The organism is Pseudomonas sp. P129, from assembly GCF_020312195.1.
Taxonomy (GTDB): domain Bacteria; phylum Pseudomonadota; class Gammaproteobacteria; order Pseudomonadales; family Pseudomonadaceae; genus Aquipseudomonas; species Aquipseudomonas fragariae.
Genome location: NZ_JAGPYS010000006.1, coordinates 114,748 through 170,790, shown reverse-complemented (window position 1 = coordinate 170,790; position 56,043 = coordinate 114,748). Strand labels below are relative to the sequence as shown.

54 protein-coding genes, 2 tRNA genes and 4 pseudogenes (2 of these 60 cut by a window edge) are annotated in these 56,043 nt (G+C 57.7%); 44 read left to right on the top strand and 16 right to left on the bottom strand.

Annotated features, from left to right (window positions below):
* Window positions 1-128, top strand: partial view of a SlyX family protein gene (locus KBY02_RS16265; protein ID WP_003364741.1) — the 3' portion only. Its footprint begins 79 nt before the window's first position; 128 of the gene's 207 nt are visible here — the last part of the coding sequence; the start codon falls outside the window, past its left edge; the stop codon is at window positions 126-128.
* 64 nt (window positions 129-192) lie between these two features.
* Here KBY02_RS16265 and KBY02_RS26270 read toward each other — a convergent pair whose 3' ends face one another.
* Entirely contained in the window at window positions 193-801 is a 609-nt protein-coding gene (locus KBY02_RS26270) for a cold-shock protein (protein WP_004406145.1), read from the bottom strand.
* A 458-nt stretch (window positions 802-1,259) separates the two neighbouring features.
* Between KBY02_RS26270 and KBY02_RS16255 the strand changes: the two genes are divergently transcribed.
* The 17 genes from KBY02_RS16255 to KBY02_RS16175 all read left to right on the top strand — a co-directional run bounded on the left by KBY02_RS16255 (window position 1,260) and on the right by KBY02_RS16175 (window position 14,925).
* Complete coding sequence (locus KBY02_RS16255; protein WP_003314356.1) at window positions 1,260-1,733, top strand: Dps family protein; 474 nt, start codon at window positions 1,260-1,262, stop codon at window positions 1,731-1,733.
* Window positions 1,734-2,074: 341 nt separating this feature from the next.
* The gene (locus KBY02_RS16250) at window positions 2,075-2,419 is read left to right on the top strand and encodes a ribbon-helix-helix domain-containing protein (protein ID WP_024641891.1); all 345 of its coding nucleotides are present in this window, start codon (window positions 2,075-2,077) and stop codon (window positions 2,417-2,419) included.
* A 292-nt stretch (window positions 2,420-2,711) separates the two neighbouring features.
* A complete protein-coding gene (gene aspS / locus KBY02_RS16245) occupies window positions 2,712-4,487 on the top strand; it encodes an aspartate--tRNA ligase (protein ID WP_002554661.1) in 1,776 nt (591 codons plus the stop codon).
* 117 nt (window positions 4,488-4,604) lie between these two features.
* The gene (locus KBY02_RS16240) at window positions 4,605-5,351 is read left to right on the top strand and encodes a YebC/PmpR family DNA-binding transcriptional regulator (protein WP_003339485.1); all 747 of its coding nucleotides are present in this window, start codon (window positions 4,605-4,607) and stop codon (window positions 5,349-5,351) included.
* Window positions 5,352-5,481: 130 nt separating this feature from the next.
* Window positions 5,482-6,006 (top strand): crossover junction endodeoxyribonuclease RuvC, encoded by a 525-nt coding sequence (gene ruvC, locus KBY02_RS16235; protein WP_011266999.1) that lies wholly within the window; start codon window positions 5,482-5,484, stop codon window positions 6,004-6,006.
* A gap of 85 nt (window positions 6,007-6,091) precedes the next feature.
* Complete coding sequence (ruvA, locus tag KBY02_RS16230) at window positions 6,092-6,700, top strand: Holliday junction branch migration protein RuvA (RefSeq protein WP_004406125.1); 609 nt, start codon at window positions 6,092-6,094, stop codon at window positions 6,698-6,700.
* A complete protein-coding gene (ruvB, locus tag KBY02_RS16225) occupies window positions 6,701-7,762 on the top strand; it encodes a Holliday junction branch migration DNA helicase RuvB (protein ID WP_003409396.1) in 1,062 nt (353 codons plus the stop codon).
* Between the two features lie 134 nt (window positions 7,763-7,896).
* Window positions 7,897-8,364, top strand: a complete 468-nt coding sequence (ybgC, locus tag KBY02_RS16220; RefSeq protein ID WP_004406122.1) for a tol-pal system-associated acyl-CoA thioesterase — start codon at window positions 7,897-7,899, stop codon at window positions 8,362-8,364.
* On the top strand, window positions 8,354-9,049 hold the full coding sequence (gene tolQ / locus KBY02_RS16215) for a protein TolQ (RefSeq protein ID WP_002554655.1): 696 nt from the start codon (window positions 8,354-8,356) through the stop codon (window positions 9,047-9,049). Before ybgC ends, tolQ begins: the two co-directional genes overlap by 11 nt.
* A 14-nt stretch (window positions 9,050-9,063) precedes the next feature.
* Window positions 9,064-9,528 carry a protein TolR gene (gene tolR, locus KBY02_RS16210; protein ID WP_002554654.1) on the top strand — a complete coding sequence of 155 codons (465 nt, stop codon included), beginning with the start codon at window positions 9,064-9,066 and terminating at the stop codon, window positions 9,526-9,528.
* Window positions 9,528-10,598: a cell envelope integrity protein TolA gene (gene tolA / locus KBY02_RS16205; RefSeq protein WP_004406115.1), complete on the top strand. Its 1,071-nt coding sequence runs from the start codon at window positions 9,528-9,530 to the stop codon at window positions 10,596-10,598. The genes tolR and tolA overlap by 1 nt, the downstream gene beginning before the upstream one ends.
* Before the next feature lie 47 nt (window positions 10,599-10,645).
* Window positions 10,646-11,896: a Tol-Pal system beta propeller repeat protein TolB gene (gene tolB / locus KBY02_RS16200; RefSeq protein ID WP_218961292.1), complete on the top strand. Its 1,251-nt coding sequence runs from the start codon at window positions 10,646-10,648 to the stop codon at window positions 11,894-11,896.
* 52 nt (window positions 11,897-11,948) lie between these two features.
* Window positions 11,949-12,452: a peptidoglycan-associated lipoprotein Pal gene (gene pal / locus KBY02_RS16195; RefSeq protein ID WP_003314369.1), complete on the top strand. Its 504-nt coding sequence runs from the start codon at window positions 11,949-11,951 to the stop codon at window positions 12,450-12,452.
* Window positions 12,453-12,458: 6 nt separating this feature from the next.
* Window positions 12,459-13,277, top strand: coding sequence for a tol-pal system protein YbgF (ybgF, locus tag KBY02_RS16190; protein WP_057449775.1), 819 nt, complete (start codon window positions 12,459-12,461; stop codon window positions 13,275-13,277).
* A gap of 170 nt (window positions 13,278-13,447) precedes the next feature.
* Window positions 13,448-14,095, top strand: a complete 648-nt coding sequence (gene queE, locus KBY02_RS16185; protein WP_004406110.1) for a 7-carboxy-7-deazaguanine synthase QueE — start codon at window positions 13,448-13,450, stop codon at window positions 14,093-14,095.
* A 1-nt stretch (window position 14,096) separates the two neighbouring features.
* A complete protein-coding gene (queC, locus tag KBY02_RS16180; protein ID WP_003390955.1) occupies window positions 14,097-14,786 on the top strand; it encodes a 7-cyano-7-deazaguanine synthase QueC in 690 nt (229 codons plus the stop codon).
* Window positions 14,787-14,849: 63 nt separating this feature from the next.
* Window positions 14,850-14,925: transfer RNA gene (locus KBY02_RS16175), tRNA-Lys, on the top strand.
* 199 nt (window positions 14,926-15,124) lie between these two features.
* Here the strand turns inward: KBY02_RS16175 and KBY02_RS16170 are convergent.
* Window positions 15,125-15,238: pseudogene (locus tag KBY02_RS16170) on the bottom strand (site-specific integrase); the annotation flags it as partial.
* Between the two features lie 6 nt (window positions 15,239-15,244).
* Between KBY02_RS16170 and KBY02_RS16165 the strand changes: the two are divergent.
* The 4 genes and pseudogenes from KBY02_RS16165 to KBY02_RS16150 form a co-directional block, all read left to right on the top strand.
* Window positions 15,245-15,577: pseudogene (locus KBY02_RS16165) on the top strand (DUF4113 domain-containing protein); the annotation flags it as partial.
* A gap of 960 nt (window positions 15,578-16,537) precedes the next feature.
* Window positions 16,538-18,211 carry a tryptophan 2-monooxygenase gene (iaaM, locus tag KBY02_RS16160; protein WP_011267081.1) on the top strand — a complete coding sequence of 558 codons (1,674 nt, stop codon included), beginning with the start codon at window positions 16,538-16,540 and terminating at the stop codon, window positions 18,209-18,211.
* Between the two features lie 36 nt (window positions 18,212-18,247).
* The gene (locus tag KBY02_RS16155; protein WP_225650620.1) at window positions 18,248-19,588 is read left to right on the top strand and encodes an amidase family protein; all 1,341 of its coding nucleotides are present in this window, start codon (window positions 18,248-18,250) and stop codon (window positions 19,586-19,588) included.
* A 78-nt stretch (window positions 19,589-19,666) separates the two neighbouring features.
* Complete coding sequence (locus tag KBY02_RS16150; protein ID WP_024639926.1) at window positions 19,667-21,034, top strand: carboxyl transferase domain-containing protein; 1,368 nt, start codon at window positions 19,667-19,669, stop codon at window positions 21,032-21,034.
* Between the two features lie 290 nt (window positions 21,035-21,324).
* Here the strand turns inward: KBY02_RS16150 and KBY02_RS16145 are convergent.
* Window positions 21,325-22,001 (bottom strand): annotated as a pseudogene (locus KBY02_RS16145) (DNA topoisomerase); the annotation flags it as partial.
* A 1,071-nt stretch (window positions 22,002-23,072) separates the two neighbouring features.
* Between KBY02_RS16145 and KBY02_RS26580 the strand changes: the two are divergent.
* The 5 genes and pseudogenes from KBY02_RS26580 to nadA all read left to right on the top strand — a co-directional run.
* A pseudogene (locus KBY02_RS26580) lies at window positions 23,073-24,128 on the top strand (methyl-accepting chemotaxis protein); the annotation flags it as partial.
* On the top strand, window positions 24,114-24,986 hold the full coding sequence (locus KBY02_RS26575; protein WP_370661145.1) for a methyl-accepting chemotaxis protein: 873 nt from the start codon (window positions 24,114-24,116) through the stop codon (window positions 24,984-24,986). The pseudogene KBY02_RS26580 and the gene KBY02_RS26575, both read left to right, overlap by 15 nt.
* Before the next feature lie 387 nt (window positions 24,987-25,373).
* Window positions 25,374-25,640, top strand: a complete 267-nt coding sequence (locus KBY02_RS16135; protein WP_011267084.1) for a cupin domain-containing protein — start codon at window positions 25,374-25,376, stop codon at window positions 25,638-25,640.
* A 54-nt stretch (window positions 25,641-25,694) separates the two neighbouring features.
* On the top strand, window positions 25,695-26,276 hold the full coding sequence (locus KBY02_RS16130; protein ID WP_011267085.1) for a DedA family protein: 582 nt from the start codon (window positions 25,695-25,697) through the stop codon (window positions 26,274-26,276).
* Window positions 26,277-26,591: 315 nt separating this feature from the next.
* Window positions 26,592-27,650: a quinolinate synthase NadA gene (nadA, locus tag KBY02_RS16125; protein ID WP_024651788.1), complete on the top strand. Its 1,059-nt coding sequence runs from the start codon at window positions 26,592-26,594 to the stop codon at window positions 27,648-27,650.
* Between the two features lie 78 nt (window positions 27,651-27,728).
* Here nadA and KBY02_RS16120 read toward each other — a convergent pair whose 3' ends face one another.
* Window positions 27,729-29,162 carry a M48 family metalloprotease gene (locus KBY02_RS16120; protein WP_003409438.1) on the bottom strand — a complete coding sequence of 478 codons (1,434 nt, stop codon included), beginning with the start codon at window positions 29,160-29,162 and terminating at the stop codon, window positions 27,729-27,731.
* Between the two features lie 140 nt (window positions 29,163-29,302).
* Between KBY02_RS16120 and KBY02_RS16115 the strand changes: the two genes are divergently transcribed.
* Both KBY02_RS16115 and KBY02_RS16110 read left to right on the top strand, forming a co-directional pair.
* Complete coding sequence (locus KBY02_RS16115) at window positions 29,303-29,554, top strand: sulfurtransferase TusA family protein (protein ID WP_003317380.1); 252 nt, start codon at window positions 29,303-29,305, stop codon at window positions 29,552-29,554.
* Window positions 29,555-29,588: 34 nt separating this feature from the next.
* On the top strand, window positions 29,589-30,659 hold the full coding sequence (locus KBY02_RS16110) for an AI-2E family transporter (protein WP_011267087.1): 1,071 nt from the start codon (window positions 29,589-29,591) through the stop codon (window positions 30,657-30,659).
* A 66-nt stretch (window positions 30,660-30,725) separates the two neighbouring features.
* Here the strand turns inward: KBY02_RS16110 and KBY02_RS16105 are convergent, their stop codons facing one another.
* A complete protein-coding gene (locus KBY02_RS16105) occupies window positions 30,726-31,199 on the bottom strand; it encodes a peroxiredoxin (RefSeq protein WP_003317382.1) in 474 nt (157 codons plus the stop codon).
* 9 nt (window positions 31,200-31,208) lie between these two features.
* Window positions 31,209-31,772, bottom strand: coding sequence for a glycine cleavage system protein R (locus tag KBY02_RS16100; RefSeq protein WP_003368263.1), 564 nt, complete (start codon window positions 31,770-31,772; stop codon window positions 31,209-31,211).
* Between the two features lie 325 nt (window positions 31,773-32,097).
* Between KBY02_RS16100 and dapA the strand changes: the two genes are divergently transcribed.
* The 5 genes from dapA (at window position 32,098) to KBY02_RS16075 (ending at window position 35,793) form a co-directional block, all read left to right on the top strand.
* Window positions 32,098-32,976: a 4-hydroxy-tetrahydrodipicolinate synthase gene (gene dapA, locus KBY02_RS16095; protein WP_003317384.1), complete on the top strand. Its 879-nt coding sequence runs from the start codon at window positions 32,098-32,100 to the stop codon at window positions 32,974-32,976.
* 18 nt (window positions 32,977-32,994) lie between these two features.
* Window positions 32,995-34,113, top strand: a complete 1,119-nt coding sequence (gene bamC / locus KBY02_RS16090) for an outer membrane protein assembly factor BamC (protein WP_004406091.1) — start codon at window positions 32,995-32,997, stop codon at window positions 34,111-34,113.
* Window positions 34,114-34,872: an MBL fold metallo-hydrolase gene (locus KBY02_RS16085; protein ID WP_011267088.1), complete on the top strand. Its 759-nt coding sequence runs from the start codon at window positions 34,114-34,116 to the stop codon at window positions 34,870-34,872.
* Window positions 34,873-34,900: 28 nt separating this feature from the next.
* Window positions 34,901-35,611 (top strand): phosphoribosylaminoimidazolesuccinocarboxamide synthase, encoded by a 711-nt coding sequence (purC, locus tag KBY02_RS16080; protein WP_225650619.1) that lies wholly within the window; start codon window positions 34,901-34,903, stop codon window positions 35,609-35,611.
* Between the two features lie 92 nt (window positions 35,612-35,703).
* A tRNA-Ser gene (locus KBY02_RS16075) sits at window positions 35,704-35,793 on the top strand.
* A gap of 149 nt (window positions 35,794-35,942) precedes the next feature.
* On the opposite strand, the gene KBY02_RS16070 is transcribed toward KBY02_RS16075, so the two are convergent.
* Window positions 35,943-37,064 (bottom strand): alkene reductase, encoded by a 1,122-nt coding sequence (locus tag KBY02_RS16070; protein ID WP_024659516.1) that lies wholly within the window; start codon window positions 37,062-37,064, stop codon window positions 35,943-35,945.
* A 330-nt stretch (window positions 37,065-37,394) separates the two neighbouring features.
* Here KBY02_RS16070 and KBY02_RS16065 point away from each other — a divergent pair, with 330 nt between their 5' ends.
* Window positions 37,395-38,324, top strand: a complete 930-nt coding sequence (locus KBY02_RS16065) for a LysR substrate-binding domain-containing protein (protein ID WP_024659517.1) — start codon at window positions 37,395-37,397, stop codon at window positions 38,322-38,324.
* A gap of 101 nt (window positions 38,325-38,425) precedes the next feature.
* Here KBY02_RS16065 and KBY02_RS16060 read toward each other — a convergent pair whose 3' ends face one another.
* Entirely contained in the window at window positions 38,426-39,394 is a 969-nt protein-coding gene (locus KBY02_RS16060; RefSeq protein WP_011267096.1) for an LLM class oxidoreductase, read from the bottom strand.
* Between the two features lie 298 nt (window positions 39,395-39,692).
* Between KBY02_RS16060 and gvpU the strand changes: the two genes are divergently transcribed.
* From gvpU to KBY02_RS16030, 6 genes are all read left to right on the top strand, one after another.
* The gene (gene gvpU, locus KBY02_RS16055; protein WP_010432140.1) at window positions 39,693-40,175 is read left to right on the top strand and encodes a gas vesicle accessory protein GvpU; all 483 of its coding nucleotides are present in this window, start codon (window positions 39,693-39,695) and stop codon (window positions 40,173-40,175) included.
* 313 nt (window positions 40,176-40,488) lie between these two features.
* Window positions 40,489-42,180 (top strand): NAD-dependent malic enzyme, encoded by a 1,692-nt coding sequence (locus tag KBY02_RS16050; protein WP_003409449.1) that lies wholly within the window; start codon window positions 40,489-40,491, stop codon window positions 42,178-42,180.
* Between the two features lie 232 nt (window positions 42,181-42,412).
* The gene (locus KBY02_RS16045; RefSeq protein WP_024659518.1) at window positions 42,413-44,053 is read left to right on the top strand and encodes a phosphoethanolamine transferase; all 1,641 of its coding nucleotides are present in this window, start codon (window positions 42,413-42,415) and stop codon (window positions 44,051-44,053) included.
* A gap of 189 nt (window positions 44,054-44,242) precedes the next feature.
* Window positions 44,243-45,376 (top strand): ribonuclease D, encoded by a 1,134-nt coding sequence (gene rnd / locus KBY02_RS16040; protein WP_010432132.1) that lies wholly within the window; start codon window positions 44,243-44,245, stop codon window positions 45,374-45,376.
* Window positions 45,373-45,666: a YcgL domain-containing protein gene (locus KBY02_RS16035; RefSeq protein WP_003407219.1), complete on the top strand. Its 294-nt coding sequence runs from the start codon at window positions 45,373-45,375 to the stop codon at window positions 45,664-45,666. Before rnd ends, KBY02_RS16035 begins: the two co-directional genes overlap by 4 nt.
* A 70-nt stretch (window positions 45,667-45,736) precedes the next feature.
* Window positions 45,737-46,669, top strand: a complete 933-nt coding sequence (locus KBY02_RS16030) for a D-2-hydroxyacid dehydrogenase (protein WP_024659519.1) — start codon at window positions 45,737-45,739, stop codon at window positions 46,667-46,669.
* Between the two features lie 66 nt (window positions 46,670-46,735).
* Here KBY02_RS16030 and KBY02_RS16025 read toward each other — a convergent pair whose 3' ends face one another.
* Window positions 46,736-47,329, bottom strand: a complete 594-nt coding sequence (locus tag KBY02_RS16025) for a nitroreductase family protein (RefSeq protein ID WP_011267101.1) — start codon at window positions 47,327-47,329, stop codon at window positions 46,736-46,738.
* 210 nt (window positions 47,330-47,539) lie between these two features.
* Between KBY02_RS16025 and KBY02_RS16020 the strand changes: the two genes are divergently transcribed.
* Window positions 47,540-47,989 (top strand): YcgN family cysteine cluster protein, encoded by a 450-nt coding sequence (locus KBY02_RS16020; RefSeq protein WP_003407229.1) that lies wholly within the window; start codon window positions 47,540-47,542, stop codon window positions 47,987-47,989.
* 4 nt (window positions 47,990-47,993) lie between these two features.
* On the opposite strand, the gene KBY02_RS16015 is transcribed toward KBY02_RS16020, so the two are convergent.
* From KBY02_RS16015 to KBY02_RS15985, 7 genes are all read right to left on the bottom strand, one after another.
* Window positions 47,994-48,374 (bottom strand): DUF2892 domain-containing protein, encoded by a 381-nt coding sequence (locus KBY02_RS16015; RefSeq protein ID WP_032656448.1) that lies wholly within the window; start codon window positions 48,372-48,374, stop codon window positions 47,994-47,996.
* Window positions 48,375-48,479: 105 nt separating this feature from the next.
* Complete coding sequence (locus KBY02_RS16010; protein ID WP_003317406.1) at window positions 48,480-48,980, bottom strand: RNA methyltransferase; 501 nt, start codon at window positions 48,978-48,980, stop codon at window positions 48,480-48,482.
* A gap of 66 nt (window positions 48,981-49,046) precedes the next feature.
* Complete coding sequence (locus KBY02_RS16005) at window positions 49,047-49,943, bottom strand: copper resistance protein B (RefSeq protein ID WP_177410913.1); 897 nt, start codon at window positions 49,941-49,943, stop codon at window positions 49,047-49,049.
* Window positions 49,944-49,951: 8 nt separating this feature from the next.
* Complete coding sequence (locus KBY02_RS16000) at window positions 49,952-51,730, bottom strand: copper resistance system multicopper oxidase (protein WP_032624625.1); 1,779 nt, start codon at window positions 51,728-51,730, stop codon at window positions 49,952-49,954.
* Between the two features lie 86 nt (window positions 51,731-51,816).
* Window positions 51,817-52,191, bottom strand: a complete 375-nt coding sequence (locus KBY02_RS15995) for a YajD family HNH nuclease (RefSeq protein ID WP_003317410.1) — start codon at window positions 52,189-52,191, stop codon at window positions 51,817-51,819.
* Between the two features lie 66 nt (window positions 52,192-52,257).
* Window positions 52,258-52,734, bottom strand: a complete 477-nt coding sequence (locus tag KBY02_RS15990; protein ID WP_003407239.1) for a cyclic nucleotide-binding domain-containing protein — start codon at window positions 52,732-52,734, stop codon at window positions 52,258-52,260.
* Between the two features lie 76 nt (window positions 52,735-52,810).
* Complete coding sequence (locus KBY02_RS15985) at window positions 52,811-54,871, bottom strand: S9 family peptidase (RefSeq protein WP_024659523.1); 2,061 nt, start codon at window positions 54,869-54,871, stop codon at window positions 52,811-52,813.
* A gap of 132 nt (window positions 54,872-55,003) precedes the next feature.
* Between KBY02_RS15985 and KBY02_RS15980 the strand changes: the two genes are divergently transcribed.
* Window positions 55,004-55,480, top strand: coding sequence for a hypothetical protein (locus KBY02_RS15980; RefSeq protein WP_024641149.1), 477 nt, complete (start codon window positions 55,004-55,006; stop codon window positions 55,478-55,480).
* Between the two features lie 76 nt (window positions 55,481-55,556).
* Window positions 55,557-56,043 carry the 5' portion of a class II glutamine amidotransferase gene (locus KBY02_RS15975; RefSeq protein ID WP_024641148.1) on the top strand. It continues 314 nt past the right edge of the window, so 487 of the gene's 801 nt are visible here — the first part of the coding sequence; the start codon lies at window positions 55,557-55,559; the stop codon falls past the right edge of the window.

The following is a 56,043-nucleotide window of genomic DNA, read 5'->3' as shown; positions in this document are numbered from 1 at the left end:
TGCTGGTAAAGCAGCGGCGCGAGCTTGATCATCTGCAACTGCAGATGGCGGCGATGCTCAAGCGTCAGGAGGAAATGGGCAGTCAGTTCGAGACCTTCGAGGAAGATGCGCCGCCACCTCACTATTGATCGGCTGGCATAAAAAAACCGCGACTTCCGTCAGGAGGTCGCGGTTTTTTGTTGCTTGAAACAATCAGCGGCGGGGCAGGGCTGCAATGACATCTTCGGCCTGCAGGCCTTTGTCGCGGTTCATCACGGAAAATTCGACGCGTTGCCCCTCGACCAGTACGCGATGACCCTCACCGCGAATGGCACGAAAATGCACAAAAATATCGTCGCCGGAATCCCGGGAGATGAAGCCGAAGCCCTTGGAGGTGTTGAACCACTTTACGGTGCCAGTATCACGATTCCCCATGTCGTGGCTTTGCGGCGCGGACGAGGGCGTGTAAGACCTGTAAAAGCTGACGCCCAGGTGCAAGGCGACGGCTGCGATGGCGACAGCCAGGCTCACCAGAATGGCGGGTTGACCTGCGATGCCGGGTAGAGGAACAAGCAAGGTTAGCGTTTGTACGATTACCGCAATGACAAGCAGTGCACTGACCAGATTTTGCAGATTATGACGCGGGCCTCGATTCCAGTAAGGAATGACCGGAGCGAGTATCAGGTTAAGCAGCCCTAGAAAAGCCAGGCAGATCGCGTCAGGATTTTGCAGGTAGAGAGATGCCGCTTCACTACGCAGGCTAGGTATGAAAGAGAGCAACAGGGCTGCTGCTCCCGTTACCAGATGGACGATTTTCAACATTTTAAAAAGCTCACATGCAAGAAGGATTACAAGAAATAGCTGGTAACGTCCGGTACGCTTCTGAACAAGATGAGGCGTGATGCACGAACGCTGGGCCGGCCTATGTGCCAGCGCTGAATGACAACTCGTTGGCGACACGCCGTGTATTTAACAGCAAAGCCTGATCCTACTCAAATCAGCAATCGATAATGGTGCGGGTGCCTGTCCGTCCCTGGCATCACGTTGTCCTTTAGTACCTCTGCACATGCTGAAACAGAGCGCTCTGGCGGATTTTGCTGATTATTCTTCAATTTTCTGCTCCTGGCAGCCCGCTGCGAACACGCAGGAATCGCCGTGGCATTGGCGTGAGTCGCTGCCAGCAGCCAGCGTCGTACCAACGGAAAGCTGCGCCATTCGGGTTCTCTTGATAGAGTAGCGGTCTTTACTGCTTTTCAATCCTCACCAAAAGGGCATGAAACATGGCAATCGATATCGGTATCAGTGAAGAGGATCGCAAATCGATCGTGGACGGTCTGTCGCATCTGCTGTCGGATACTTATGTGCTTTACCTCAAGACTCACAACTTTCACTGGAATGTCAGCGGGCCGATGTTTCGCACGCTGCATTTGATGTTTGAAGAACAGTATAACGAACTGGCACTGGCGGTTGATTCCATCGCCGAGCGTATTCGTGCTCTGGGCTTTCCGGCGCCGGGTACTTATTCGACGTATGCGCGCCTGTCTTCCATCAAGGAAGAAGAAGGCGTACCAAGCGCTGAAGATATGATCAAAAGTCTGGTGCAGGGTCAAGAGGCTGTTGTCCGTACCGCTCGTAGTATCTTTCCTCTTCTGGACAAGGTGAGTGACGAGCCGACAGCTGATCTGCTGACGCAACGCATGCAGGTGCATGAGAAAACGGCCTGGATGTTGCGCTCGATGCTCGAGTCGAAGTAACGGCCAGGGACGAGTGGCTTCAAGTGCCACCCGTCCCGCTCCTGAACTGTTGATCCCCCGCCGTATCTGGTACTTCCGGTACCTGCCTTCATTGCGCAATCGCTCCGGCAATTCAAGGCCCTGCAGTCGCGCGTTGTGCTGCAGTTCTCCTCGCTTTTATTGGCGGCTCCTTCAAGGTTAATAACGCTATTCCGCTGTTTCCTGTAGCCATCTCCTACAGTGACAAAGTGTAGGGGCTTCTGGCTATAAAAACGCCAATCATGTTTTATACATCGGGACATTTATTTGTTTTTGAATATTTCTTTTGGTGTTTAAAACTCAATGATTCGAAGGTGACGGTTATGATGTTACGAAGTGCTGAGCGAGAGCTTAAGTTGCTGCATCGGGAGGTGGAAATACGCCATGACCCCTTTGTCGAGGATTTCAATATGACGCTGGCGCAACCACACTCCAAATCCGTTCGGCTTAACGGTCTGGCTACGTGCCTGCGTCTGGAGAACGTGTACTGGAACATTCTTTCAGGTATCGCCAGTTCCAATGAGTGCTCTGTCAATGCGGTACTGTCCTACATTGATCGGGAGGTTCACTTGCGGTACGGGGGCGTAAAGAATTTCAGTGGTTTGATTCGTGTTGTCTGTGTGGCGCATCTTTTGAAGGGCGACTGCCTGGAAAATTCCCACGCCTAGCATAGCTTTATCCTCATTCCTGCGGGCCCGCTCAGGTGTGCCTGCGCTTTCCCCCGCAGCGCGAGTGAACGGCTCGGCTGCGCGGGGTGGTCACGAACTTATCCGGTCGTTAATAGGTTCGTCCGGCTGCACGGTGCCAATTAACTCTATATAATCCTCCGTCTTGCTAGCGGGCGTGACTCTGCGTGGGTCAGGGCTGGCTTTGGCCTTGTGCCGGTGCCTTGTACCTCTGAGCGCAAGCCAGGAGCGAAATCGCCACCGAATTCGAATTACGAGAAGTGAAAACACCATCATGATGCGCAGCCATTATTGCGGCCAACTGAACGAGAGTCTGGAAGGCCAGGAAATTACCCTTTGCGGATGGGTCCACCGTCGTCGTGACCACGGGGGCGTTATCTTCCTCGATATCCGCGACCGTGAAGGCATGGCTCAAGTCGTGTTCGACCCTGATCGGGCCGACAGTTTCGCTGCCGCTGATCGCGTGCGCAGCGAGTACGTGGTCAAGGTCGTGGGCAAGGTTCGTGCTCGTCCGGCAGGTGCCGTGAATGCGAACATGGCGTCAGGCGCCATCGAGGTTCTGGGTTACGAGCTCGAGGTGTTGAACGAGTCCGAAACGCCGCCGTTCCCTCTGAATGAGTATTCCGACGTCGGCGAGGAAACACGCCTGCGCTATCGCTTCATCGACCTGCGCCGTCCGGAAATGGCCGAGAAGCTGCGTCTGCGTTCGCGTATCACTACCAGTATCCGTCGCTATCTGGATGACAACGGCTTCCTCGACGTCGAGACGCCGATCCTGACCCGCGCCACACCAGAAGGCGCTCGCGACTATCTGGTTCCAAGCCGCACACACCCGGGCAGCTTCTTCGCCCTGCCGCAATCGCCTCAGCTGTTCAAGCAACTGCTGATGGTCGCCGGCTTCGATCGTTACTACCAGATCGCCAAGTGCTTCCGCGACGAGGACCTGCGTGCCGACCGTCAGCCGGAATTCACCCAGATCGACATCGAAACCAGCTTCCTCAATGAAGAGGACATCATCGGTCTGACCGAGAAGATGGTTCGTCAGTTGTTCAAGGAAGTCCTGGACCTGGAGTTCGGTGATTTCCCGCACATGACCTTTGAAGAGGCCATGCGCCGCTACGGTTCCGACAAACCGGACCTGCGCAACCCGCTGGAACTGGTGGATGTTGCCGATCAGCTCACCGGCGTGGAATTCAAGGTGTTCAGCGGCCCGGCCAACGACCCCAAGGGGCGCGTTGCCGCACTGCGTGTACCGGGCGCCGCCAGCATGGCGCGCAGCCAGATCGACGACTACACCAAGTTCGTCAGCATCTATGGTGCCAAGGGGCTGGCCTACATCAAGGTCAACGAGCGCGCGAAGGGGCCGGAAGGCTTGCAGTCGCCGATCGTCAAGTTCATCCCGGAAGACAACCTGAACGTCATCCTCGATCGCGTTGGTGCGGTTGATGGCGACATCGTCTTCTTCGGTGCGGACAAGTTCAAGATCGTCAGCGAGGCCCTTGGCGCGCTGCGCATCAAGATCGGTAATGACCTCAAGCTGCACACTTGCGAGTGGGCACCGATGTGGGTCGTTGACTTCCCGATGTTTGAAGAAAACGACGACGGCAGCTTCACCGCCTTGCACCACCCCTTCACGGCACCCAAGTGCACGCCTGAAGAGCTGGAAGCCAACCCGGCGACCGCGCTGTCCCGTGCCTACGACATGGTGCTCAACGGCACCGAACTGGGCGGCGGTTCGATCCGTATCCATCGCAAGGAAATGCAACAGGCGGTCTTCCGTCTGCTGGGCATTGCCGAAGACGAGCAGCAGGAGAAGTTCGGCTTCCTGCTCGATGCCTTGAAATATGGTGCGCCACCGCACGGTGGTCTGGCTTTCGGTCTGGACCGTCTGGTAATGCTGATGACCGGCGCGCAATCGATTCGTGAAGTGATCGCGTTCCCGAAAACCCAGAGCGCGGCTGATGTCATGACCCAGGCGCCTGGCGTTGTCGATGCCAAAGCGTTGCGCGAGCTGCACATCCGTCTGCGCGAGCAGCCAAAGGCCGAGTGATGCCGGGCAGGGCGTATCAATGATGCGCCCTGCATTTACCCCTTATTGAGTGAAGCTTTTTGCCCGTCTGTTCAGGGCGAAAGGTGAAGGTGTTTCAAAAAGAATCTGGAGCGAAAAATGGCAGGTCATTCTAAGTGGGCGAACATCAAGCACCGCAAAGAGCGTCAGGATGCCAAAAAAGGCAAGATTTTCACCAAGTGGATCCGTGAGCTGACCGTTGCTGCGCGTCAGGGCGGTGGTGATCCCGGTTCCAACCCGCGTCTGCGTCTGGCGCTGGACAAGGCGCTTGGTGCGAACATGACCCGTGACACCATTGATCGTGCGGTGGCGCGAGGGGTAGGGGCCTCCGACGGTGATGATGTCGAGGAGCTGGGTTACGAGGGCTACGGTCCGGGCGGCGTGGCGATCATGGTCGAAACCATGACCGACAACCGCAACCGTACCGCGGCGGCTGTGCGCCATGCATTCACCAAATGCGGCGGCAATCTCGGCACCGACGGCTCTGTTGCCTACCTGTTCGATCGCAAGGGGCAGATCTCCTTCGCTGCCGGGGTCGATGAGGATTCGCTGATCGAGGCTGCCATGGAGGCTGATGCTGACGATGTCGTGACCAACGAAGACGGCTCGATCGATGTGTTCACATCGTTCTCCGGGTTTTATGCGGTGCGTAACGCATTGGAGGCTGCGGGTTTCAAGGCTGCAGACGCAGAGATTGTCATGCTGCCGACCACCAGTGCCGTGCTTGATCTGGAAACCGCTGAAAAGGTACTCAAGCTGATTGATATGCTCGAAGACCTGGATGACGTGCAGAACGTGTATTCAAATGCGGAGATCCCGGACGAAGTGATGGAGCAACTGGGCTGATCGCTTGCAGGTAACACCAGGTCGGAAGCCGGGGGAACGAAGCTGTGAGCAACGCACAGCTATCGGCCTCCGGCTTCTGCCTTTATGCTGCACCTATTGTTTTGCGTGACTTCCTCAAGCTGCAGGCGTTATGACTCTTATTCTTGGTATCGATCCCGGTTCGCGAATCACCGGCTATGGCGTGGTACGCGACACCGGGCGCGGCTGTGTCTATGTCGCGTCGGGCTGCATCCGCACCGGCAGCGGCGAGCTGCATGAGCGTTTGCAGATCGTTTATCGCGGTGTGCGGGAAGTCATCAAGACCTACGAACCAGTGACGATGGGCATCGAAAAGGTTTTCATGGCGCGTAACGCCGATTCGGCATTGAAGCTGGGGCAGGCCAGGGGCGCAGCCATCGTGGCGGGTGCCGAAGAGGCGCTGGAAATTGCCGAATACACCGCAACCCAGGTCAAGCAGGCAGTTGCAGGAACCGGCGGTGCCAATAAGGAACAGGTGATGATGATGGTCATGCACCTGCTCAAGCTGACCCAGAAGCCGCAAATCGATGCGTCCGATGCCCTTGCCATCGCCCTGTGCCACGCGCATACGCGTTCCAGTCTGATTCCTCACGGCTTGGGCACTGCGCGCAGTCGCGGCGGCCGCTTGCGGCTCTAGAGGCATTATATGTCCGCTTATTTTCTATGATGACGGTGTTCAACTTCTTCGCGCGAGCGACAGGCAACACGAAAGGATCTGAAACGTGATTGGACGTTTACGCGGCTCTCTCGCCGAAAAGCAGCCTCCGCATCTGGTGCTGGATGTCAACGGTGTCGGCTATGAGGTGGAAGTGCCGATGACCACCCTGTACCGGCTGCCGCATGTTGGCGAGACGGTGACTTTGCACACCCACCTGGTGGTCCGCGAGGACGCGCACCTTTTGTACGGCTTCTACGAAAAACGCGAGCGCGAACTGTTTCGTGAGCTGATCCGGCTCAATGGCGTCGGCCCCAAGCTGGCACTGGCGCTGATGTCCGGTCTGGAAGTCGATGAGCTGGTACGTTGCGTACAGGCGCAGGACACGTCGGCGCTGACGCGTATCCCCGGTGTGGGCAAGAAGACTGCCGAGCGGCTGCTGGTCGAGCTCAAGGATCGTTTCAAGGCCTGGGAGGCCTTACCAGGCACCTTTACGCTGGTTTCCAATGGTCCCAATCAGGCTGAGCCTGTGGCATCGGCAGAGTCCGATGCGGTCAGCGCACTGATTTCGCTGGGCTACAAACCTCAGGAGGCGAGCAAGGCTGTCTCCGCCATCAAGGAAAAAGATTTGAGCAGTGCGGATCTGATTCGCCGTGCGTTGAAGGGGATGGGTTAAGTGATAGACGCCGACCGTCTGATAACTGCCACTGGTGGCCGTGATCGTGATGAACAGATGGACCGCGCGATTCGGCCACTGAGCCTTGCGGATTACATCGGCCAGCCGACCGTACGCGAGCAGATGGAGTTGTTCATCCAGGCTGCCCGTGGTCGCAGCGAAGCGCTGGATCACACGCTGATCTTCGGTCCGCCCGGTCTGGGCAAGACCACGCTCGCCAACATCATCGCTCAGGAAATGGGCGTGTCGATCAAGAGTACGTCCGGCCCGGTCCTCGAGCGGCCCGGCGATCTGGCAGCGATCCTGACCAACCTTGAACCCAATGACGTGCTGTTCATCGACGAGATCCATCGTCTGTCGCCGATCGTCGAGGAAGTGCTGTACCCGGCAATGGAAGACTTCCAGCTCGACATCATGATCGGTGAAGGCCCGGCAGCGCGCTCGATCAAGCTTGATCTGCCGCCGTTCACGCTGGTCGGTGCGACCACTCGAGCCGGCATGCTGACCAATCCGCTGCGCGACCGCTTCGGCATCGTGCAGCGACTCGAGTTTTACAACATCGCCGATCTTTCCACGATCGTGTCGCGCTCGGCAGGCATTCTGGGGTTGGTCATCGAGCCGCAAGGCGCTTTCGAGATCGCCAGGCGCGCCCGTGGCACGCCGCGTATCGCCAACCGCCTGTTGCGTCGGGTGCGGGATTTTGCCGAAGTTCGTGGCAACGGGCAGATCACCCGGCAGACAGCCGACAAGGCCCTAAACCTGCTGGACGTCGACGAGCACGGCTTCGATCATCAGGACCGGCGTTTGCTGCTGACCATGATCGAGAAGTTCGACGGTGGTCCGGTGGGCGTGGACAGCCTGGCGGCGGCCATCAGCGAAGAGCGTCATACGATCGAAGACGTACTCGAGCCCTATTTGATCCAGCAAGGCTATATCATGCGCACACCTCGGGGGCGTGTGGTGACCCGGCATGCGTATCTGCATTTCGGCCTGAATATCCCGTCGAGGATGGGCGAGATACCGGTACCGGACGATTTCGGCGACGAGCCCGTGGATTTATAGCAATGGCTTGCAATTTATTTGCGGTCTCTGTGGTCACATTGCCAGTCCTGCCGCCGATACCAGTAACTAAGTGGCAAATCGTTGAAAAACAGTTGCCTGACCCGATTGGCAACCTGAGGAGTAAGCTCTAGAGTATGCGCGCGCAAAACGGGGTTCAGTCGTTCGCACATCGCTGTCGCGTTTACTACGAGGACACCGATGCCGGCGGCATCGTCTACTACGTCAATTATCTGAAATTCATGGAGCGGGCTCGTACCGAGCGGCTACGGGAATTGGGCTTTGCCCAATCCGAACTGGCGCAGGAAAACCTTTTATTTGTCGTGCACTCCAGTGAGGCTCGTTATCACCAGCCGGCGCGGCTGGATGACGAGTTGCTCGTCAGTGCAGAAGTAACCGAATTGAATCGCGTCAGCCTGCGCTTTAAACAGCAGATCAGGCGGGCGTCGGATGCAACGCTGCTCTGTGAAGGGCAGTTCCTGGTGGCGTGCGTGCGCGCCGATAGTTTTAAACCCCGGGCCATTCCCGAAGCTCTGCGAGCGGCCTTCGCCGACCAGAGCGGCGCGGGCATACATTCAGAGCAGGAGATAAAGCGTGGAAGCTAACGTCGTCGACCATTCCTCCATGTGGAGTTTGGTCAGCAATGCCAGCATTGTTGTTCAGTTGGTAATGCTGATTCTGGTAGCTGCTTCGGTCACTTCGTGGATCGTGATTTTTCAGCGCAGCAACATGCTGCGCGCAGGTCGACGTGCGCTGGACAGCTTTGAAGAGCGTTTCTGGTCGGGTATCGATCTGTCCAAGCTGTACCGTCAGGCGGGCAGCAACCCCGATCCGGATTCGGGCGTCGAGCAGATCTTCCGTGCCGGTTTCAAGGAGTTCTCGCGTCTGCGTCAGCAGTCCGGCGTCGATCCTGATGCGGTCATGGAAGGTGTGGCGCGCGCCATGCGTGTTGCCATCTCCCGCGAGGAAGAGAAACTCGAAGCCGGTCTGCCGTATCTGGCGACCGTGGGCTCTACCAGTCCTTATGTCGGTCTGTTCGGTACTGTCTGGGGGATCATGAACTCCTTCCGCGGTCTGGCGACTGCACAGCAGGCAACACTGGCTACCGTGGCACCGGGTATTGCCGAAGCATTGATTGCAACGGCCATCGGCCTGTTTGCAGCCATTCCGGCCGTTATTGCCTACAACCGTTTCGCCGCGCGCAGTGAGACCTTGATCAGCCGTTACTACACGTTTGCTGACGAGTTCCAGGCCATCCTGCACCGTAAAGTGCACACCAGCGAAGAGTGAGCAGGTAATTCCCCATGGCTTTAATCGCTCGAGATCGTCGCAGAAAACGCAAGCCGGTCGCCGAAATGAACGTAGTGCCCTACATCGACGTGATGCTGGTGTTGCTCGTGATTTTCATGGTGACGGCTCCCATGATCAACCAGGGCGTGAAAGTCGACTTGCCCAAGGTCTCCAGCGAGGCTTTGCCGCAAGACAACAACAATCAGGTCCTGACCATTTCGATCAAGGCTGACAAGACCTATTACTGGAACCTTGGCAGCGAAGTCGATACCGACAAGCAGATGGACAAGGCAATGACCCTGCCACAGCTGACTGCCGCAGTGACCAAGATCGTCGCTGCCGGTCGTGACGCAGGCAAGCAGACGCAGGTTTTCATTCGTGGTGACAAGACCGTCGATTACGGCTCGGTCATGGGCACGATGGGCGGGCTGCAGAAGGCTGGGGTCGGGAATGTTGGCTTGATTACCGAGGCACCCTGATGCAGCCGATTCGAGAGCCGTCCGCCTCGGAAAGCTACTTCTGGCCCAGTGTCTGGGCCGTGGCATTGCATATTCTGATTTTCGGCATGCTGTTCGTCAGCTTTGCCATGACTCCGGATCTGCCCGAAGCCAAGCCTATCGTTCAGGCAACGCTCTATCAGCTCAAGTCCAAGAGCCAGGCCACTACCCAGACCAACCAGAAGATTGCCGGTGAGGCGAAGAAAACCGCTGCGCGACAAACAGAAGTCGAACAGCTGGAGCAGAAAAAGATCGAGCAGCAAAAACAGGAAGCTGTAAAAGCTGCGGAACAAAAGAAAGAAGAGTCTGCTCAAAAAGCCGAAGAGCAGAAAGCAGCCGACGAAGCCAAAAAGGCCGAACAGAAAGCAGAAGAGGCCAAAAAGGCTGACGATGCCAAGAAAGCCGATGAAGCCAAGAAGGTTGCCGACGCCAAAAAGCTTGAAGAGAAGCAGCTGGCTGATATAGCCAAGAAGAAGGCCGAAGACGAGGCGAAGAAAAAAGCCGAAGAAGACGCCAAGAAAGCTGCTGCCGAGGAAGCCAAGAAACAGGCTGCTGATGAGGCCAAGAAAAAGGCCGCAGAAGACGCCAAGAAAAAGGCTGCCGAGGACGCGAAGAAAAAAGCCGCTGCCGATTCCGCCAAGAAGGCGCAGGAAGCAGCCCGTAAATCCGCTGAAGACAAGAAGGCGCAGGCACTGGCCGATTTGCTGTCCGATAAACCGGAGCGGCAACAGGCTTTGGCTGACGAGCGGGGCGATGAAACGGCTGGCAGTTTCGATGACCTGATTCGTGTAAGGGCTTCGGAAGGCTGGAGTCGTCCACCATCGGCACGTAACAACATGTCGGTAACGTTGCAGATCGGGATGTTGCCGGACGGTACGATTGCTTCTGTATCGATTGCCAAATCCAGTGGTGACGGACCGTTTGACAGCTCTGCGGTTGCTGCGGTGAAGAACATTGGACGTTTGACAGAAATGCAGGGTCTGAAGCCGGCTGACTTCGCGCCCTATCGTTCATTCAAGATGACATTCACACCTGGAGATCTAGCCTTGTGATCAACCTTTTTCGAGGACTGCTGGTCGTTCTCTGTTTCGCATCCGCAATGGTGTCGGCAGAAGAAAAGAACATTCTGGTCACCAGCGGCAGTGACCGCGCAGCGCCAATCGCTGTTGTGCCTTTCGGATGGCAGGGCGGTAGCGTTCTGCCTGAAGACATGGCCGAAATCATAAGCAACGATCTGCGCAACTCCGGTTACTACGCGCCGATCCCGAAGCAGAACATGATCAGCTTGCCGACCCAGGCCAGCGAAGTCATCTTCCGTGACTGGAAAGCGCTGGGTGCCCAGTACGTCATGGTCGGCAACATCACGCCTGCCGGCGGACGTCTGCAGATCCAGTACGCGCTGTTCAACGTGGCCACCGAGCAGCAGGTGCTGACCGGTAACGTGTCGGGTACCAATGATCAGTTGCGCGACATGGCGCACTACATTGCCGACCAGTCGTTCGAGAAGCTCACCGGTATCAAGGGTGCGTTTTCCACTCGTATGCTTTACGTGACGGCCGAACGCTTCTCGGAAAACAACACGCGTTACACCTTGCAGCGTTCGGATTACGACGGTGCTCGTGCAGTAACCCTGTTGCAATCCCGTGAGCCAATCCTGTCGCCGCGTTTTGCGCCGGACGGCAAACGTATTGCCTATGTCTCGTTCGAACAGAAGCGTCCACGCATCTTCGTTCAGCACATCGACACCGGTCGTCGCGAACAGATTACCAACTTCGAAGGCCTGAACGGCGCGCCTGCATGGTCGCCGGATGGCAGCAAGCTGGCATTCGTACTGTCCAAGGACGGCAACCCGGAGATCTATGTAATCAATCTGGCGTCGCGTCAATTGAGCCGCGTGACCAACGATTCTTCGATTGATACTGAACCTTTCTTCGGCAAGGACGGGTCTACGCTATACTTCACGTCGGACCGTGGCGGCAAGCCACAGATCTACAAGACCAATATCAATGGCGGCGGTGCCGAACGCGTGACGTTCGTGGGTAACTACAACGCCAACCCGAAATTGTCAGCCGATGAAAAGACGCTGGTAATGATTCACCGGCAGGACGGCTTCACTAATTTCAAGGTGGCAGTGCAGGATTTGGCCCGCGGTAGCGTAAAAATCCTCACAGATAGCAACCTTGATGAGTCGCCTACTGTTGCGCCCAACGGCACCATGGTAATCTACGCCACCCGCCAGCAGGGCCGGGGAGTCTTGATGCTCGTGTCCATTAACGGACGCGTAAGGCTCCCGCTTCCTACCGCTCAAGGCGAAGTCAGAGAACCTTCCTGGTCCCCTTACCTGAACTGACGCGGCGCTACACGATTTGCTTAACACACTGGGGTTCATTAGGAGTTTCAAGATGGAAATGCTGAAGTTTGGTAAATTTGCTGCGCTGGCTCTGGCCATGGCTGTAGCTGTAGGTTGCTCGTCCAAAGGCGGCGACAATGCCGGTGCAGGCGGTGCTGCTGTTGATCCTAACGCTGGTTACGGCGCCAACTCGGGTGCTGTTGACGGCTCCCTGAGCGAAGAAGCTGCTCTGCGCGCAATCACCACCTTCTACTTCGAATACGACAGTTCGGACCTGAAGCCAGAAGCCATGCGCTCCCTGGACGTGCACGCCAAAGACCTGAAAGCTAACGGCGCTCGCGTTGTTCTGGAAGGCAACACCGACGAACGTGGTACTCGCGAGTACAACATGGCACTGGGCGAGCGTCGTGCGAAAGCCGTTCAGCGCTACCTGGTACTGCAAGGTGTTTCCCCAGCCCAGCTGGAACTGGTTTCCTACGGCGAAGAGCGTCCAGTTGCTACCGGCAACGACGAGCAGTCCTGGGCTCAGAACCGTCGCGTCGAACTGCGTAAGTAATTTGACATGCGAACGTGCCGACGTGCTCTAACCGTTTTGGCCCTCGCCCTTCCGCTTTCAGCGTTGGGTGCGGCACCTGTGGTCGATAACAATTCTGGCTCTGGCAGCAGCAGTTATCCGCCAGCGGGTTATGGCACGTCCGGCGCCTATGCCGGGGGAGGGGTTACGGCCCCTGCCTCGGCACAAGGTCAGCTGTTCATGCAGCTGCAGCAGATGCAGGACGAAATCGCGCGTTTGCGCGGTGTTGTCGAGGTCCAGCAAAATGACATCCAGCGCATGAAGCAGGAAGCTCTGGAGCGTTATCAGGAACTCGATCAACGTATAGCCAGTGGCTCAGCCGCTCCGGCTACCAATAATTCCCAACCTGCTGGTGGCGCTATCGACGCCGGCGGGACGCCTTCGGCCCCCGCGGCTCAGCAGGCACCGGCAGCAGGCACCGAGCCTCCTGATCCGGCGAAGGAAAAGCTTTATTACGAAGCCGCCTTCGATTTGATCAAGGCAAAGGATTTCGACAAGGCCAGCCAGGCCTTCACCGCTTTCCTGCGCAAATACCCAAACAGTTCGTATGCGGGCAATGCCCAATACTGGCTGGGTGAAGTCAATCTGGCCAAAGGCGACCTTCAGGGCGCCGGTCAGGCGTTCGCCAAAGTCAGTCAACAGTATCCGAAGCATGCCAAGGTGCCTGATTCGCTGTACAAGCTGGCTGATGTCGAACGCCGTCTGGGTCATACCGACAAGGTGAAAGGCATATTGCAGCAGGTCGTTGCCCAGTATCCTGGCACTTCAGCTGCACAATTGGCGCAGCGAGATCTGCAGCGCCTTTGATGTGTTGACCCGCTGATCAAGAAAGCCGCGCTAGTCGCGGCTTTTTTCGTTAGAATCTCGCACCCGAAATTCCGGTACACCTTACGCTTTTCTGGATTCCGCGATTGCGAGTCCCTTGAAGTGCCTGACGGAGGCGGACGGCCTGTTTAGCTGTTACGCCCGTGGCTGATATGCAAGACACATTACGCATCACCGAAATCTTTCACTCGTTGCAGGGTGAAACCCGTACGGCTGGCCTGCCCACCGTATTTGTCCGCCTTACCGGCTGCCCGTTGCGCTGCCAGTACTGCGACAGTGCCTACGCGTTCAGCGGCGGCACTATTCAGACGCTGGACGACATCCTTGGACAAGTGGCTTCCTATCGCCCTCGTTATGTCTGCGTCACCGGTGGCGAACCGCTCGCCCAGCCCAATGCCATTGCGTTGCTGAGGCGTCTTTGCGACGCGGGCTATGAAGTATCGCTGGAGACCAGTGGTGCTTTGGACATCTCGGCGGTGGATCCTCGTGTCAGTCGCGTCGTAGACCTCAAGACCCCAGGGTCAAAAGAAGTCTCGCGTAACCGCTACGAGAACATGGAGCTGCTGACGGCGAACGATCAGGTCAAATTCGTGATCTGCTCGCGTGAGGATTATGACTGGGCGGTTTCCAAGCTGATCCAGTACGGTCTTGATCGTCGTGCGGGCGAAGTCCTGTTCTCGGCCAGTCACCACGAGCTCAAGGGCCGTGATCTGGCGGACTGGATCGTGGCCGACAACCTGCCGGTACGCCTGCAGATGCAGTTGCATAAAATTCTTTGGGATGACGAGCCGGGGCGCTGATATGAGTGAATTGACCAAGACTGAAAAAAGAGCCGTGATCCTCCTGTCTGGCGGCCTGGACTCTGCGACCGTCGTAGCCATGGCTCGCGCCGAGGGTTACGTCTGTTACACGATGAGCTTCGATTACGGCCAGCGTCATCGCGCCGAGCTGGATGCCGCTGCGCGGGTTGCCGGTGATCTCGGCGCCGTGGAGCACAAGGTCATCGGCCTGAACCTCAACGGTATTGGTGGCTCGGCATTGACCGACAGCTCCATTGCCGTGCCTGAGTCGCCTTCTGAAGGCATTCCGGTCACCTACGTACCGGCGCGCAACACCGTCTTCCTGTCGCTCGCCCTGGGCTGGGCAGAGGTCCTTGGCGCGAGGGATATCTTCATTGGCGTCAATGCCGTGGATTACTCGGGTTATCCGGATTGCCGTCCCGAGTTTGTCGAGTCATTCGAGCGCATGGCCAATCTGGCGACCAAGGCCGGTGTGGAAGGGCAGGGCTTCACGATCAGGGCGCCGCTGCAGAATCTGAGCAAGTCGGACATCGTCAAGGCAGGCACTGCATTGGGGGTCGATTACTCGCTGACGGTTTCCTGCTACCAGGCTGACGACCAGGGCCGTGCCTGTGGCAAATGCGACAGCTGCCGCTTGCGCGCCGAGGGCTTTACCGCTGCCGGTATCGCAGACCCGACTCGCTATTTTTAAAGTTTTTCAAAAAAGGTGTTGAATTACTCATAAAAATCAGTAATATACGCGCCACACAACAGAGGGTCGTTAGCTCAGTTGGTAGAGCAGTTGGCTTTTAACCAATTGGTCGTAGGTTCGAATCCCACACGACCCACCATTTCGAAAATCTGGAAGGCCCATGAAAATGCGGATTTCCAGGTTTTTTTTTGCGTTGCGGATTGTCATGGTTGAATGGCGGTTCTGGGCTTCCGTCATGGGGCTGATGCGACGATCTGTAAGGCAGCTGGCAGGTCTTTCGAGGCTGAAGGCAGTAAGCACCGATTGAGTGTGATGTGCACCCAGACAAGCAGCCGTCTGAACTCCCGATGGGTTTTTTCGGTTTCGCCCCTAACCCCGATTATTCTCTGGCTCGGATCTACGTTCTCATACCTCAAGCAGAGCAATGCGTTAAGTATTATGCCCGTGTAGTAGGAGGTTACCCCACTAACGACGTGCGCTTGATGACCAGGGCGGCGAACGAGGTAGTGAATCGTTTGTTTCGACCGGAGTTCAAGTACAGCAAGGCAGAGGTACTGTTGCTGGATCTGCGACAGCCTGGCGAGTTTACGGATGACATGTTCGCAGCTTCGCAACTGGCGTCTGCGGAGAGGATGATGGGAGGCCTGGACGAGATCAGTACACGCTGGGGCAGAGGGGCTTTACGAACCGGGAGTGTTCCTTTCAATCCGGGATGGGCTATGCGCCGCGAGCTGATGAGTGAGAGTTATACAATCAGGCTCGATCAGTTGTGGGAGGTGAAAAGTCTGTAAGAGCTCTGTAAGGATCAAGGCGCGGATGCACTTGGGTTACTAGAGTTACCACGCCTACTTCGTCAAAATCTTCGAATCGAGATTTAGATAGAGCAGTTTTTTGTAGACGCAAAGTGATACGTTTGCAGTCATTCGCTAGTGAAATTTTAGTATTTCTGATTGTCATCTAATAGCTCCATTGAACTGACATCGTACATCCATCACTAAGCCAGCTGTCTAATTGATATCACCAGTTCGCTTCGGTGGTGAGAAGGAAAAGCTGTCTTCATATAATAAAGCTTGACTCGTCGCTTTTGAGAGGATAATTTTTATTCAAGTCTGATGTTGGATCCGAGCGATGCAGATTTTTAGCTCTGACGATTAGGCCGTTTCGCGATAGCATGATTGATGCCGTTGTATTTTAATGTAAGCTAAAGCCATGTTGACTGCCTTTTTCTGTTGGGGCATATACTTCTTTTGCAGGCGGAAAGTTGGCAGTGCTATGGGTCTTTAAACCCTCCGACGTAGGCTTTCGCTCAGCTCGGCTGATCGTACCGCGAACTCGGCGGCAAAGGTATTAGTATTATTTATGGAAATAGGTGCATTGCTGATTGCGATGCGAGCTCGGCAGTTGGCGGGGCGGGGGCGCCAGCCTTAGAAAGCCTCATTCCCCACAGCCTTATATAGAGATTGGACGCTCGGTATATGATTATGTTGCTCCGCTTTAAGGCGGCTCATCTTTGATGTCTGCAGGGGCGTTAAGGAATTCGGTCAGGTCGAAAAAAGTCGGTATACGCAAGCCAATGCGTGGTCGACCAGCGGTCGTTAATGCTTACTAATCTTAGCGGACTAATAGGGTTTGAAGGGATTGGTTTAGGAATTTTGGATGTTGACGACTGCTGTGCACAGCTGCCGTTTCAGCTTTAGTTTAAAAAAACGTAACCGGGCAGCACGTCAGGTTGAAGAGGATAGCGTCACGTTATGGATGACCATTTTAATTCACCCAGTATTGATATTTTGTACGACTACGGTCCCTTTCTGAAAAAATGTGAGATGACGGGAGGCATAGGCAGCTATTCATCCGGAACGCCCACCCCTCGGGTAGCGATAGTCGGTGCCGGCATCAGTGGGCTGGTCGCTGCAACTGAATTATTACGTGCGGGAGTCAAGGACGTTGTTTTATATGAGTCGCGTGATCGAATCGGGGGGCGGGTATGGTCTCAAGTGTTCGATCAGACTCGTCCACGTTACATTGCAGAAATGGGTGCGATGCGCTTTCCTCCCAGCGCAACTGGCCTTTTCCACTACCTGAAAAAGTTTGGTATTTCAACGTCGACCACCTTTCCGGATCCAGGTGTGGTGGACACGGAGCTGCATTACCGTGGTAAACGCTATTACTGGCCAGCGGGCAAAAAGCCGCCCGCATTATTCAGGCGAGTTTATGAGGGGTGGCAGTCTTTATTGCGCGATGGTTACCTCCTTGAAGGCGGTTCTTTAGTTGCCCCGCTGGACATTGCCTCCATGCTCAAGTCGGGTTGTTTGGAAGAGGCAGCGATCGCATGGCAAGGATGGCTCAATGTATTCCGAGATTGTTCATTCTACAACGCGATTGTCTGTATTTTTACCGGCCCCCACCCGCCAGGCGGTGACCAATGGGCTCGCCCTGAAGACTTTGAGCTGTTCGGCTCGCTTGGCATAGGCTCGGGTGGTTTTCTGCCAGTCTTTCAGGCTGGCTTCACGGAAATACTCCGGATGGTCATCAATGGATACCAAAGTGATCAGCGACTGATTCCGGACGGGATATCCAGTCTGGCCACGAGACTCGCTGATCAGGCATTTGACGGCAAAACGTTAAGGGAGCGCATTTGTTTTAGTCGGGTAGGCCGCATTTCCAGAGACTCTGAAAAAATCATCATCCAGACAACAGCAGGAGAACAGGGCTTATTTGATCGAGTGATTGTCACTAGCAGTAATCGAGCCATGCAAATGATTCATTGCCTCACGGACAGCGAGCGCTTCCTGAGTCGTGACGTCGCTCGTGCTGTCCGCGAAACCCACCTGACCGGATCATCGAAGCTTTTCATTCTCACCCGTACCAAATTCTGGATAAAAAACAAACTTCCGACCACCATCCAGTCGGACGGCTTGGTGCGCGGCGTCTATTGTCTGGATTATCAGCCCGATGAACCTGATGGTCACGGAGTTGTTCTGCTCAGTTACACGTGGGAAGACGACGCTCAAAAAATGCTGGCGATGTCTGACAAAAAGACACGTTGTCAGGTACTGGTTAATGACCTCGCTGCGATGCATCCGACGTTCGCCAGTTATCTCCTGCCTGTTGAGGGGGATTATGAGCGGTATGTATTGCACCATGACTGGCTCACCGATCCCCATTCTGCGGGCGCTTTCAAACTCAATTACCCCGGCGAGGATGTTTACTCGCATCGATTGTTCTTTCAACCGATGACAGCGAACAGTCCCGATAAAGACACGGGGCTCTATCTGGCTGGCTGCAGTTGCTCTTTTGCCGGAGGGTGGATCGAAGGTGCTGTCCAGACAGCATTGAACAGTGCCTGTGCCGTGCTGCGCAGCACCGGAGGGCAGGTGTCAGAAGGCAACCCGCTTGACTGTATTAACGCCTCCTATCGCTATTAGCAGTCCTGAGAGAAGCGCTTATACAGGGAGAAGAGTATGCGCGAAATGATCACACTTGAATCGCTGTGCCGGGCATTGGCCGATGAACAGATTGCCGCTGAAGAGCTGCGCGGGCGGGCGCTCGACACTGAGGCCCGCTTGACCCTTTTGAACTGTTTCATACGCGAGGGCGATGCGGTCAGCCAGTTTGGCGAGGCTGATCAAGCAAGGAAGGGTACTTCACTCTGGGGCGTGCCAGTTTCCTTCAAGGATAATATCTGTGTTCGCGGTCTGCCGTTGACGGCCGGGACGCGAGGGATGTCCGGTTTCATAGCTGATCAGGATGCTGCGATTGTCAGTCAACTCAAAGCCCTCGGGGCTGTGGTTGCTGGCAAGAACAATATGCACGAACTTAGTTTCGGGGTGACATCCATCAATCCTCATTGGGGAGCCGTGGGAAACCCCGTTGCCCCCGGGTATTGTGCCGGGGGCAGTAGTGGTGGAAGTGCCGCCGCAGTGGCAAGTGGAATCGTTCCGCTGTCGGTGGGGACCGATACGGGGGGCTCGATAAGAATACCGGCGGCTTTTTGCGGCATTACGGGCTTCAGACCCACTACTGGACGCTTGTCAACGGCAGGCATTATCCCTGTTTCTCATACAAAGGATTGCGTTGGGTTACTGACACGAACAGCAGGCGACGCCGAATTTGTGTATGGGCTGTTGTCAGGCAAGCAGCAGTCTTTTCCTCTGAACAGGACGGGTCCCTGTCGAATCGGCCTACCGGTCTCCATGTGGTCTGATCTGGATGGCGAGGTGGAGAGGGCATGCATTAATGCACTCAGCCTGCTGCGCAAGACAGGGTTCGAGTTTGTTGAAATTGATGATGCCGATATTGTGGAACTGAACCAGACACTCACGTTCACCGTTCCGCTTTACGAATTCTTTGCCGACTTTGCTCAGTCATTGCTCTCCTTGGGCTGGAAGCACGGTATCCATCATATTTTTGCGCAGGTTGATGATGCCAACGTAAAAGGCATCATCAATCACCATCTTGGAGAGGGCGCTATAAAACCGGCTCACTATTTGAGTTCACTGCAAAATGGCGAGCTGTTGAAAAGAAAAATGGATGAGCTATTTGGTCGTCATCATATCAAGCTCCTGGGGTATCCCACGGTACCTTGCCGGGTACCTCATCTGGATCATGCTGACCGACCAGAGTTTTTCAGTCAGGCCATTCGCAATACCGACCTGGCCAGCAACGCGATGCTCCCCTCTATAACGATTCCCGTCGGGCCGGAAGGGCGGTTGCCGGTCGGCTTGAGCTTTGACGCGCCCAGAGCGCGAGATGCTTTTTTACTGAGCAACGTGAGTCTTATAGAGAAAGTATTAAAGGGTTGAGGTTTCAGTTGCCGACGCTTGTTGACGGGGTGTCGCGGTGTCGGCGTTTATCTACGCAAACCGACGTCAGGAGTTTCGATGAGCGTTTCCGAAAGACGCGTCTCTAGGTTGTTTGATCCAGGTAGTTTCAAGGAGGACCTCGAGGGCCAGAACACCCATTTCATCTGCGGGGCAGGAACGATCCACTCAATCAAGACCTATGTTGCGATGAGTCGCGGTCGTGACTGCGAGTTTCAAAGCAGTCGGCAATGGAGTACGGCTCAGCAAATTATAAAAACGGTAGGTTTGGCACGAGCTGCTGAAGCCCCGCTTATCTATATTCAAGATAAAATCGGGGATAATAATGATACTGAAGGCTTTGATACAGCCAGGGTTTTTTCTTCAGATATGTCAAGTTTGCTTCTTTCCCCGTCCGGGATGGGCAGCGTCAGCGCATCGCTGGCAGAGTTGGCAAAACTCAATTTGCTGATGTCCGTGATTTTAGGGCCGACATCAGGGCCTTTGGCGTTACCTGTGATGCTCGCCGATCTGGTGCTGATGACTCGTCGAGGAGCTCTGTGCATGGGACGACCTGACATGGTCAAGGCGATGCTCGCTCAACAGACCGATCTTTATTCCCTCGGCGGGTCCGATATCCACAGTACCGCGTCTGGGTCCGTGCACTTGGTTTTTGACGACGAGGCTGATCTGTTCGCCGATCTGAGAAAACTGCTCTTATATCTGATTGCTGGAAAAAGCTCGACGTACGGTGAGTTTTCAACCCCGCTTGAAGTGGATTTCAGCCGCCTGCTGCCCCCGTCTCATAATATTCCTTTTGATGTGCAGCATCTGGTACGTTCATTTGTCGATAGCGACAGCCTGATCGAAATCGGTGCCTCTCATGCGCCTGAGGTTTTAGTCGGGCTGGCCAGCCTGCAAGGGCAGGTTTTTGCCGTGGTTGCCAACAACTCCGCGCATGGCGGCGGCGTCATCTACAAAAGGACCGCCCGTAAAATGATTCATGTCATTGACCTGGCTGGGAAAATGAGCTTGCCCATTTTGTTTATCGCAGATATTCCTGGGATCATGATTGGGGAAGAGGCTGAACGCGATGGGATTTTTGCCGCTGTGGCAGATTTATTCAGAGCACATACCCGATGCAAGGTAAAAAAATTATTGTTGGTTGCTCGGAAGGCGTACACCGGTGGTGTTTATGCCATGAGCGGGCCAGGCTTTGAACCTGTCGCCGTGCTGGCCTATCCTGACGCCAATATAGGCGTTTTCAGTACCCTTACCATGGAAAAGATCATCAAGTCCTCAAGCATGACCGATGCGCAGAGAGCTGTGGTGTCCGCATTGGATGAAGAAATCAGATCGCCGTTATTGCTCAAAGACAAGGGCTTGATTACCGATGTCATCAGTGTGCGAGATACACGGCAGGCAGTGTTCAAGTATCTGTTTCATTAGGAGTGTTCAGCTCCGTACCTGACGGCGTCCCAGTGGTGGGCACCAGCAATTACTGCCCTGGGTTGCGTGCCCCTTCGCAATTGCAAAACTTGATGAGGGAATGACAGAAAACGTCTGGGTTGCCAAACAGATTGGACGGCCTGCGATCAAGGGCTTCAACACCGTGCTGGCTTATACCTTGGCAGAGCCAGGCTTTCCGAAGGGTTGCCCAGGACGCTTGGCAGCAGCTGTGGCAGGTAACGATCAAGGCAACGGCCTTCCTCATCTACCATGTATTCATCGGCGACCTATTTCGCCAAGAACGATTGTCCTGCAGTCCATAGCTGAACCTCGACACTCCAGAACGGTTTGGGTACGAAGTTTGAGATATCCCGGTCGCCGTCAACCACCAGCCGAAGGGGCGGTGCTTGAACGCTTCCGACGGAGAGCACACCGGTATACTCGGACTGTCGGCCCAGCAAGGTGAAAAGCCGCGAAAAAGTTCATGCCGGTGAGCCGGTCCGCTCTGGAGCGAGCGCGGAGAGATACAGCGGGTAGGTTTCAGAGCCTTGTTTGACGCTGTTGAGTGCCTGGTGGATGGATGCTTCGTTGAGCGCTGACAGCCAAAGCCTTTGAATCGGTCCCCGGTGCCCACAATAGTCGATCAGCGCGCGATCATCTCCCGCGGTCAGCGTCCGTCGCAATCACGAGCTCGGTGGCCTGCTTGAGTAGTTGCTTGACGATCTTGAACTGATCGGCTGTTTTCGGCTTGACGAGCACTTTCCATTCCGCAGGCAGGATTGTAAGTATGTCCAAGCTCCAGTTTTTCAGGCGCTCTCCATAGGCATCGGGAGGAGCTGTTTTCAGTAGGTGTCCGCCCCCCCCCCAGTTCACGGCCACACCATTGCCTTTGATGCAGCCGTCACCTCGTGTTTTGGCTCCGAGCACGGCGGCGATGTCTTTACCTCTCGCACAGATACAAGCGCATAAGTAGCGCCCGTTCATCAATATGCTACCTCCGACGGATTCTGGTACAAGGCTCGGACACGTTTCGCGGCGGCCGGCGCTGCATCTGAGATGAGATTCGTAGCATGTAGATGGATGCCGAGATGGAGCGCTGGCAGCACCTATTGCCCGAGCCGGTACATGAGCGCTTGCGGCATGAATCTATGGCCTCGGATCAATCGCCTGCTATCAAGGTGAAATGGGACGCGTATTGCGGTCTATGCCGGGAGGATTGATCTCGCTTGAGGAAGGCGGGCGCTGACCCACGGCGGCGCGCTGTTCCGGCATCTGGCTGCGGTAAGATTGGCCGTGTAGTGGTTTGTCAATATCAATAACCCGTGTACCCGCCGGGCTTATCAGATCGCCCTGCAGGACTTCTGCAGTTTCGTCGGCTCGGCCTAGGCGTTTCGCGCCGTGGCGCGCTCAGTTGGATTTCTGATTCGTCCGATATCAAACTCATTGCCCGCGCTTTGGTGTCGTATGCGCTGATCGTCTTGCCATAGCCAACGGCAAGCGTGCCTAACGACAACAGCGTCCATTAGGTCTTTTTAAAATCGGTGCGTCAGAGAGGACAAATAATGCAAGTGCTCTGTTCGATAATAAAGTTAATTATTCGCTGCCTCTCTGTGTAACTCATTATTATGAGTTGTGGATTTGGGGTTGCCAGGCGTGCGCCGAGACGAATTTTAGTCGTCCGTTCGTCGACATGCGTCAAAAAAATTATAGAAAATGAAAAGAGTGACGACATAGTGGCTTATAGCCATGGAGCGGCCTTTTATCTTTAGTTCGAGACCCTCGGTTATGAACAGGCTTATCCTGCCTCGGCACCTCTTTGTCCAGAAAACACATACAGTTCGAGTATTTACTCAAGTACTTCAATGGCCCTCCGGATGACGCCGCAGTGAGTTCAGATCTGTGACGTGACCTTTTTACCGAGCGTGTCGAGGGTTTCAGCAGATTCACATTATCAATTCATCCTGATGCGTATCGGACTCTATGTTCCGCTACCTGTCCGGCGGACTTTTATTTTCAAAAAATCAATGAGTAAAGATATATGTCCAGCGCAACATCTGGTGTGTTAAGTAATATGACGGTTCGGGCGAAGCTACTGGTGGGTTTCGGACTGTTGATTTTAATGATTTTGTTAATGGCTTATACGGGAAAGGATGCCACCGATACGTTGAAGCGTCGGGCTGAACTGTCTGGGGATATTGCTCAATTCAGCTCGATCGCCCGAGACATGCGTATCGAGCGTTTGGTTTATTTTTTAAAAGCGGATGATGCACAGGCTTCAAAGTGGTTGGAGGCACTCGAGCGGACGGAGCGTCAGCTGGTGAGCATCTCGCCCCGTTTCAAAACAGCCAATAACATCGCGCTGCTCAAAGAAGCCCAAACGACGATGCAGCTTTACCGTGGGTTCTATACTCGATCAGTCGAGGCTACTCGAGAGCGTGAGCAACTGCGGACCCTTGCCGGCGCTTCGGGCGAAACGATTAACGGTTTGTTGCTGAAGATCGCAGAAGCCGCCAACGACGAGAGCGGGAATGCCGCGGATCGTCAGAAACTCCCTGCACTGTTTATCTCTGTCCAGAAGATGCGAACCGCGTTTCGCTCTTATACGGCATCCCCGAGTAAAAGCGGGGAAGACACTGTCCGTCAGGCAATAGCGCAGGTGGTGGCCAGTATCGACACGCTCAAAGATACCAGTTTGCCCCGTGCTGACGTTCAAGCGTTGGCGGCAGGAATGGCCACCTATAGCGGGCAACTGGAAACATTAGTTGCCGCTCAGGCCAAAGTTGATGAGGCTCAAGGCGGTATCACAACGTCGATCGCCACCATTCTTGGCATTACGGACAAGATGACGGCTATCCAGAATGAGTTTCGTGCCTCCGATGCAGAGAAAGCACAGGAGAAGATTTTGCTCTGGCTGGGCCTTTCTGCTCTCTTGGGTGTTCTTGCGGCCTGGTTGATTACTCGATCAATTGTTCATCCACTCAAAGAGACTGTTGAAATCGTTGAAGTCGTTGCAGAAGGGGATTTTACGTACAAAACGCAAGTGACTCGAAATGATGAGTTGGGCGCGTTGCAGGGCAGCATGCTGCGCATGACGTCCGGGCTCCGAAGCTTGATCGGGGAAATGAAAGACGGAATCGTGCAGGTGGCAAGCGCGGCAGAGCAGCTTTCAGCAGTAACCGAGCAGACCAGTGCGGGCGTGAACGCGCAGAAGCTGGAGACTGAGCAGATTGCCACTGCGATGCAGCAGATGACAGCCACTACTCATGAGGTATCTCGTAATGCAGCCCAAGCCGTAAATACTGCGCAAATCGCCAGTCAGTTGGCCCAGAAAGGTGGGCAAGTCGTTGACAGGACTCGTTCCCAGATAGAGACCCTGGCGCGTGAGATGAACATGACCAGAACAGCGATGGCGGCGCTTAGAGGGAATACTCAGAGCATCGGTGGCGTGCTGGATGTGATAAAAACGGTGGCTGATCAGACAAACCTTCTGGCGTTGAACGCGGCCATTGAAGCTGCGCGTGCCGGGGAGGCAGGACGTGGTTTCGCTGTCGTCGCGGACGAGGTGAGAGGCCTGGCGGTGCGCACCCGCACGTCAACAGACGAGATCGCTCTGCTTATAAACGAACTGCAAACCAGTACCGATCATATGGGGCAGGTTCTAGAGCAAAATCTGGCACTGACGGACAGCAGTGTCGAACTGTCTACGCAAGCCAGCGAAGTGCTGCAGAGTATTACCGCATCTGTTCATGAGATTGAGGTGATGAACGAACAGATCGCCGTTGCTACTGAGCAGCAAAGTAACGTCGGTGAAGAAATAGGCAGGGGCGTCACGAATGTCAGGGACATTTCAGACCAAACAGCCGCCGCCAGTGAAGAGACAGCGACATCGAGTGTTGAATTGGCCAGAGTCAGCGCCAGACTGCAGGAGATGACCAACCGGTTTAAAGTCTAGCCTGAAGGTCTGGCCCAATGCGTTTGTGGCTTGGGTCAGGCCTCAACAAGACCAGATCGAGTTCATACCGCGTTGCGGCACTCAGCCGCCATGCATGGGCTGCCGGTACGGCTGAAAAGAGCGGCCGCACAAGAGAATTGGCTATCTACAAAGACGAGTACCTATCGAGTCATCCGGGCGACGGGGGGGGGAGGTGGGACTGATCTGAAGCAAGCGTTCAAAGCGTCGGAAAACTTATTGAATGTTGCTCCCAAGGGGTGATCTATAGGGGCGGCGTTTTTGAATATTGCGAGGCTGTAGCAATTGTCGTGGTGGGTGGTCCCGGCGCCGCCATTCCGGGCGTCGATTCGGTTCAGCCCCACACCAAAAGATTCAGGAAAAGTAGACATGGAAAAAGAGGCTTTTTTGCAACTGCTGGCTGCCGAAGGGTTCGGCACCGTTGTTGAAGTCGAGCGCGAAGCGTTTGGTACGCTGGACTCGCATGCCCACAACTTCGAGGCGATGGCGCTGGTTCTGCACGGCAGCCTGGTCATCCATAAATCTGATGGCGATTTCACCTACAACTCAGGAGATATTTTTCACCTGGAATGTAACCAACCCCATTCGGAAGTGTTTGGTGAACATGGCGTACGGTACCTGGTGGGAAGAAAGTGACGAAGCTGGCATTTCAGCCTGGATTCATGTGATGTCAGACGTACAGGAAAGACCATGTTCGAACATCTTGACCTCAACGCGCTGATCGCCGCCTACGGCTATTGGGTCATTTTCCTGGGCTGTTTGCTGGAAGGCGAAACAGTGTTGATCCTTGGTGGTATGGCTGCGCACCAAGGTGCTCTGCAATTGCTGCAAGTGATCGGCTTGGCCACGTTGGGCGGTATGCTCGGCGATCAGTTGCTATTCTGGACCGGACGTTATTCCGGGGAGCGCCTGCTGCCCAGACTCAAACGTCACCAATCTGCCATCAAGCGGGTCGAGGGTCTTATCCAGCGTTACCCCACGACCTCCGTATTCGCTGTTCGCTTCCTCTACGGCATGCGCCTGGTGGGGCCTATGGTGATAGGTGCAAGTGGCCTGTCACCCTGGCGTTTCGCCCTGATCAATGTGCTGAGTGCGGCAGTCTGGGCAACCCTGTTCGTCTGCGCCGGCTATTGGGCGGGGGAAGCGTTACAGCATCTACTCGGCGACCTGAAGCCCTATCGTCTGCCGATCTTCCTCGCGGTGGTAGCACTGGTGATTCTTGCTGCGTTGGTGCGGTATGTGCACCGCCGATCCAGGGCAACGGATCGTTGAGACGGTGGCGTCGGCATGCAAGGCTGTAGCGCGCCTTGCCGACGTCGAGGTCGACAGCCAGTACCGGGCTTTCCGTGCCCTCGGCAAGCGGTCTTCAAGAACGCTTCTCATCGCTGCCTGCTGAGCCAGAAACAGCTGTTAAATCAGTTTTTTGGCGCTAGAATCGGCGCGCCTTAAGAAGTCTGGCCGGTGTCCACCGGATATCAGCCATAAGCCTTTGTACAGATGGCGCAGCCTCTGTCAGGCTTTTTTTATTGCCTGTATTTCGGGTGTAAACTTGCCTTTCGCGCACTGGCGCTTTCAGGTCCCGTGAACATGACACAGATCTCCGAACGTTTCCTGGTGCAGGCGCATCTCGATGCCAAACAGCCCAGGACGTTGAGCCCGGCAGAGCAGGCGCGTTACCGTGCCGACATTGCTGCTGAACTCAAGAAGCAGGACGCCGTGCTGGTTGCTCACTATTACTGTGATCCGGTTATCCAGGCGCTGGCCGAGGAGACCGGTGGCTGCGTGGCCGACTCCCTGGAAATGGCGCGCTTCAGCAATAACCACGCGGCCAGCACTGTATTGGTGGCGGGTGTGCGTTTCATGGGCGAAACCGCGAAGATCCTCAACCCGGAAAAACGCGTGTTCATGCCGACGCTTGAAGCCACCTGCTCGCTTGACGTGGGGTGCCCGGTCGACGAGTTTTCCGCCTTTTGCGACCAGCACCCGGAACGTACCGTGGTGGTGTATGCCAACACCTCGGCAGCCGTCAAAGCCCGCGCGGACTGGGTGGTGACCTCAGGCTGTGCGCTGGAAATCGTTGAGAGCCTGATGGACAACGGTGAGAAAATCATCTGGGCGCCAGACAAGCACCTGGGTCGCTACATCCAGCGTGAAACCGGTGCCGACATGCTGTTGTGGGACGGTGCCTGCATCGTTCACGAAGAGTTCAAATCCAAGCAGCTCGAAGACATGAAAGCCCTGTACCCCGAGGCGGCGATTCTGGTTCACCCGGAGTCGCCGGAAGCGGTCATCGAACTGGCTGACGTGGTCGGCTCGACCAGCCAGATGATTGCCGCAGCGCAACGCCTGCCCAACAAGACGTTCATCGTCGCCACTGACCGGGGCATCTTCTACAAGATGCAGCAGCTGTGCCCGGACAAGATCTTCATCGAGGCGCCTACGGCCGGTAACGGCGCGGCGTGCCGGAGTTGTGCACATTGCCCGTGGATGGCGATGAATACGCTTGAGCGCACCTTGCAGTGCCTGCGTGAGGGCAGTAACGAGATATTCGTCGACCCGGCGCTGATCCCCAATGCTGTACGCCCCTTGCAGCGCATGCTGGACTTCACTCAGGCAGCACGCTTGCGACAGGCAGGCAACGCCTGACAGCGGTCATGAAAAAGCCCGACTGAAGCGTCGGGCTTTTCATTCGGGCCATATCGGGCGTCTTGCGACGCCGGACGATCAGTTCATCATGTCCTTGACCATTCGTTCCTGCTCGATCAGATCCTTTTGCCGCGCATCGATACGTGACGCCAACTGAAAATTATTGGCCGCACGGCGTTTGGCGAAGTCCAGCTGCTGGATCGCCTGACGGAAATCACCGACCAGCGCAAAGTATTCAGCGCGCGCCTGATGCAGGCCGATGGTGTTGCCATTCAGGCCACGGGTTTCCGCCACGACGTACCAGATGTCCGGATCATCCGGGCGGGTCTTGAGCAGCGCTTCAAGGCTTTTCTCGGCTTCGGCCGTGCGGTTCTGCTTGAGCAGCACGTCGATACGCACGTCATTGAGCGGATAATTGCCGGGGTACAGCGTCAGCATGCGATCGACACGTTGCTGCGCATCGGCCAGGCGGTTATTGGTGATGTCCAGGTCGATCTGCGTCAGGTTGTAGGTAATGTCATTCGGCGCTTTTTCGAGCAATGGCTTGAGGGTTTCCCTGGCCTCGTTCAGTTGTCCGCCCTTGATCTGCGCGATGGCCAGGCCATAGCGCGCCGGATCGGATTTCGGGTTTTCAACCAGTTGCGCACGGAAGCGTTTGGCGGCAATGCCTGGGGTTTCTTCGTAGATCAGCGCCACGCGGGCGCGCATCAGTTGGTACAGCAGACTGTCTTCCTTGCCGCCCGGTTTGGCCTGCTCGGCACGGTTGCGTGTGTCGGCGATCCGCGACTCGCTGACCGGGTGAGTCAGCAGAAACTCCGGAGGCCTGGCGTCGAATCGATACTGGCGCATGAGGCGCTCGAACATGGTCGGCATGTTGCGCGGGTCATAACCGGCCTTCTCCAGGTTGAGAATGCCGATGCGGTCGGCCTCCTGCTCGTTCTGGCGCGAAAAGCGCCGTTGTTCCTGGATCGCGGCAGCCTGTGAGCCAGCGATGGTGGCGATACCCGCGTCACCGGCGCCTGCGGCTGCCATGACGATACCCGCCAGCATCGCGGCCATGACCGGCACCTGCATGCGTTGCTGGGCCTCGATGCCCCTGGCGAAGTGGCGTTGTGACAAGTGAGCCAGTTCGTGAGCCAGTACCGAGGCATACTCACCCTCGGTCTGAGCGTTGAGAAACAACCCGCCGTTGACGCCGATGATGCCGCCGGGTGCGGCAAAGGCGTTGAGCTGCGGGCTGTTGATCAGGATGAATTCAAGCCGCCGGTCCTGAACCTGACTGGTCTCGGCAAGGCTGTAGACCGAAGTCTCGACGTAGTCCTTGAGTTGCGGGTCCGACAGCTGCGCCACCTGGCCGCGCAGCAACCCCAGCCACGCACGGCCCAGACGGTGCTCCTGTTCGGGGGAGACAATCGAGGAGCTGGCGTCACCAAGCGAGGGGAGGTCATCCGCCATGCCGTGTGTAGCGAACAGGCAAGCGAGGGTGAGCAGTGTAGGACGCAAAAAATTCATGCATGAAGCTCTGGTCAGAAGAACCTGTACTGTAGCTGGCTCAATGGCGTGCTGACCAGAGTGAGGTATTCTTGCCGCCTTGTTCGTCCTGCCTTTTCGGACCTGCTTTGTAATTCGATGTGTCCGCCTGGAGATAAACGATGTCTGACGCTGTAGTGCGCCCCGAGGCCTGTGACGCCGAACTGGATGCCAGTGGTCTCAACTGTCCGCTGCCCCTGCTGAAAGCCAAGATGGAGCTCAACCGCCTGGCCAGCGGCGCGGTGCTTAAAGTAATTGCCACCGATGCCGGTTCGCAGCGCGATTTTCGAACCTTTGCCAGGCTCGCCGGGCACGAGTTGCTGCATGAAGAGGTCGATGCCGGCATTTATCGTTACTGGCTGCGCAAGGCCTGACCCACTGCCGCGTTTTTTCCGAAAAGGATGTTTGATGTTCAATGTGCTTCGCAATTGGGTGCAACGCTACTTCTCTGACGAGGAGGCGGTGGTCCTGGCGGTTTTGCTGTTTCTGGCGTTCACCCTTGTCCTGACGCTGGGCGGCATGCTGGCGCCGGTCCTCGCCGGTCTGGTGCTGGCGTTTCTGATGCACGGGCTGGTCAGTGCCCTGGAGCGCCTGCGCATGCCCGAAATGGCCGCCGTCGGTCTGGTGTTCACCCTGTTTATCGGCGTATTGCTGGTGTTCCTGCTGGTATTGGTGCCACTGCTCTGGCACCAGTTGATCACTTTGTTCAACGAAGCCCCGGGTATGCTCGCCAAATGGCAATCCGTGCTGCTATTGCTGCCCGAGCGTTATCCGCACTTGGTGTCCGACGAGCAGGTGCTGCTGGCCATCGAGGTCGCCCGGGGTGAAGTGGGCAAGATCGGTCAACTGGCGCTGACGTTCTCGATCTCCAGCCTGCCGCTGCTGGTCAACCTGATGATCTATCTGGTGCTGGTGCCGATTCTGGTGTTCTTCTTCCTCAAGGATCGGCACATGATCGGCCGCTGGGCGCGTGGCTATCTGCCCCGTGAGCGCGCTTTGATCAACCGGGTGGCGGATGAGATGAAGCGCCAGATTGCCAACTATATTCGTGGCAAGGTCATCGAGATTTTTATCTGTGGTGGCGTGACCTACATTGCTTTCGCCGCGCTCGGGCTCAATTACGCAGCGTTGCTGGCAATGCTGGTCGGCATATCGGTGGTCGTGCCCTATGTCGGCGCGGTAGTGGTCACCGTGCCGGTGGCGTTGATCGGTCTGTTCCAGTGGGGCTGGGGTGACCAGTTCATCTACCTGATGATCGCTCACGGCATCATTCAGGCACTGGATGGCAACGTGCTGGTGCCGCTGCTGTTTTCCGAGGCCGTCAATCTGCACCCGGTGGCAATCATCTGCGCCGTGCTGCTGTTCGGCGGGTTGTGGGGGTTCTGGGGGATCTTCTTTGCGATTCCGCTGGCCACGCTGTTCAAGGCCGTGCTCGACGCCTGGCCGCGCAATGAGCCGACGGTAGCCCCGTTGCTTTGACGCGATAGCCGCGACAGCAGGGCTGAATCGCTGCGGCACCTTGCGCGCCGCAGCGGGGCACGCGGATCAGCCTTTGTTCAGGGCTTCGGCCTGCGCCAATACTTCAGCCACATGGCCCGGCACTTTCACGCCGCGCCATTCCTGACGCAGTACGCCTTCCTTGTCGATCAGGAAGGTGCTGCGGTCCACGCCCAGGTATTCCTTGCCATAGAGCTTCTTGAGCTTGATGACGTCGAACAGCTGGCAGACGGCTTCGTCCTTGTCCGAAATCAGCTCGAACGGGAAAGACTGCTTGGCCTTGAAGTTTTCATGGGTCTTCAGGCTGTCGCGGGAAACACCGAGCACAACCGTGTTGGCTGCCTGAAACTGCGCGATATGGTCACGAAAGTCCTGACCCTGCGTGGTGCAGCCGGGCGTGTTGTCTTTCGGGTAAAAATAAATCACCACCTGCTGGCCCTTGAGCGCAGACAGCTCGACAGTCTGTCCGCTGGTAGCGGGTGCCTGAAAATCGGGAACCGGATGATCTACTGTGACAGTCATGAGGACTCCTTACATTGGGGCTTGTGGGCGCCAGGGTTCGATCAGTGCGTCCAGATTCAACGCGTCGGCGAAATCGAGGAATTGATCGCGCAGCCAGCTGATCTGCGTCCCGGCAGGCAGTGTCACCGTGAACGTGGCGTTGAGCATGGTGCCGCCGGTCTGCGGAGCCTGATAGGTGTCGCAGATCAGGTTCTCCAGCTCGACGTTGTGGTCGATGAAGAACTGGCACAGCTCATTGATGATGTCCGGGCGGTACGCCGAGCTGACGTAGGCCACGTAGGGCAGGGCCTCAGGACGGTTCTCCAGCGTGGCGCTGCGCACGACGCTGGTCGTGAACGCATGCTTCTTGGAGAGACTCGCCAGGCCGGTTTCAAGGCGCGCCAGAGCGTCCCAGCTGCCCGACACCTGAAGAATCAGCGCACTGCACTCGCCGTGGCGGGTGAGGCGCGAGGTGACGACCGAGCAGCGGTTTTCATGGCTGGCGCGGCACAGGACGTTGGTCAGCTCCATGGGGTTTGCGCCAAGGGCACTGATGACAAGGAATTGTTCGCGAACTGTGGGGGTGGACGACATGCAGCATTCCTAGACGATGAGCGGTCGGTACTTTTTCGGACTTGCGGGGCTGTTTCGACAATCGATGGCGCAAGATTACTTGCCGGGTCCCTCGGCGCCTGGCTCGCATGGATATACCATGACTGGGCTGGAGTGCGCTGGGGCGGGGCTTCTGGCGACAAATTCGACCGATTGAGCGAGGTGCGCAGGTGACCAGTACCGATCAAAGGACGAAGGGTAGCGAAAACCATCGCTCAGGGGAATGCTCAGAGCGCGGTACTTCGCTTGTACAAGGCTGATAGCGCCAGTACCATTACGGCTCTCTTTTTCCGGCAGGAGCGGTTGCATGATTGCGGGCAGTATGGTGGCACTGGTCACACCAATGGATGCACAAGGTCGTCTGGACTGGGACAGCCTGAGCAAACTGGTTGACTTCCACTTGCAAGAGGGCACCCACGCCATTGTTGCCGTAGGCACCACCGGTGAATCGGCGACGCTGGATGTGAACGAACACATCGAAGTCATCCGCCGGGTGGTCACTCAGGTTGCAGGTCGCATTCCGGTCATCGCCGGTACAGGCGCCAATTCGACGCGTGAAGCCGTCGAACTGACCACCAACGCCAAAAATGCGGGTGCCGACGCGTGCCTGCTGGTGACGCCTTACTACAACAAGCCGACTCAGGAAGGCCTGTTCCAGCATTTCAGCCACATCGCCAATGCCGTCGACATCCCGCAGATACTCTACAACGTGCCGGGCCGTACGGCCTGCGACATGCTGCCAGAGACCGTTGCGCGTTTGTCGACGGTAAAAAACATCGTTGGTATCAAGGAAGCCACCGGCAACCTACAACGCGCCAAGGACATCCTGGCCAGCGTCAGCAGCGATTTTCTGGTGTACTCCGGCGACGACGCTACAGCAGTCGAATTGATGCTGCTGGGCGGCAAGGGCAATATTTCCGTCACCGCCAATGTTGCACCGCGCGCCATGAGCGATCTGTGCGCAGCGGCCATGCGTGGCGATGCGCAAACGGCCCGGGCGATTCACGAAAAGCTCATGCCGCTCAACAACACCCTGTTCATCGAATCCAACCCTATCCCCGTGAAGTGGGCCTTGCATGAAATGGGTCTGATGCCAGACGGTATCCGTCTGCCGCTTACCTGGCTCAGCGAAGCCTGTCATGAACCGCTGCGTCAGGCCATGCGCCAGTCCGGCGTCCTGGTTTAATTGAGGAAGTATCACGCAATGAAGCGATTGGCCGGACTTTCCGCACTTGCTCTTATTATCTCCAGCACCAGCGGTTGCGGTTGGCTCTGGGGCGAAGATGGTTACTTCCGTGATCGCGGCAGCGATTACCTCCAGGCGACCCAGACCCCACCCATGCAGTTGCCCGCCGATGTCAGCGGCGTCAAGCGTCTGGATCCTTTGCTGCCGATCCCGCGTAACGTGGCTGACAGCACTCAGAAAGACGGCGAGTACACAGTGCCGCGTCCTCAGCCGCTGGGCACGACTTCCGAGTCGAGCGACTTCAGCCTGCAGAAGAGTGGTGATGCGCACTGGATCCTGGCGCAGCGTCAGCCCGCCGAAGTCTGGCCGGTGGCTCATCAGTATTTCGAAGACAACGGTTTCCGTATCGCTGAAGAGCGTCCGCAGACCGGCGAATTCAGCTCCTCGTGGCAGCGCCTCGATGAGCTGTCCGCTTCGGTGGCCAAGCGCCTGAGCGCTGCTGGTGTCTCGGCCGACTCGGAAACCCGTGTACGGGTTCGCATCGAGCCGGGCGTGCAGCGCAATACCAGTGAAGTCTACGTGGTCAGCGTCGAGCGTCCTGCCGGCAGCACTGCCGACGTGGCCTTCCCGACGCGTACCACCAACCTGGGCCTTGATGCAGCACTGACCGACGATCTGCTGGCCAGCATGGGCCGCAACGCCGAGAAGGGCGGTTCTATTTCCCTGCTGGCGGCACGTGACTACGACACCCCGAGCCGTGTTGCCTTGAGCGAAGACGGCAGCGGCAACCCGGTCTTGAACCTCGGTGCCGATCTGGACCGCGCATGGTCGAGCGTTGGCCGTGCGCTGGATCAGGGCGACTGGCGTGTCGAGGACATCAACCGCAGCCTGGGTCTGTACTACATCAACCTGGCTGAAAAGGCCAAGACGCCTGAAAACGAGCCTGGTTTCTTCGGCCGCATGTTTGGCAGCAAGTCGACCAAGGAAGAGATCGATGCCCGTGCCGAGCGCTATCAGGTCCGCCTGAGCAAGGTCGGTGACAACGTTCAAGTGACCGTCGAGAAGAACATCAACACCGTTGCACCTGCGGATATCGCACGTCGGGTGTTGAGCGTTATTCAAGACAACCTGGGTTAAGTGCGTTTCGCGGTTCTCGGCAGCGGCAGTCGTGGCAACGGCACGCTGGTCGCAAGCAACGATACGTACGTACTGGTCGATTGCGGTTTCTCCCTGCGGGAAACCGAGCGGCGCCTGGCTCGTCTGGGCGTCTCGGCAAGCCAGCTGAGCGCCATACTGGTGACCCACGAACATGCCGATCATGTGCATGGCGTGGGTTTGCTGTCGCGGCGCTACAATGTGCCGGTCTACCTCAGCAGCGGGACGTTGCGCGGAATGCGCAAGCCGGTGGAAATTGCCGGCCTGCTGGCAGGCGGGGAGAGTCTGCAGATCGGCGCACTGGACATCGACGTGGTGTCGGTCGCTCACGATGCGCTTGAACCGACGCAGTTCGTCTTCAGTGACGGCAAGCGCCGCTTCGGCCTGCTGACCGACCTTGGCTCTTACTGCTCCAACGTATTACAGCGTTATCAAGGCCTGGATGCCTTGATGATCGAGGCCAATCACTGTCGCGACATGCTTGCCCGAGGCCAGTATCCGGTCTTTCTCAAGCAGCGCGTTGGCTGTGAAACCGGTCATTTGAACAACCATCAGGCCGCCAGCCTGGTGAGCGAACTGGGATGGCAGGACCTTCAGCACTTGGTGCTGGCGCATCTCAGCAGCAAGAACAACCTGCCGCATCTGGCCCGGCAATGTTTCGTCGACACCCTCGGGTGCGACCCGGACTGGCTGCAACTGGCCGATCAAGATTCAGGGCTCGACTGGCGACATATCGCCTAGCCCAACTACTTAGCAAGCGGAGCCCATCATGGAAAAACGTGAAGAACTCTACCGCGGCAAAGCCAAATCGGTTTACAAGACCGACGACGCTGACCGCTTGATCCTGCTGTTCCGCAACGACACCTCGGCGTTCGACGGCAAGCGCATCGAACAGCTCGACCGTAAAGGCATGGTGAACAACAAGTTCAACGCCTTCATCATGCAAAAGCTCGAAGAAGCGGGTATTCCGACCCAGTTCGACAAGCTGCTGGGCGACAACGAGTGCCTGGTCAAGAAGCTCGACATGATCCCGGTCGAATGCGTTGTGCGTAACTACGCGGCTGGCAGCCTGGTCAAGCGTCTGGGCATCGAAGAGGGCACCAGGCTCAACCCTCACACCTTCGAACTGTTCCTCAAGGACGACGCCAAGGGCGACCCGTTCATCAACGAATCCCACGTTGTGGCGTTCGGCTGGGGCACCGCCGAGCAACTGGCTCGCATGAAAGAGCTGTCGATCAAGGTCAATGACGTGCTGACCAAGCTGTTCGACGACGCCGGCCTGCTGCTGGTCGACTTCAAACTCGAATTCGGCGTATTCCACGGTGAAATCGTCCTCGGCGACGAATTCAGCCCGGACGGCTGCCGCCTCTGGGACAAGGACACCCGCAAGAAAATGGACAAGGACCGCTTCCGCCAGGGTCTGGGCGACGTCATCGAAGCCTACGAAGAAGTCGCAAACCGTCTGGGCGTGCCGCTGTAAGCGGAAAAAAACACGCAAGCGCTTGATAGCACGAAAAAAAACAGCAGAAGGGCTTCGCCTTCTGCGTTGATGCTGTTATGATGCGCGCCGTTGGAGAGATGCCAGAGTGGCCGAATGGGACGGATTCGAAATCCGTTGTACCTTCACCGGTACCTAGGGTTCGAATCCCTATCTCTCCGCCATTATTTATCCTCAAAGCCCCGCAATGCGGGGCTTTTTGGTTTCCGGGATTTGATGATCCTCAGCCAGCCCCTCACTCCTATCCTGAAAGGCAGCTTTCACCGCGAGACCAACCGAGACACCGCTCGAACGCGGCGCCCCGGCCACTAGATCAAGCGCGGTAAGGCGCATAGTCGATGTAGCCGTGCGCATCACCACCGTAGTAGCTGTCACGGTCCGGGGTCGTCAGGGGCCAGCCGTTTTTCAGGCGGGCGACCAAGTCGGGGTTGCCGATGAAAGGCTGGCCAAACGCAGCAAGGTCGATCAGGTTTTCTTCCAGCAGCGCATCAGCGCGTTCACGGGTCATGTCGCCGGCGAGGATCAGCGCGGTGTTGCCCAGTTCGGCCTTGCAGTGCTTGAGCAGTTTGCGTAATGCCTGCTCCTGCGCGGCGGAGCTTTCGCCGGCCATGAAGAAGTGCGTCTGGTCCATGACGTGTACATAGGCGATGCCGCGTTCGCGCATGCCTGCACACAGCGCCGAGTAGGTTTCGTCGATCTCCGGGTAGAGCGGCATATCGAACAACTGGCCATAGGGCGAGATGCGAATACCGACGCGGTCAGCACCGATTCTGGCGCAGGCAGCATCGACCACTTCGAAGACGAAGCGCAGGCGATCTTGCAGGTTGCTCGCGCCGTACTGATCGCTGCGGTCGTTGACCAGCGGGTTGAGGAATTGCTCCAGCAGGTAACCATTGGCGCCGTGAATTTCCACGCCGTCAAAACCGGCGTCAATCGCATTCTGCGCGGCCTGGGCGAAATCCTCGACGACTCGCGCCACTTCTTCGGTGGTGAGCGGGCGCGGCACGGAGGTGGGCACGAAGCCGGGTTCGCCGTCTTCGCCATAACCGAACGCAACTGCACCCTGTGCTTGTCTGGTGGTGGCGCTGACCGGTGCTTGGCCGTCGATCTGGATCGAGGTATGGGACACGCGGCCAACATGCCAGAGCTGCGCGAACATGTGACCACCGACGCTGTGGACCGAGTCCGTCACCAGCTTCCAACCCTGGATCTGCTCCGGTGTATAGATGCCTGGATTGAACAGGTAGCCCTGGCCTTCACGGGAGATCGGCGTGCCTTCCGACACGATCAGGCCGGCGGTGCCGCGCTGGGTGTAGTGCAGCGCGATCTGTTCGGTGGCGATGTCCTCGGGGGCACGCGAGCGGGTCATTGGCGCCATGACGACGCGGTTGTTGAGGGTCGTGTTGCCGAGTTTGAATTCATTGAACAGAGTCAAGGCAGTCTCTCCTGTGGAGGGGGAATCAAAAGGACAATGACGGCAGCAGCCTTGGAGGGCGGCTGTCAGGGGATTACTGGCGACGTGTCAGCGGTAGCGCAACGATCACTCCGAAGCCCATTAGCCACTCGCCAACTTGCCAGGCAGGGATGTTGCGACCGTCATCATCAGAACTGATAGTCCGAGCGTGAGGTGTAGTCCGGGGCCAGTTCAGCGCTGCGTGAGGGTTAACGCCGAACAGGTTTTGACATAGTCTATTGGAGAAACAGCGTTTTATTTTTGCTGGTTTCTATCAAGTGAGTGGAATGGAATTCAATAATCGGAGTGTCTATGTTTTCGTCTGAGCGCCTCAAGGGTATCGATGTGTTCGTCATCGTCGCCGACATGGGCAGCTTCACGGCCGCAGCTGAACGGTTGAACCTGACCAACTCGGCGATCAGCAAGAGCATTGCGCGATTGGAAGGGCGTCTGCGCACCCGGTTGTTCCAGCGCACTACGCGTCGGCTGTCGCTCACCGAGGCAGGGGAAACCTTCTACCGTACCTGCACAACGGTCCTTTCGGATCTGGAGGAAGTCGAGATTGCGCTGACTTCGACCCAGACCGAGCCACAGGGCAAGGTGCGTATTGATTTGCCAGCTTCGTACGGGCGTTTACATGTCTTGCCGTTGATTCTTGATTTCATGAAGCAGCACCCCAGGCTGCAGCCCCATGTGTCTTTTTCCGATCGCTACGTCGACCCGGTGCACGAGGGCATCGATATCGTCGTCAGGATCGGTGGTTCAGATGCCTGGCCAGCCGCCATCGCTCACCAGTTTTTTGGAACGCAGAAGCTGATTTTTTGCGCGTCGCCCGAGTATGTGAACCAACATGGCGAGCCCAAAACGGTGTCAGACCTCGATGCTCACCAGTGCATCGGCTATGGGCAAAATGACGGTATGGCGATCCCCTGGTATTTCAAGGGTCGCCAACCAGGGGATATGGAGCGCAGGATCATGCATCCGCACATTGCCGTGGGAGACGGAGAGGGTGAGGTGATGGCGGTATTGGCGGGGCTTGGCATCGCTCAGCTACCGACCTGGCTGGTCCAGGTGCATCTGAACAGCGGCAGGCTGGTGGAGGTGCTGCCGGATCTTGCTACCGAAGGCCTTCCGATGAATCTTGTCTGGCTTCGGAGTCGCGAGGCGCTGCCAAAAGTCAGCGCTTTGGTCGCCTACCTGGGAGCCAATCTCACGCCTGCCGGGCGAGTTGAGCGGGCTTGAATAATCATTGAATCCGGGATGATCGCAAACCCGCTGACAACAGATCGCGCAACGCCGCGGCGTCGCCAAGTGCCCAGAAGCGCGAAGCTGTCCCTGTTTGCTCAGCCTGACGTGATCGAGAATTCGGGGAGGATGTGCTCCTGAAGTTCATCGATCAGCTCCAGAGAGGGGCGCCGCGTGGGCTTGAGGTTCAATGCAACATGATTGATCCCGGCTTCGCGTTGCCGCGAGAAGAAGTCTTTCAGCGCCTTTCGACCGCCCCGCAGCATCCGCCCCGTTTGTAGCGGCGCGTCAGGATTGGTGTCGAGATCGAACATCGCGCCATAGCCGAAAGGGACGAATCCTCTGGAAGCGGTTGCCTCACGCCAATGCGGCACAGCCTCCGGCATGCGCAGCGCGTCGCCATGCCAGATCCAGGCATCTACATTGGCTGCAAGCCACTCCAGGCTCTGTCCAGCACGACCGATGGCAATGATAGGGACGCGTTGGGCTGCGGGTTTGGGGACCAGATCGATATCGCCCCGCAACTGGCCGAAATGCTGTGTCTTCAGGCGCGGAAATGACTCTGAAATCAGCGTTTTGATCAGCGTTAGCGCTTCCTGATAGCGTTCCGCTCGGCTGGCAAAGTCGACCCCGAAAGCCGGGTACTCTGTTGCCCGGTCACCCGAAGCCATGCCAGCGAGAAAGCGGCCTCCCAGGAGTTGGTCCGCCGTAGCGATCTGCTTGGCGGTGATAACCGGTTCTCGCAACGGGCTGACGATGCCTGCAGTGCCGATGGCGATTCTATGAGTGAGCGCTGCCAGCCAGCCCGCGTATACCAGCGGATCAAGGACCTGGCCGGTATCGCCAAATGACGGATCGTAAAACGGCACATCGCGCAGCCACAGCGCTGCAGCATCGCTCTGATCGAGGCGCTGCACGATCTCGGCCTGGTCCTCCAGACTGGGAAAAGGGCCGTCAGGATAGCCGCGCGCGGGCGAGATGAATCCGATGGTCAACTGATCAGGCTGGAATGTACCGCTGAACGCCGTATGGTTCTCCAGGCTGAGCGATTGATTGTTCTGAGTCATCGTTTTACTCCGTTTCGGAAATCGATCATTCGATTCTATAGATGACCTTTAGGCGGATCTCTGATCTTTTGGATCAGTCATTGTGAAAAAAAATCATCAATATGCTGTCTGCAATAGTTGAGCGAACGACTGGCTGCCCATGCAGATTACAAGCACTGACATCGTCCTCCTGCGAAATTACGTGGTTTTCATACCTACCCTTTGGCCATTCGCAAACTAATCCTGCCTCCCGGTTTCGCTTTCGCCCTTTCTGATCTATACCTTGGGTTCAACGTTTTGTGAGGCGAGGAGCTATCAGATGTCGGACGTAGATCAGGTACAAAAGTCGCAACCTTCTCCCAGCCAGAGCCATGATGACGTGATTGCTCAGTTCAAGTGGCAGGGCAAGCAGATCGATTGGTTGCTGCAATGGCTGGTCAAGTTTGTTGCCAACACCAAGGTGGAGATGGGCGTGACGTTGTCGGTGGGCGGGAATCTGGTTTCCGGGCATCTGATTTCTCACGATGCGTATTTCGAGCAGTTGGCCGACGATATCTCGGCACCGTTCAGTTCGTTCGCCAACGGCACTGACGCGACCATGAAAGAGATGATCCTGTCCTTCAAGCCCGGTGAGTCATCTGAAGACACCCCGGCCTTCCATTTCATTCACTTGAAGGACTGCCGCACCTATTCCACTGACGGCAACCCGATTTGTGATGCCGGTGTGCTGTGGCGGGGCCGGATCTCGGCAGTCGATGGGTTCACCATCGGGCTTATCGCTGAAAAGCCTGGCGCAGCCTGATCCCATGAAGCCCCGACGTCCGTCGGGGCTTTTTCAACCCGAGACCATGATGCCTTCCAGCGTGCCGACTGCACCGGCTGGTCATGGGATGCTGCGCCTGCAATAGCGTCACTTAGCCACTCTTTGCGCGACAAAATGTCGCAAGCCGCTGTCAGGCGAGTAATATGTTCGCCCTGACCTTATCTGCCGAATGGTTTTCGGCATGGCCTGATAGAGAGCTGGCGACAAGAAAAAACAACAAGAACTGAGCCAGGCTGCCCGCCCCGGTCGACGTAAAGAATTAATGAGTAGACGAAAAAGGCGATTAGAGAAAATGACCAAAACTTCGCGACCTTTGTACATTTCCTATGCAGGACCCTCACTGCTGGAAATGCCCCTGCTGAACAAAGGCAGTGCCTTCACCCCGCAAGAGCGGGTCGAATTCAATCTGATTGGTCTCCTGCCGCAGAACGTAGAGACGATCGAAGAGCAAGTCACCCGGGTCTACAGCCAGTACAAACAGTGTGCGAGCGACCTGGACAAGCATATCTACCTGCGTTCGATCCAGGACAACAACGAAACCCTGTTTTTCCGTCTGCTCGACTCCCACCTGGACGAGATGCTGCCGATCATCTACACGCCGACGGTGGGGCAGGCCTGTCAGGAATTCTCCAAGATCTACCGCACGCATCGCGGCCTGTTCATTTCCTACCCCGAGCGTGACCGCATCGATGACATTTTGCGCAGCGCGACCAAGGATCGGATCAAGATCATTGTCGTGACCGACAGCGAGCGAATTCTCGGCCTGGGCGATCAGGGCATCGGCGGCATGGGCATTCCGATCGGCAAACTGTCGTTGTACACCGCTTGCGGCGGGATCAGCCCGGCGTACACGCTGCCGATCGTGCTGGATGTCGGCACCAACAATCGTGAGCTGCTGGACGACCCGATGTACATGGGCTGGCGTCACGAGCGGGTATCGGGCAAGGAATACGAAGACTTCATCGCGCTGTTCATCGACGCGGTGCAGCGTCGCTGGCCGGACGTGCTGTTGCAGTTCGAAGATTTCGCCCAGTCCAACGCCATGCCGCTGCTCGAAAAGTATCGCGACGAACTGTGCTGCTTCAACGATGACATCCAGGGCACCGCTTCGGTTGCCGTGGGTACGTTGCTGGCGGCCTGCAAGGCCAAGAATGAAACCCTCGGCCAGCAGAAGGTGGTGTTTGTCGGCGCCGGTTCGGCAGGCTGCGGGATCGCCGAGCACATCATCGCAGCGATGCGCATCGAAGGCCTGAGCGAAAGCGAAGCGCGCAAACGTATTTTCATGGTTGATCGTTTCGGCCTGTTGACCGAAGGCATGGACAACCTGCTCGACTTCCAGAAACGACTGGCGCAAAAGACCGCCGACGTGTCTGGCTGGACTGCCGGCTCGGAAGCCTTTCCGCAGTTGCTCGACGTGGTCACCCACGCCGGTGCCACAGTAATGATCGGCGTATCCGGGCAGCGCGGTCTGTTCACCGAGCAGGTGATTCGCGAACTGCACAAGCATTGTGCCAAACCCCTGGTCATGCCGCTGTCCAATCCGACGTCCAAAGTGGAAGCCACTCCGGAAGAAATCCTGCGCTGGACTGACGGCAATGCGCTGGTGGCCACCGGCAGTCCGTTTGCGCCAGTGGAAATCAACGGTCGCACGGTGCATATCGCCCAGTGCAACAACTCCTACATCTTTCCGGGCATCGGCCTCGGCGTGGTGGCCTGCAAGGCATCGCGCATCACTGACCGGATGCTCATGGCGGCGTCCAATGCGCTGGCCGAGTGCTCGCCGATGGTGACAGGGAAGGGCGATGCGGTGTTGCCGCCGCTCAAGGAAATCCAGCAGGTCAGCCGCAAGATCGCGTTGGCTGTGGCCAGGGAAGCGCAAGCCGAAGGGCTGGCGCTGGAAACTACCGAAGAGGCACTGCTTGAGGCCATCGAGCGTAATTTCTGGTTGCCGGGCTACCGGGCCTACCGCCGTCGCTCGGTCTGATCAGGCGCATTTGAAAGGATGACGTCTCCGCAAGCTTGCTTGCGGAGACACGCTGCTCTGCAAATGCGGTAATGCTGCAACGAATTTCTTTACAGTGAAATAAGCTTCATTCAACCCAATCCTCTCACCATTTTCACATAAAATTGATGATGCGCTGCCTACAGTGCGCGCCATCGGGGAGTTCACTGGCTCCTGAATGCCCGATGCATATTCATTCGATAAGCAGACCACGATGCCGACACCCAGAACTGTTCGTCCAGAAGTTGTAACCCTACTTGCCAGTGCGTTTCTGTTACTGGGTTTCAATATCAATCTCTGGCAGCATCTTTTCTCGATTACCAGCGCCGATAGTAAAGGGTTGGCCATGCGCTTTGCGTTTGGCTTGATGATTTTCTGCGTGTTCAATATCGTGCTGACGCTGTTGGCATTCCGTCGTGTGTTTAAACCGGTGTTGATCAGTCTGTTTATGATCAGCGCGGGGGTGGTTTATTTCATGACCGAATACGGGGTCATGATCGACGCCGGCATGTTTCGAAACTTCGCCGAAACCAACGTTACGGAAGTGCAGGGGCTGCTGTCTTTAAAACTGGCCTTGTATATCCTTCTGCTGGGCATAGTACCCTCGCTGATACTCTGGAAACTGCCGATCAGCTACCGTCGCTGGCACCTTGAACTGTTCAGCAAACTGCTGGTGACGGTTGCGTGCTGCGTGGCAATCGGCGGCGTTGCACTGGCCAATTACCAAGGGCTGTCGTCATTGTTCCGCAACCACCATGAGTTGCGCCTGATGGTGGTGCCAAGCAATTACATTGGTGCGTCGCTGGGCTATCTGAGTGAGCAGGTGCTCTCTGCAAGGCGCCCGTTCGTCAAGATCGGCGAGGACGCCAAACGTTCTGCTGATTGGGCCACGCATGCTCGCAAATCGTTGACCGTGCTGGTGGTCGGCGAAAGTGCCCGGGCCGAGAACTTCGGAATCCTTGGTTACGGCCGCAACACCACACCCAACCTGAACAAGGAAAGCGGGCTGGTGGCGTTTACCGATGTGTATTCCTGCGGCACCGAAACCGCCGTGTCGGTGCCCTGCATGTTCTCCAACATGGGGCGCAAGAATTACAACGCTACCCAGGCGCGCAATCAGGAAGGCTTGCTGGATGTACTGAAACGCGCGGGCATAGACGTGATATGGCGTGACAATCAGGCCGGCTGCAAAGGCACCTGTGATCGAGTGACCTTCCAGGACGTGAGCAATCTCAAGGACCCGCTGTTGTGCAACAACCATGAATGCCGGGACGAGATACTCTTGCAAAACCTGCAGACCTTTATCGACAGCCTCGACAAGGATACGGTGCTTGTTCTGCACCAGATGGGCAGCCACGGGCCTGAATACTACAAACGTTACCCAAAAGAGTTTGAAAAGTTTACCCCGGTGTGTGAAAGCAATGCGCTGAACAATTGCAGTCGGGACAGCATCGTCAATGCGTACGACAATACGTTGCTTTACACCGACCATGTACTGTCCACACTGATTGATCTTCTACGCGCCAATCAAAACAAGCTCGATACCGCCATGGTCTACCTGTCGGACCATGGCGAGTCGCTGGGCGAGTACAACCTGTTCCTGCACGGCACGCCTTATGTGCTGGCGCCTGATCAGCAAAAGCATGTGCCGATGATGATCTGGTTGTCCGATACCTATCAGAAGTCCTTTGCTGTCACGCCGGAGTGCCTGGCCAAACAGCGTAACGCACCGTTGAGTCAGGACAATCTTTTCCATTCCATGCTCGGCCTGCTGAAAGTCGACACCAAGGTCTATGACCCCAGTCTCGATATGTTTGCCGGATGCCGCAGCGAGTTGGCGGGCACCGACAAGTAACGACGCGCACGGTGTTCCGGGTATTGATCGTCCTCTCACGTTATGGGGACGATCATCGGCAGCGCGTTTGCCCGGCAGTCGCTGTTCCCGTCCGTCATTTGCATGAAGATGCGCCAGACCCGGACGACAGACGCGCGATAATCTCCCATGACGATATATACTGCGCGCCATTGTTGAAGGGAGAGCCATGTGGCCATCGATATTCACTGGATTCGCGACGACGACAGCCTCGCCCGGCATTGCGCACAATGGCAGTCACTGCCTTTCGTGGCGCTCGACACCGAGTTCATGCGGGTCGACACTTTTTATCCGATCGCCGCGCTGCTGCAGATCGGCGACGGGCAGAGCGCCTGGCTGATTGATCCGTTGCTGATCAACGACTGGCGGCCGCTGTCTGCGTTGCTCGAAAACCCCGACGTCATCAAAGTGGTGCATGCGTGCAGCGAAGACCTCGAGGTGTTGCTGCGCCTGACCGGCAGCCTGCCGGTTCCGCTGTTCGATACCCAGTTGGCAGCCGCCTACCTGAACCTCGGTTTTTCCATGGGCTACTCGCGCCTGGTGCAGGAGGTCCTCGACATCGACCTGCCCAAGGGCGAAACCCGTTCCGACTGGCTGCAACGCCCGTTGTCGGAAACGCAGATCAGCTACGCTGCCGAAGACGCCGTGCACCTGGCCGAGCTATTCACCATCCTGCGCCCGCGCTTGTCCGACGACAAATATGCCTGGCTGCTGGATGACGGTGCCGAACTGGTCGCCAACCTGCGCCGTGAGGTGGACCCGTACGAGGTGTATCGCGACGCCAAGCTGGCCTGGAAGCTGTCCCGCGCCCAGCTGGCGGTGCTGCGCGAGTTGTGTGCCTGGCGTGAGCGTGAGGCGCGCGCCCGTAATCTGCCGCGCAACCGTATCGTGCGTGAGCACTCGCTCTGGCCATTGGCCAAGACCCAGCCGGACAACCTCGGCGCGCTAGCGCGGATCGAGGACATGCACCCGCGTACGGTCCGTCATGACGGCGAGTTTCTGCTCGAGCTGATCAAGACCGCGAGCGTGTTGCCTCCCGAAGAGTGGCCACCTGCGTTGCCCGAGCCACTGCCCATTGATGCGGCCGGGTCGATCAAGCGTCTGCGCGCAATCGGCCAGCAATACGCCGAGCAACTGGACATGGCGCCGGAGCTGATGCTGCGCAAGAAGACCCTCGAAGCCCTGCTCAAGAGCGGCTACCCCGACGGTCCTTACCAATTGCCCGACTCGCTGCGTGGCTGGCGTCGCGAGTTGATGGGTCAGGCGCTGCTGGACAGCCTGGCCACCCCCGGAGAACCGTCTTGAAGCGCATCTGCTCGATTTATCGCAGCCCGAAAAGAAACGAGATGTACCTTTACGTTTTGAAAAGCGACGTCCTCAAGCGTGTGCCGCCAGAGCTGCTGGTGGCCTTCGGCAAGCCGGTTCATGCGTTCGATCTGGTGCTGAGCCCCGAGCGGGCGCTGTCGCGCGAAGATATCAATGTGGTGCTGGAGAACCTCGACAGCCAGGGCTATCACTTGCAGATGCCGCCGGCTGAAGACGATTACATCGAGCACCTGCCCGAAGAGCTGCTGCGCCGCAACGATCCCATGTAATCGTTGCTCACGTTGTAAAGCGGCCCACATCGACGTGGGTTGCCTGTCCTGTTTTTAAGGTTTTTGAAACATGCGCGTTCTGATTGCCGAGCACGATTACCACGTTTACACCCAATTGTTGCGCAAGGCTGCGCCTGATCTGGAAGTTTTCAGCACTGGCGATTCTGCCGAATTGTCGCGCATGGCCAGCGACTGCCCGGTCTGGCTGGGGCAGCCGGACCTGATGGCCAACCTGTTGCGGCAGGGGCACACGCCGCAATGGCTGCAATCCACCTGGGCGGGCATCACACCGCTGCTGGCTGACAGCCTGTCGCGCGACTATCGCCTGACCCGTGCAGTCGGGATTTTCGGTCAGGTCATGGCCGAATTCGTTTTGACCTACATGCTTGGCCATGAGCGCGAGGTGCTGGCGCGCCTGATGAGCCAGGTCGAGCGCAAGTGGGACAACCGCACCGGGCAGAGCCTGTCGGGCCGCAAGGCATTGATCGTCGGTGCCGGTGATATCGGTCAGCGCGTTGCCGAGTTCCTCCTGCCGTTCGGCGTGCAGGTGTACGGTGTGGCTTCCAGTGCGCGCACTCAGGAGCCGTTCATCGAAGTGACGGCGCTGTCAGACATGACGCGTCTGCTCGGCGAGATGGATTACGTCATCAACCTGCTGCCCAACACGCCCGAGACGCACGACCTGTACAACGCGAAGCTGTTCGCCAGCTTCAAGCCCACGGCGCTGTTTATCAACGTCGGACGCGGGGTGGCGGTCGTCGACGCAGATCTGGTCGAGGCGTTGAAGGAAGGGCATCTGGCTGGCGCGGTGATTGACGTCTGCCGTCAGGAGCCTTTGCCGCAGCGGCATCCGTTCTGGACTGCCTACGGTCTGCTGTTGACCGGTCACAGCTCGGCGCCTACCTCACCTGTGGCCATGACCGAGCTTTTCGTGCATAACCTCAGAGCTTTTCAGGCCGGAGAAACGCTGCGCGGCGAGGTCGATTTTTCGCGAGGTTACTGACGCCCTTGCCAGCGAGCCGACGTTTCAGGCGTCGGCTCGCTGGTATCGATCACCGCAAACAGTCGGTTACAGCGAAAAATCACCTTCGGCGGCCAGTTCTGCCAGCGGCTTGCGCGGGCTTGGCACTTCGCGGCCTTGCAGGTAGTCCGGCAGGGTCGATTTGTCACCCAGCTTGCCAATCGCGACGGCCGCGTGCACTGCGTAGCCCTCGGGAATATTCAACTCCTTGCGGGTCAGATCCTGATCGAAACCGGCCATGCCGTGGGTGTGCCAGCCGCTCAGGCTGGCCTGCAGTGCCAGGTAACCCCATGCCGAACCCGTGTCGAAGGTGTGCCATAGAGCCGGGCTCTCTTCGCTTGCGCCGGGGGCGACGAAGGTGGTCTTGGAAATGACGATCACCAAGGCCGCTGCGTGTTGCGCCCAACTGCGATTGAACTCGTTCAGCAAGCCCAGGTAACGCTCCCAGTTCGGCGTATCGCGACGTGCATAGAGAAAGCGCCAAGGCTGCGAGTTATACGCCGATGGCGCCCAGCGTGCGGCTTCGAAAAAGCTCAGCAAGGTTTCCTGGTCGATGCTTTGGCCGTTGAAGGCACGTGGCGACCAGCGTTCGGTGAATTGCGGGTCGATCGGGTGATCGGCGATGCGAGGGTTCGTGCTCATGAGAGTCCTTGATAGCGAAGGTTGAAAACGAGCGTGGCTTGATGGGCCGTGGTCGGCAGGCATCGCTTGAACGCACTGAAAACCCGTTAACGCTACTGTTTTGCCCTGTCGCTGACAAGTCCCGGCTACCGGCAGTCGCAAGTGCTTGGCCCGCACCCCGTGTACCTCTAGACTGGCGGCCTTTTCATTATCGATACCGTTGTCCGAACCATGGCCGCTAAAGTTGAACCCTTCTGGATGCGCAAGACCCTTGACCAGCTCGATACCCAGGAGTGGGAGTCTTTGTGCGATGGCTGTGGCCTGTGCTGCCTGCAGAAGCTTGAGGATGAGGAAGACAACGCGGTTTATTACACGCGAATTGCCTGCAAGCTGCTGGATCTGAAAACCTGCCAGTGTTCCGATTACGCAAACCGTCGTGCCTCGGTGCCCGATTGCATTCAGTTAACGCCCGGTCAGGCAGATGAGTTCAAATGGCTGCCACCGACCTGTGGCTATCGCCTGGTCAGCGAGGGCAAGGATCTGCCGCTCTGGCACCATCTGGTGTGTGGTGATCGCACGGCCGTGCATCACGAGCGTATCTCCCAGTCAGGTCGCATGCTCAGCGAGAACAATGTGGCCGAAGACGACTGGGAGGATTACCTGATTTTTCGCGCAGGTTGAACGCTTAAATGACCGGTTTTGGCTCGGTCAGCGCTTCCACGCCTTTGGCAGCCGCCGTCTTCACGGCATGTTCAGCGTCGTCCTTGAGGGTGTTCAGTTGCGCACCGGCACGTTCGATGGTCGAGCGTGCGCTCTGCAGATCGCTGCGGCCTTTTTCCATCAGGCTCTTGGCCGAGCAGTGACCACTGATGCCGCGTGCCAGCGCCGCGCCGCCGATGGCCAGTTGGATCAGGCCCAGAAAGCCGCCACGACGGACGCCTTTACCCATCAGCAGTACGCCGCCAGCCAGCGAGCCGATACGCTCCCAGCCCTGGACATTCTGCTCGGGTTTGCGTTGAAGCAGTTCAGGTGTGTCGATGCGTTCGATGATCGGGGTGTCGCGCATGATGGCTCTCCATGAGGTAGTAGGTCGGAGTTGGCAAATTGGAAGCAGTTGCTTGATTCACAGAAACTGACTGCCCATGCGCGACACAGGTTCAATGCTTTTCCGTCAGCGGTCGCTGGCCGGATCAATTTTCTCGCGACCGAACTGCGGACCCGAACGGGTATTGATACCTTTGGCCATGCGGTCATAGAGAACAACGTTGACGGTCGCCGCCAGATTCATGCAGCCCTCGGTCGGGATATAGACCACGTCTTCGCACCAGTCGCGAATCTCCTGATCCAGCGAGCCATCTTCCGGGCCGAAGATATACAGCGCGCGATCAGGGTGCGTGTATTCGGGCAATGCGCGGGCGCCGTCGACCAGTTCGACAGCCACCGGAATGCAACCCAGCGGCAGAATGCTTTTGAGGTCTTCGATGCCGATCAGCGGGATGTCCTGATGGATTTTCTTGGTGTCGGTGATGAAGTCCCGCGCGCGTTCATAGCGTTTACCGGTATAGAACACCGACGCCACGCCGTAACAGCCGGCCGCACGCATGACGGAGCCGACGTTTTCCGGGGACTTGGGGTTGTAAAGACCGATGCAGGCGTACCGTTTGTTGGCCACGGGGAGGGTGCTCTGAAGAAAACCGGGGATTATACGGCAGCCTCGGAGCAATACCATTGACTGTGTTCAGAACCACATGCGCACGCCGACCACCAGTCGCGCGTCCTGGGTGTCTTCGTCGTCCTCGCGCGCGTAATCGGCCGTCTTGCCGTAGGAGCGGTCCCAGCTCACCCCGACATAAGGGGCGAATTGCGGGGTGATCTCGTAGCGCAGTCTGAGGCCGAACTCGCTGGTCGACAGGCCCGAACCATTGCCGCGTTGCGGGTCGTTCTTGCCGTAGAAGTTCAGCTCCGCGGTGGGCTGCAGCACCAGATTGTTGGTCAGTTGGAGGTCGTAGTCGGCCTCCAGGCGAGCGGCGGTCTGTCCGGCTTCACCGATGAACGCGGTGGCCTCGATATCCAGGTCCGAAATGGCTTGGCCTTGCAGGCCGAAGGCGGCCCAGGTTTGCGGCGCGCCCGGTTTGAAATCCTGACGCGCTCCGGCGACCACGTCCCACCAAGGGCTGATCGAGTGGCCCCACAACGCCTGGATTTCCGCTTCTTCGGTCTTGCCGTTGGTTCGCTCACCTTCGGAGCGCAGCAACAGGCGGTCGATATCACCGCCAATCCAGCCGGACAAGTCCCAGGCCAGCGCGCTGCCGTCGTTGGCGTCCTGCCATTCCAGCTTGTCGGCCAGAAAGTAACTGTTGATGGCGCTGTCATGGACCTGATGGCCCGCGTGGCTGGTGTACACCGCAGCCCGGTCCGCGTCAGTGATCGGCGGGATCGGGGTTCGGCTCTGGTTGGGCGCAGCCTGTGTCGAGGGCGTGTCCTCGCTGTCGCCGGCGTCCATATGCATCGCATGGCTGTCGTGGCCCATGCCCTCCATTCCGGCGGCCAAGGTCGAGGCCCACGGCGTGGCGGTCAGCCCGGCGGCCAGCAACAGCATCGGCAGGCGGGGCGAATTCAGCGTTCTGCTCAACATCAAGGTCCTCATTCTTCCACCCGCACTTCGCGGAACATGCCCATTTCCATGTGGTACAGCATGTGACAGTGATAAGCCCAACGGCCCAGCGCATCGGCGGTCACGCGATAGCTGCGGCGTGATCCCGGTGGCATGTCGATGGTGTGTTTGCGCACCATGAACTGTCCATTCTCGTCTTCGAGGTCGCTCCACATGCCATGCAGATGGATGGGGTGGGTCATCATCGTGTCGTTGACCAGCACGACACGCACCCGCTCACCGTATTTGAGCATCAGCGGTTTGGCGTCCGAGAACTTCACACCGTCGAATGACCAGGCGTATTTTTCCATGTGCCCGGTCAGGTGCAGCTCTATCGTGCGACTGGGCTCACGGCCGTCCGGGTCTTCGAAGGTGCTGCGCAGGTCAGCGTAGGTCAGGACTCTGCGGCCATTGTCCCTGAGGCCGATGCCCGGATCGTCGAGCTTGGGCGAGGTGCTCATGGCTTGCATGTCGACCAGCGGGTTGTTGTTTTCGCTCTCGGGGTGCGATTGCGGAGTCGGCGTTTTCTGGGCCGGCGTCTGCGCGTGGTCCATTCCGGGCATCGCGTCGTGGCCCATCTTGCTGTGGTCCATGCCTGACATGTCGTGCGTTGCCGGGGCTGCGGCGTGGTTCATGCTGCCATGCTCCATGCCCGCCATGCCCATATCATCCATGCTCAACAGCGGGCGTGGATCGAGGGGTGGAACGGCAGCCTGCAGGCCGGGCCTGCTGGCCAGGGTGCCACGGGCATAACCGGTGCGGTCCATCGACTGGGCGAACAGCGTATAGGCACCTTCCGCCGGTTCGACAATCACGTCGAAGGTTTCCGCTACTGCGATGCGCAACTCATCGACGGTCACCGGCTTGACGTGCAGGCCGTCGCTGGCCACCACGGTCATCTTCAGGCCCGGAATACGCACGTCGAAGTACGTCATTGCCGAGCCGTTGATCAGCCGCAGTCGGATCCGCTCGCCAGGCTTGAACAGCCCGGTCCAGTTCATGTTCGGCGCCTGACCGTTCATCAGGTAGGTGTAGGTTGCGCCGCTGACATCCGCGAGATCGGTCGGGTCCATCCTCATCTGCGCCCACATCCTGCGATCACGGGTGGTCTCGCTCCAGCCTTTTTCACCCACTTCGTTGATGAAGTCGCCGACGGTGCGCTGGTTATTGTTGTAGTAATCGGACTGTTTCTTGAGGGTTTTCATCAGCTGGACCGGCTCTTCGTCGGTCCAGTCGCTGAGCATGATCACGTGTTCGCGGTCGTATTCGAACGGCTCCGGCTCTTTCGCGTCGATCACCAGCGGCCCGTAGACCCCCGACTGTTCCTGGAAGCCGGAGTGGCTGTGATACCAGTAGGTGCCGTGCTGCCTGACCTTGAAGCGGTAGACATACAGGCCGTCCGGCGCGATGCCGTCAAAGCTCAATCCCGGCACGCCGTCCATGTTGGCCGGCAGGATGATGCCGTGCCAGTGGATGGATGTGGCTTCGTCGAGCCGGTTCTTGACCCTCAGGGTCACGGTGTCGCCTTCGCGCCAGCGCAGCAGCGGGCCGGGAATGCCGCCGTTGATGGTCTGCGCGGTCTTGGCGTTGCCGGTGATGTTGACCTGGGTTTCGCCGATATACAGATCGAACTCGGTGCCGGACAACCCGTTGGGCTGCCCCGGGTTGGCCACCGCCCACGCCGGGCTGCGCCATAGCCCGAGGCCGCCGAGCAGGCCACTGGCGGCCAGCCCTTTCACAAAGGTTCGTCTTGAGGTTCGGGTGGGCATGGCGAGATATCCGGTCGGTCGGGTGGCCGCAGGCCAGGGGAAGTGCGGGTAGGGCAGGGGAGCGTGGCTGGTCGAAAGCGCCGAGGTTACTCGTCCTTTTTCATCAGCCCGGCCAGTGCAGCGAACGGGTTATGGGTCGCCTTGGCGGTTTTCGGACTGCCCAGGGAGCCATCGGCGAAGTACTGCTGATCGGTGTAGCGCGAGTGCTCGTTGTCGTGGCAATACAGGCACAGCAGCTCCCAGTTGGAGCCGTCCTGCGGGTTGTTGTCATGGTTGTGGTCGCGGTGGTGTACGGTCAGTTCGCTGAGGCGTTTGCCTGCGAACTCGCGCGCGCAGCGGCCGCAAACATGCGGGTACATGCGCAGCGCCTTGTCGCGGTAGCCCATCTCGCGATCGCGCTGGGCGTCGGCCAGGATGCGGTCCAGCTTGGCAGTATGGGAAGGAGGATTGGCCGTGCTCATGGTGTCACCTGTGCGTGTGCGCATTGATAGCGGAATGTCGGCAAGTTTAGCGCCAGATGGGCAAACTCACACCTGCTGGGAGAGTAATTGACCATCGACCATGCGCAGGCGCTTGGACAACGAGATGGCCAGGGCGCGAATGATCTTGGCGGCGATTTTCGGTGCGTCCTCGAGCATCTTGTCCAGCGAATCACGGCCCAGGTTCAATAGCTGGCAACTGGTGGCTGCGATACAACTGGCCGAGCGGCGCTCGCCATCGAGCACCGCCATTTCTCCGAAGGCGCGGCCGTGGCGCAGAACGGCGATCTCGACCTGTTGACCGTCTGCGGCAAGCTTCTGCACAGACACGGTGCCCTGATGGATGATGCACATGAAGGTTCCGGCGTCGCCCTCGGCAAAGATGGTCTCGCCTTTATCGATATCGGTAATGCTGAAATAGCCGGCTACGGTAAAGAAATCGCCCGGCAGCAGGGTGTCGAACAGGCCGCAATCGAGCAGCATGTCGCGTATGGCGTTGTTCAGGTTGGACAGTGGTTCTGACATGTTAGGTCTTGTAATCCTGACAAAGGGGCAACTCCGCTGCCCCCGATCCTAGTAAGACAGGTGTTTCACACCAAGTTCATTCAGCGATCTGCAATACCTTGAAGATAAACGCGTACTCCAGCGCCACGTCACGCAAGCCCTGATAGCGACCGCTCATGCCACCGTGCCCGGCGCCCAGTTCGGTCTTGAGCAGCAACGGATTATCGTCGGTCTTGGTGGCGCGCAATTTAGCCACCCATTTGGCGGCTTCCCAATACTGCACACGGCTGTCGTTGTAACCGGCGATGACCAGCATGGCCGGATAGGCCTGAGCCGTGACGTTTTCGTAGGGCGCGTAGGCCTTGATGCGCGCGTAGACCTCCGGCTCCTGCGGGTTGCCCCATTCGTCGTATTCGGTGACGGTCAGCGGCAGGTCCGGGTCGAGCATGGTGTTCAGTACATCGACGAACGGCACTTCGGCAATCGCTGCCTTGAACAGCTCGGGGCGCTGGTTGAGCACCGCACCGATCAGCAGACCACCGGCGCTGCCACCGCTGATCACCAGTTGTCCGGCGCTGGTCAGGCCCTGGGCGACAAGGTGTTCGGCGCAGGCAATGAAATCGCCGAAGGTGTTCTGTTTGTGTTCCTGCTTGCCGTTGCGATACCAGGCCTCGCCCAGCTCGCCGCCGCCGCGTACATGGGCGATGGCGAACGCCACGCCACGGTCGAGCAGGCTCAGGCGCGCGTGGGAAAACCACGGGTCGAGGCTCTCGCCATAGGCGCCGTAGCCGTACAGGTACAGCGGGGTGGCCTGTCCGGCCAGTTCGCGCTTGACCACCAGGCTGATCGGCACCTGGGTGCCATCGCTGGCCGTGGCCCACAAACGCTGGCTGACGTAGGCATCGGCGTCGAAGGTGCCCAGTACCGGGGTTTCCTTGAGCACTACCTGTTCGCCGCTGGCCAGGGTCAGTTGACGGACCTGGGCCGGACGGTTCAGCGACTGGTAGCGCAGGCGGATTTTGTCGCTGTCGAATTCCAGCGTGTCCTGCACATACAGACTGTAGGCGGCGTCAGGTAGCTGCACGCGATAGGCCGGCAGCGCTTGCGGACGTACTTCGATGATCGGCAGGCCGCCCTCGCGCAGGCTCAGGCTGATGCCTTTGGCGTTGAGGCTGACGCCTTCGAGCATGACCTTGTCGTCGTGCGCGACCAGCGTCTGCCAGTCCTCGCGCACCGGTACGCCACTGTCTTGTTGCGCAGCCTGATACAGCGCGAAGTTGATGCCGCTCTGATTGCTGCGGATGAACCAGGTCCAGACGCCATCGAGCAACCCGTGGTCCGGGTAGTATTCGTGGCCTTCGCTGCGCGGCGCGAGGCAGGTGAAAGCCTGCTGCGGATGATCGGCGTCCAGCACCCAGGCTTCGCTGGTGGTTTTGCTGTTGAGCAGAATGATCAGTTGGCGCTCGGAGCTGCCGCGGAAACAATGCAGGAAGAAGCGGCCGTCCGGCTCGTCGAACACCAGCTCGGCTGATGCCGTGCCCAGGGTATGGCGATGCAGCCTGCCCGGGCGATGGGTTTCGTCCAGCTCGCCGAAAAACAGGGTCTGGCTGTCGTTGGCCCAAGTCATGCTGCCGTCGCAGTTTTCGAAGGGCAGGCTGCTGATCTGACCGGTGCTCAGCTCCTTGACGTAAAGCGCGTACACCTCGTCGCCACTGGTGTCCAGGCTGTAGGCCAGGCGCTGGTGGTCGGGACTGATGCTGAACGCACCCAGTGAGAAAAAGCCGCCATCGGCCATCTCGTTAGGGTCGAGCAACAATTCCTCAGCGCTTTCGTCCACTGTGTTGCTGTCGTCGGCCGGGCGCGGGCAGCGGTAGTGCCGGGCGTATTCATCGCCTTGTGTGGTGCGGGTGTAATAAAGGTAAGGGCCCCAGGGGGAGGGCAGCGACAGGTCGGTTTCGAGGATGCGGCCCTTGATTTCTTCGAACAGGCTTTCGCGCAACCCGGTCTGCTCTGCCAGTTGCTGCTCCTGCCAGGCGTTTTCGGCTTTGAGGTAGTCGAGCACTTCGTCGGTGTCGCGGTTCTGCAGCCAGGCATAAGGGTCGGGACCGTCGGCCTTGCGAGCGATCGGGGCGCTGGAGGTTGCATTCGGGAAGGACATGCTGGGCTCTCTGTTAAGGCATCAATCAGGAAAATATCGGTACACGCTGAACCGAATACTGAAGCGAGGCAAGCCGCGTCAGGCAAAAGCCGTTATCATAAGCGCCTCTTTACCTGGCTTACCACGGACGTCATGACCGAAAACGACTATCTGATCGCCTGGAGCGTCTACGCCTTCGCCGCGTTGGGTTGCCTGCTGGTATGGTTTCTGATGACCCGCTGGATGTGGCGGTACCTCAAGGAGCCGTTGCTGGTGGCGGTCGCGGTGCTGCTGTTTACGCCGACCATGGTCGACCCTGCCAAGGACGCGATGGCGCCAGCCGTGGCGATCACTGCGCTCGACCTGATGTTCAAGGTCGGCAGCAATATCTGGACCGCCGTGTCGGACCTGGCCATGTATGGCATGTTCGCCTTCGCCGCGTACCTGCTGTTCGTGCTGATCCGCTGGCCGATCGAACGCAGCCGCAAGGCACGTCAACCGCAGCCGGTTGCTCAACCCGTCGAAACAGACCCCGCTGACGAGCCGTTTGCCGAGGATGACTCGTACGCCCGCAGATCCGCTGCGCCCATTCCTCCGGCCAGAGGCACGCGGGTCGAGCCGCGGTTGTAGATCCCGCTTCGTTGGCAAGCGCCGTTCACTGCGGCGCATGACCCGCTGCAAAACGTCTTGAAGCGAGAACCTGAGCATGTGTGAACTACTGGGCATGAGCGCCAATGTCCCGACCGACATAGTCTTCAGCTTTACCGGGTTGATGCAGCGTGGCGGCCGCACCGGCCCGCATCGCGATGGCTGGGGCATTGCCTTCTACGAGGGCCGTGGCCTGCGTCTGTTTCAGGACCCGGCAGCCAGCAGCGAATCGGAAGTCGCACAGCTGGTGCAGCGTTATCCCATCAAGAGCGAAGTCGTGATTGGCCATATTCGGCAGGCCAACGTCGGCAAGGTCTGCCTGTCCAATACCCATCCTTTCGTCCGTGAGCTCTGGGGCCGTAACTGGTGCTTCGCCCATAACGGTCAGCTGGCGGATTTCACCCCGGGCGTTACTTTTTATCGGCCAGTGGGCGATACAGACAGCGAAGCGGCATTCTGCGACCTGCTCAATCGCGTCCGCGAAGCCTTTCCCGAGCCCGTCGACGTCGAGAAATTGCTGCCTACGCTGATCCAGGCGTGTGCCG

Excerpts from the sequence above, each read along its gene's own strand:
- KBY02_RS15990 (WP_003407239.1), bottom strand. The coding sequence starts at position 52,734 with ATGTCAGAACCACTGTCCAACCTGAACAACGCCATACGCGACATGCTG.
- ybgC (WP_004406122.1), top strand. The coding sequence starts at position 7,897 with ATGCGCGCGCAAAACGGGGTTCAGTCGTTCGCACATCGCTGTCGCGTT.
- KBY02_RS16005 (WP_177410913.1), bottom strand. The coding sequence starts at position 49,943 with ATGTTGAGCAGAACGCTGAATTCGCCCCGCCTGCCGATGCTGTTGCTG.
- KBY02_RS16120 (WP_003409438.1), bottom strand. The coding sequence starts at position 29,162 with ATGAATTTTTTGCGTCCTACACTGCTCACCCTCGCTTGCCTGTTCGCT.
- KBY02_RS16030 (WP_024659519.1), top strand. The coding sequence starts at position 45,737 with ATGCGCGTTCTGATTGCCGAGCACGATTACCACGTTTACACCCAATTG.
- KBY02_RS16100 (WP_003368263.1), bottom strand. The coding sequence starts at position 31,772 with ATGTCGTCCACCCCCACAGTTCGCGAACAATTCCTTGTCATCAGTGCC.
- aspS (WP_002554661.1), top strand. The coding sequence starts at position 2,712 with ATGATGCGCAGCCATTATTGCGGCCAACTGAACGAGAGTCTGGAAGGC.
- KBY02_RS16150 (WP_024639926.1), top strand. The coding sequence starts at position 19,667 with ATGAGCGTTTCCGAAAGACGCGTCTCTAGGTTGTTTGATCCAGGTAGT.
- tolA (WP_004406115.1), top strand. The coding sequence starts at position 9,528 with ATGCAGCCGATTCGAGAGCCGTCCGCCTCGGAAAGCTACTTCTGGCCC.
- KBY02_RS16250 (WP_024641891.1), top strand. The coding sequence starts at position 2,075 with ATGATGTTACGAAGTGCTGAGCGAGAGCTTAAGTTGCTGCATCGGGAG.
- ybgF (WP_057449775.1), top strand. The coding sequence starts at position 12,459 with ATGCGAACGTGCCGACGTGCTCTAACCGTTTTGGCCCTCGCCCTTCCG.
- KBY02_RS15985 (WP_024659523.1), bottom strand. The coding sequence starts at position 54,871 with ATGTCCTTCCCGAATGCAACCTCCAGCGCCCCGATCGCTCGCAAGGCC.
- tolB (WP_218961292.1), top strand. The coding sequence starts at position 10,646 with ATGGTGTCGGCAGAAGAAAAGAACATTCTGGTCACCAGCGGCAGTGAC.
- KBY02_RS16130 (WP_011267085.1), top strand. The coding sequence starts at position 25,695 with ATGTTCGAACATCTTGACCTCAACGCGCTGATCGCCGCCTACGGCTAT.
- KBY02_RS16240 (WP_003339485.1), top strand. The coding sequence starts at position 4,605 with ATGGCAGGTCATTCTAAGTGGGCGAACATCAAGCACCGCAAAGAGCGT.
- purC (WP_225650619.1), top strand. The coding sequence starts at position 34,901 with ATGGAAAAACGTGAAGAACTCTACCGCGGCAAAGCCAAATCGGTTTAC.
- KBY02_RS16065 (WP_024659517.1), top strand. The coding sequence starts at position 37,395 with ATGTTTTCGTCTGAGCGCCTCAAGGGTATCGATGTGTTCGTCATCGTC.
- bamC (WP_004406091.1), top strand. The coding sequence starts at position 32,995 with ATGAAGCGATTGGCCGGACTTTCCGCACTTGCTCTTATTATCTCCAGC.
- KBY02_RS16020 (WP_003407229.1), top strand. The coding sequence starts at position 47,540 with ATGGCCGCTAAAGTTGAACCCTTCTGGATGCGCAAGACCCTTGACCAG.
- nadA (WP_024651788.1), top strand. The coding sequence starts at position 26,592 with ATGACACAGATCTCCGAACGTTTCCTGGTGCAGGCGCATCTCGATGCC.
- dapA (WP_003317384.1), top strand. The coding sequence starts at position 32,098 with ATGATTGCGGGCAGTATGGTGGCACTGGTCACACCAATGGATGCACAA.
- KBY02_RS16000 (WP_032624625.1), bottom strand. The coding sequence starts at position 51,730 with ATGCCCACCCGAACCTCAAGACGAACCTTTGTGAAAGGGCTGGCCGCC.
- KBY02_RS26575 (WP_370661145.1), top strand. The coding sequence starts at position 24,114 with ATGCTGCGCATGACGTCCGGGCTCCGAAGCTTGATCGGGGAAATGAAA.
- KBY02_RS15980 (WP_024641149.1), top strand. The coding sequence starts at position 55,004 with ATGACCGAAAACGACTATCTGATCGCCTGGAGCGTCTACGCCTTCGCC.
- tolR (WP_002554654.1), top strand. The coding sequence starts at position 9,064 with ATGGCTTTAATCGCTCGAGATCGTCGCAGAAAACGCAAGCCGGTCGCC.
- KBY02_RS16050 (WP_003409449.1), top strand. The coding sequence starts at position 40,489 with ATGACCAAAACTTCGCGACCTTTGTACATTTCCTATGCAGGACCCTCA.
- pal (WP_003314369.1), top strand. The coding sequence starts at position 11,949 with ATGGAAATGCTGAAGTTTGGTAAATTTGCTGCGCTGGCTCTGGCCATG.
- queC (WP_003390955.1), top strand. The coding sequence starts at position 14,097 with ATGAGTGAATTGACCAAGACTGAAAAAAGAGCCGTGATCCTCCTGTCT.
- KBY02_RS16115 (WP_003317380.1), top strand. The coding sequence starts at position 29,303 with ATGTCTGACGCTGTAGTGCGCCCCGAGGCCTGTGACGCCGAACTGGAT.
- KBY02_RS16110 (WP_011267087.1), top strand. The coding sequence starts at position 29,589 with ATGTTCAATGTGCTTCGCAATTGGGTGCAACGCTACTTCTCTGACGAG.
- KBY02_RS16025 (WP_011267101.1), bottom strand. The coding sequence starts at position 47,329 with ATGAGCACGAACCCTCGCATCGCCGATCACCCGATCGACCCGCAATTC.
- KBY02_RS26270 (WP_004406145.1), bottom strand. The coding sequence starts at position 801 with ATGTTGAAAATCGTCCATCTGGTAACGGGAGCAGCAGCCCTGTTGCTC.
- KBY02_RS16060 (WP_011267096.1), bottom strand. The coding sequence starts at position 39,394 with ATGACTCAGAACAATCAATCGCTCAGCCTGGAGAACCATACGGCGTTC.
- KBY02_RS16015 (WP_032656448.1), bottom strand. The coding sequence starts at position 48,374 with ATGCGCGACACCCCGATCATCGAACGCATCGACACACCTGAACTGCTT.
- gvpU (WP_010432140.1), top strand. The coding sequence starts at position 39,693 with ATGTCGGACGTAGATCAGGTACAAAAGTCGCAACCTTCTCCCAGCCAG.
- queE (WP_004406110.1), top strand. The coding sequence starts at position 13,448 with ATGCAAGACACATTACGCATCACCGAAATCTTTCACTCGTTGCAGGGT.
- KBY02_RS16135 (WP_011267084.1), top strand. The coding sequence starts at position 25,374 with ATGGAAAAAGAGGCTTTTTTGCAACTGCTGGCTGCCGAAGGGTTCGGC.
- KBY02_RS16155 (WP_225650620.1), top strand. The coding sequence starts at position 18,248 with ATGCGCGAAATGATCACACTTGAATCGCTGTGCCGGGCATTGGCCGAT.
- KBY02_RS16105 (WP_003317382.1), bottom strand. The coding sequence starts at position 31,199 with ATGACTGTCACAGTAGATCATCCGGTTCCCGATTTTCAGGCACCCGCT.
- KBY02_RS16255 (WP_003314356.1), top strand. The coding sequence starts at position 1,260 with ATGGCAATCGATATCGGTATCAGTGAAGAGGATCGCAAATCGATCGTG.
- iaaM (WP_011267081.1), top strand. The coding sequence starts at position 16,538 with ATGGATGACCATTTTAATTCACCCAGTATTGATATTTTGTACGACTAC.
- KBY02_RS16045 (WP_024659518.1), top strand. The coding sequence starts at position 42,413 with ATGCCGACACCCAGAACTGTTCGTCCAGAAGTTGTAACCCTACTTGCC.
- KBY02_RS15995 (WP_003317410.1), bottom strand. The coding sequence starts at position 52,191 with ATGAGCACGGCCAATCCTCCTTCCCATACTGCCAAGCTGGACCGCATC.
- ruvC (WP_011266999.1), top strand. The coding sequence starts at position 5,482 with ATGACTCTTATTCTTGGTATCGATCCCGGTTCGCGAATCACCGGCTAT.